This window comes from Cloacibacterium normanense, assembly GCF_003860565.1.
Classification (GTDB): Bacteria; Bacteroidota; Bacteroidia; order Flavobacteriales; family Weeksellaceae; genus Cloacibacterium; species Cloacibacterium normanense.
Genome location: NZ_CP034157.1, coordinates 2594469 through 2652139 on the forward strand (window position 1 = coordinate 2594469; position 57671 = coordinate 2652139).

A 57671-nucleotide genomic window follows, 5' to 3' on the forward strand; every position below is an offset into this window, starting at 1 on the left:
CAATAGGAATAATACTCCGAAGAAACCAATTGTTCCTAAATAAACTCCTACGTCTATAATCGTTGGCTTAAACATCGTCCAAGAACCTGGTAAGTAGTCTCTAGAAAGGTTGATAACAATGATGTCAAATCTTTCAAACCACATACCGATGTTGATGATTAATGCTACGAAGAAAGTCCAAATAATATTTGTTCTTAATTTTTTGAACCAGAAAGAAGCAGGAACAACTAAGTTACAGATAATTAGCGCCCAGAATGCCCACCAGTAAGGACCAGTAGCAGCACCTGGAGATAAATATGTAAAGTCTTCATATCTACTTCCTGAGTACCAACCGATGAAGTATTCTACAGCATAAGCTACTGTTACCATACCACCTGTTACGATGATTACGATATTCATAATTTCGATATGATACATGGTAATATAATCTTCTAAGTGTGCTACTTTTCTAGCAACTAATAGAAGGGTTTGTACCATTGCAAATCCTGAGAAAATCGCACCTGCTACGAAGTAAGGAGGGTAGATGGTAGAGTGCCATCCTTTGATTACTGAAGTTGCGAAGTCAAATGATACAGTAGTGTGTACTGAGAATACAAGTGGTGTTGCTAAACCAGCTAATACAAGAGATAACTCTTCGAATCTTTGCCAGTGTTTTGCTTTACCACCCCAACCGAAGGCTAGGAATGTATAAATCTTTTTAGTCCAAGGAGTTTTTGCTCTATCTCTAATCATCGCAAAGTCTGGGATAAGTCCCATGAACCAGAATACGGTAGATACAGAGAAGTAAGTAGAGATTGCAAATACGTCCCAAAGTAGTGGAGAGTTAAAGTTAGTCCAAAGAGAACCAAATTGGTTTGGTAAAGGGAATACCCAATATCCTACCCAAACTCTACCCATGTGAATTACTGGGAAGATAGCCGCCTGTACAACTGCAAAAATCGTCATCGCTTCTGCAGAACGGTTTACAGACATTCTCCATCTTTGTCTAAATAATAACAATACTGCAGAGATTAAGGTTCCTGCGTGACCAATACCTACCCACCAAACGAAGTTAGTAATATCCCAACCCCAGTTAATGGTTTTGTTTAGTCCCCAAGCTCCGATACCGGTACCAATGGTGTAAGCAATACATCCAAAACCGTATACAAATAGAACTAGAGCTGCCCAAAAAGAAATCCACCAGAGTTTTCCGGCTCTTTCTTCGATAGGTCTTGCAATATCTTCGGTGATATCGTGATAAGTCTTGTGACCAATAATTAGCGGTTCCCTAATAGGGGCTTCGTAATGTCCTGACATTTTTTACCTATTTATATTATTTAAACGTTGTTTTCTTTTCTGTTTCTCACTTTTGTATGGTAGAATACGTTTGGTTTAGTACCCACTTCTTCTAGCAATACATATTTTCTCTTGTCATTGAATAATGCTCTTACTTCTGATGATTTGTCATTCATATCACCGAATTTAAGTGCTCCTGTAGAACAAGCCTGCGAACAAGCTGTTTTAAGTTCTCCATCTTCAATTCTTCTGCCTTCTTTTTTAGCTTCTAGAATTGTAGCTTGAGTCATTTGGATACACATAGAGCATTTTTCCATTACCCCTCTAGTTCTTACTACAACATCTGGATTTAGAACCATTCTTCCTAAATCGTTGTTCATGTTGAAGTCAAACTTATCATTCAAGTTATAAGTAAACCAATTGAATCTTCTTACTTTGTAAGGACAGTTATTTGCACAATATCTTGTACCGATACATCTGTTGTAAGCCATTTGGTTTTGACCTTGCTTACCGTGAGAAGTTGCAGCAACAGGACATACTGTTTCACATGGTGCGTGATTACAGTGCTGACACATTACTGGTTGGAAAATCACATCAGGACTTTCGTTTGGTTCAATTAATATATCATAAAGGTTAGGAACATTTAATCCCTTATCAATCCCTTCTTTTACTTCTATTTTTTCTTTAGCAGAGTAATATCTATCGATTCTTAGCCAAGCCATATCTCTAGACATTCTTACCTCTTCTTTACCTACTACAGGTACGTTGTTTTCTGCTTGACAAGCAATGATACAAGCTCCACAACCGATACATGAGTTAAGGTCTACAGAAAGGTTAAAGTGAGGACCATCAGTATCATCGAAAGCATCCCAAAGATCTACTTTACCCATAGGTAATGTTCCTTGTAATGTTTCCATTGTTAATGGCTTATTCCACTTGTTTACATCTTCGTTTAAGTAAGTATCTAATGTTACTTCTTTAGCGATTTCGTAACGACCCATTAATGTATTTTGAAGCTGTACACCTGCAAATTCGTGATCATCTGCTCCTGATTTTTCAATAGAAACGTTAGATACTACAGTGTTGTAACCATCAAATAAAGGATAAGCGTTTACACCTGTTTCAGCTACTTTACCTGAGTCTTTTTTACCATAACCTAAAGCAAGACCTAATGAACCTTCTGCTTGACCTGGCTGAATGAAAACTGGAACGTTTTCTAATTTCACACCATTTACAGTAAGATTTACCACAGTACCATCTAACTGCATTCTAGCATTTAATTCATTCTCGATACCAAATTCTTTAGCGTCTGCTGGAGAAATAGTAAGGTAGTTATCCCAAGCCATTCTCGTAATTGGATCTGGTAACTCTTGTAACCAAGGATTATTGGCTTGAGTACCGTCTCCCATTGCAGTAGTGGTATATAGTACAAGTTCTAATTTAGAAGCTTTGAATCCTTGTAATTCTGAAACCGCTTTTGCAGCATCTCCACCTGTGTAAGATAGAGTTCCTGTAATGTTTCCTGCATTAAAACCATTATAAAGTGCTTGGTTAAATGAAGTTCCATTAAGAATTGTTGCAGCATTAGCTTTTAAATATTCATAATAGTTAGGAGTAAATCCTTTTCCATTCATCCAAACAAGAAGTGATTCTTCAATTTGTCTAGACTTGAATATTTTTTGGATCGTAGGTTGCATTAATGAATAAGCACCAGTTTGAGGAGCGATATCACCCCAAGATTCTAACCAGTGTGCTGCTGGAATGACTACTTTTGCTGCTTGAGCAATTTCGTTTTTCTTATCAGCTACAGCAACTACAGTTCCTACTTTGCTTAATGATTTTTTGAATTCTGCACCTTTTGCGTGAGAATAGATTGGGTTTACGTTGTTAGCAACTAAAACACCAACTTGACCAGCATTTACCCAAGTTAAAAACTCGTTAAATCTAGCGTTGTCATATTCTTTTAATAGGTTAGCTTTTCCAGTGAAAGCTACAGAACCTAATTTTTGATTGATTAAGTGTGCCAGAACATAAGAAGCTTTAGAACCGTCAGCAAAAACTACCGCTTTGTTTCCTTTAGCTTGTAATTCTTTAGCAATTTCAGAAGCTACTTTATCAGAAGTGCCACCTCCTACGATTGCGTTATAAACTTCTACTAAAGTTTTATTTACAGCAGAAGGTTTTTGCTTAATTCTAGTATCAGCGTTAGCACCAGTAAGAGACATGTTAGATTCTACTTGAATATGTCTAAGCATGTTAGCTCCTGGTTTTCTAGCAGCTGCGTATGATGTTTCTAAGCTATTTGCGTTATAATCTCCTAAGAAATCTGCTTGGAAAGAAACCACTAATTCAGTAGCTGATAAGTCGTAAACTGGTAATGCTCTATTACCGAAAACTTCTTGAGCAGCGTCTAATGCAGCAGCATACGTATAAGCATCGTAAGTTACTAATTCTGCATTAGGATATTTAGCTTTAAACTCTCCGAATAATTTCTTGAATGTAGGAGAAGGATATGAATGAGAAAGAACTACAATTTTCTTGTTTTCAGCTTGAGCCTTAGTTAATGCTTCTAGAACTACAGAATCTACTTTGTCGAAAGTTTCGTCTTTACCGTCTAGTTTTGGTTGTTTAATTTTATCATTATCATATAATGACAATACACTTGCTTGAGCTCTAGCATTTGTTTTACCTAGATCATTTGCAGTTTTATTCGGTTCAATTTTAATTGGTCTACCTTCTCTAGTTTTTACTAAAACACTAGCAAAGTCGAACCCGTCAAAATAGGTAGATGCATAATAATTAGGAATTCCTGGGATAATACTGTGTGGTTTTACCACGTAAGGAATTGTTTTGATTACTGGAGCTTCACAAGCTGCAAGCGTAACCGCCGCAGTAGAGAAGCCTAATAATTTTAAGAAATCCCTTCTAGAAGTCCCAGAATTGTTCATTTTTTCTGCATCACCCAAGAACTCATCTACAGGAATTTCGTTTTGAAATTCTTTTTGAGCCAATTTCGCGTTAAGCGATTGGTCTTTAAGTTCGTGAATACTTCTGAATTGTATTTTATTTGAAGCCATTTATACTTCTAATTTTCTGTTATTAATAATGACATTTACCACACTCTAAACCACCAATAGCGTCTACGGTCATTTTAGTTTCTCCACCGTATTGTTTTTTCAACTTGTCGTGAAGTTTTTGGTAGTATTCTTTGTTATAACCGTTTGTCATGTCTACTTCTGTAGTTCTGTGACAATCAATACACCATCCCATTGTAAAGTTATTTGCCATTTGTACTTTGTCCATTTCTTGAACTTGACCGTGACAAGCTTTACATACTACGTCTACTTTTTTAGCTTTAATGATGGTTTGTTCACCAGCTACCACGTGTTGTGCGTGATTGAAGTATACGAAATCTGGCATATTGTGAATTCTCACCCACTCGATTGGTTTAGTTTTTCCAGTGTAAGACTGTGAACCTTCATCCCAACCAGCAGCTTCGTAGATTTTCTTAATCTCTGCAGTATAGAATTCTCTAGATTTTCCTTCTTCTATGTATTTTCCTTTGTATTCTGAAATACCTTTGTGGCAATTCATACAAACGTTTACAGAAGGAATCTCTGATACTTTACCATACTTAGCACTTGAGTGACATAATTGACAATCGATTTTATTCTCACCAGCGTGAATTTTGTGAGAGAAGTAAATAGGTTGCTCTGGTTGATAACCTTTGTATACACCTACCCACATTAACCAATTCCAAATTCCGTAAAGTGCAAATAGGGCTAATAATCCCATTAATGCTTTACCTAGCGTATTGTACTTCTCGTAGAATTCGCCAATTGAGTTGATTCTTGTAGCGTCTAGAGCAGAAATTTCTCCAGATTTTCTGTGTAAATTTACGAGTTGGGTTAATCTGAAAAGTAACCAAAGAAGTAATCCTCCAACTGCGGCTAAAGAAATTAATAGAGCAGATGAATTATTTTTTTCATCTTGAGCAGCTTTGATGGCTTCTGGTGAATTCACATCAGTTTCTGCTGCAGCAGGCTCTGCTTTTGGCGGATTAGTGGTGTATTCTAGAAGGTCTGCAATATCCTGATCTGTAAGATTTGGAAACGCAGTCATCTCTACTTTGTTGAATTTTTCGAAGACTTCATTCGCATACTTATCGCCAGAAGCTCTAAGTGCTTTGTTATCTCTAATCCATTTTTGGAACCAATCTACACCTAAATTTTGTTCCGTTTTTAATCTGTCTACTACGCCTCCTAAAGCTGGGCCTACCATTTGTTTATCTAGCGCGTGACACGCAGAACAATTGGTCTTAAAAAGGGTTTCTCCTTTCTTAGCGTCACCTTTAAGATCTTGAGCGTAAATAGAAGCACTGGTTGTTAAGAGCAAACTACATGCTAACAACACTCTCTTGTAATGCTTTCTCCAACTAATCATTTAAATAATCTTGGGTTAATACTATTGAGTTTACATTCAATTCCGCAAAAATAATACTTTAACACAATATTAACAGAAGGTTTGCATGTATTTTATCAAATTTTTTTAATTTATAATTGTTCTAAATAAGAAAGATTGGTATAATTTTTATTTGTATTAACTTTGTCAAAAATAATTTTAATGAAAAACGTAATAAAAATACTATCATTATTAGCTTTTTTAAGTTTTAATATCTCTAATGCTCAGGTAGTTGAGAAAAAAGAAACACATAATGGAACAGAGTTGAAAGTTTCTATGGATAGCAGAGTAAATGAACTTTTAACGGATTTAGAAGGGAAATGTGATAAGATTAAAGAGGAAGAAGCGAACAAAAATGAAGCTCCGAAAGTAGAAATTTCGACGAAACCTAAAACAAATGCTGAAATCTGTAGAGATAATCCTAGAATTTTAGGTTACAAAATTCAGGTGGCGGTTGTAAAAAGTAATGAAGAAGCCAACAAAGTGAAATCTTATTTCCGTACGAAATTCCCTAATATGAAAGCAGAAACTGATGCTTCATTAAGACCAAATTATAAGGTTTTGGTGGGGAGCTATTTCAGTAAGCAATCTGCTAGTGGAGATTTAGCTAGAATTAGAAGTTATTTCCCTGCTGCAATTGCGGTACAATACAGAGTTTTTTGTGTAGAAGCGAAATAATTTTCACACATTAGCATAACAAAAAATCCACCAAATTTTGGTGGATTTTTTTATTTAATTTTTCACTAAAAGTCTGAAACCTTCTCCGTGCACGTTGATGATTTCTAATCCTTCATCATCTTTTAGGAGTTTTCTGAGTTTAGCAATGTACACGTCCATACTTCTTGCCGTGAAATAATTTTCTTTTTTCCAGATTTTTCTTAATGCTAAATCTCTTGGCATAAAATCATTTCTGTGTAGGCAAAGAAGTTTTAGTAATTCGTTTTCTTTTGGCGAAAGTTTATATTCATTATCGCCTACTCGTAATTGTCTTAAAACTGAATCGAAAAACATGTTAGAAATTTTAAATTGCTCTTGCTCTTCGTCTTCTACTACTGCACTTCTTTGTAAAATAGCTTTGATTTTGTATAAAAGTAATTCGGTGTCAAATGGTTTTGTGATGTAATCATCTGCACCAATTTGATAGCCTTTTAACACGTCTTCACGCTGGTTTCTTGCCGTTAAAAATATAATGGGAGTATTCTTGTCTATTTTTCTCACGTCTTCAGCTAGTGAAAAGCCGTCTTTTTTGGGCATCATGACATCGAAAATACAAATGTCAAATTCCTTTTCTGTAAATTCTTTTAGCCCTAATTCGCCATCAATAGCAAGGGTTACATCAAAGTTGTTAATGCTTAAATAATCTTTAAGTACCGCTCCGAAACTTTGGTCGTCTTCTACTAATAAGATTCTGTTACTCATAATATTTGGTGTTTTTTATTTGTTGTTATTTCATCGGCAGTTTGATGGTGAATGTGCTGCCTTTATCTTTTTCTGATTCTACAATCACTTGGCCGTTATGCAGTTCTACGATTTTCTTCACATAAGACAATCCTAAACCTTGTCCTTTTACATTGTGAATATTCCCGGTTTCTTCTCTGAAGAATTTTTCGAAAATTTTGGTTCTGTTATGTTGTTCCATTCCCATTCCTTTATCAGAAATCGCAATGACGTAAAATCCAGGTTCATTTCTAGTAGTAATTCTAATTTCTGGGGTTTCTGGAGAATATTTATTGGCGTTGTCCAGTAAATTAACCAGTGCGTTAGAAAGGTGGAATTCATCTACTTTTACATGATAGTGTTCCGCTTTGAATTCTTCGGTTAATGTTCCGCCTCTTTCTTCTACAATAAGTCTAAATGATTGAGAAATTTGCTTAATGAGTTCTCTTACATTGGTCTCTTTTAAGAAGAGTTTTACTTCATTTCGCTCTAATTTAGACATGTTGAGAACGTTTTCTACCTGTTTTTTCATTCTCAAGTTTTCTTGTTTGATGAGTTGAGAATAATATTTTACCTTTTCTGGATTGGTAGAAATTTTATCATTAGCCAAAGCATCTGTTGCTACGGAAATGGTAGCTAATGGTGTTTTGAATTCATGAGACATGTTATTGATGAAATCAGTTTTTACTTCTGATATTTTTTTCTGTTTCATCATGTAATTAATCGAGATGATGTAGATTCCCAAAATGGTTAATAAGGACATGAAAGTTCCTAATAACATAGGCAAATTGTTCATTGCCAAAGACGCATCTTTTCTTGGGAAAACTAGTGAAAGCGTAAAAAGCGTTCGGTCTTTATCGTCTGTAAAAAGTGGAAAATTATAATTGGTTTTGTCTCGTTGATCTAAATAAGTATTGTTGGAAATTTGAGTCAATTTATTGTTTTTATCTAAAATTCCATAACCAAATTTAGAGTTTATTCCATTGTTTTTCAGCTCTTTAGCGAGAACGGAATCCAGCATTTTTGGATTAACTCTTTGGTTGATAGGTAAGTTAGAAGCGTTAAATTTCGCAAACTCTGTCAAAGTAAATTGTCCGCTACTGATGTCTTGACTCTGAACCGAAGAAATAATCTGAGGAGTGCTTTCGTTTTTTTTAATGCTGTATAAACCTTCGTCTTTGTAAAGTTTTATTTTGGTAATGCTGTCTCCTTTTTTAGAAATAGGAATATTTTGTTTTTCAATAATGGTTTTATTGAAAGTAAGCGTGGTTTTGTTTGCAGAATCCTGCGTTTGCTGGATTTGAAAAAGAGTAGGGCTTTTAGCGTTATTGGCTAAAGTTTTGTCGAAATTTTTAAATTTTTCGTTGTATTTCTGAATTTCTAATTCTTCAATTTTCTTACTTGAATTTTCTAGCGCAGTATATACTTTATTAGAAAAATCTTGCTCTAGTGCGGTGTAATATTCTTTAAGCCAATAAAATTGCAATGACACGAAAACAACAAGTGAAATCGTCATGAATACGGAGATTATTGGGATAAATTTATTATTCATTTTCGCCTAAAAATTTTGTTAAAATTAGAAATTTAACACAAATTAAACAAAAAAATCACAGTATTTTTATATGATTTTTCTTAAAAACGAGAATTTTAACAAATTATTGTGAATTAATTTCCCTTTTGTAGAAATTTTTTAAGAAACTTCTAACAAGTCTTCGTCTATAAAATATTGAATAATGGCTTTTTTCATGAGCAGTTGTTGCTCATTCGGTTTAAGTTCTGGGAGTTCTTCTAATTGCTTGTACATTGGCCAACCGTCATCATCATAATCTTCAAATTCATAAAATCCGAAAGGTTCTAGCAATCTGCAAACCGCAATGTGAATAAGATTCACCTTGTCATCTTTAGAATATTTTTGTTTCCCACTGCCTAATTCTTGGATTCCTATCAAAAACAAAAGCGTTTCAATAGGCGGATTTTTCTCCGTTTGAAAATTCTCAACGAAAAATTTTTCTACATCTTTCCAAACTTCTATTTCGTTAATTTCTTCCATTGTTTTCTAGTTTTAATAAAAATGCATATTCCAGAGCGTCTTCCTTCAAGCTTTCAAATCTTCCAGAAGCGCCACCATGACCAGATTTCATATCGGTCTTGAAGATGAGAATATTATTATCTGTTTTTAAATCACGCAACTTTGCAACCCATTTTGCGGGTTCCCAATATTGCACTTGGCTGTCATGAAAGCCAGTGGTGATTAATGTATTTGGGTAATTTTTTGCTTCTATATTATCATAAGGAGAATAAGAAAGCATGTAATCGTAATATTTTTTCTTTTTCGGATTGCCCCATTCATCAAATTCTCCAGTTGTGAGAGGAATTGTTTCGTCTAACATGGTAGTGACCACATCTACAAAAGGAACTTGTGCCACAATTCCGTTGAAAATTTCAGGTTCATAATTCATAACCGCTCCCATTAATAGTCCACCAGCTGAACCGCCCATCGCATATAGATGTTTCGGAGAAGTGTAATTTTCAGAAATGAGGAATTTTGCTGCGTCAATAAAATCGAAGAACGTGTTTTTCTTTTTCAGCATTTTACCATTATCATACCATTCTCTTCCTAAATATTCGCCACCACGAACGTGCGCTATCGCATAAATGAAGCCTCGGTCTAAAATTGATAATCTTACATTAGAAAAACTGGCGTCAATCGTGTGTCCGTAACTTCCGTAACCGTATAATAAAAGAGGGGTTTCGGCAGATTTTGGAGTGTCTTTATGATAGACTAAAGAAATTGGGATTTTCACTTTTCCGTCTCTGGAATTTGCCCAAATTCTCTCCGAAATATAATTTTTAGCATCAAAAGTTCCGCCCAAAACTTCCTGTTGTTTCAAAAGTTTGGTTTCGCCCGTTTTCATATTATATTCGTAGGTAGAACTTGGCGTGGTAAGCGAAGTGTAACCATAACGCAAAACTTCTGTATCAAAATCTAAATTCAGACCTACATAAGCGGTGTAAGTTGGCTCATCAAAAGGCAAATAATGAGATTTCCCTGTAGAATTGTCTATAATTTTCAGTTGAAGTAAACCTTCAGTTCTTTCTTCAATCACGAAATAATCTTTGAAAATTTCAAAACCTTCCAGTAAAGTTTCTTTTTTATGCGGAATTACCTCTTTCCAATGTTCTTTAGAAGGTTGATCTACCGAAGTTTTCATGATTTTGAAATTGGTAGCATCGCCTTCATTGGTGATGATGTAAAAATCATTTTGATAATGTTCTACTGCATATTCTAAATCGTCTTCACGTTTTTGGATGACTTGCCATTCTGCAAAAACATTATTTGACGGAATAAACCAATGTTCATCTGAAATGGTAGAAGAACTTGCAATGAAAATATATTCCAAAGACTTTGATTTATAAACGCTTACGTCAAAAGTTTCATCTTCTTCGTGGAAAACGAGAACGTCTTCTTCCTGAGAAGTACCAATTTTATGTCTGTAAATCTGGAAAGCTCGCAAAGTTTCATCTTTTCTGATGTAGAAGAAATGTTCATTATCTGCTGCCCAAACTGTTTTACCAGTGGTGTTTTCAATTTTATCGGTAAGAAATTCTCCCGTTTCTAGATTTTTGAGCAAAATGGTATAGATTCTTCTTCCTATAATGTCTTCTGAAAATGCAGCCAACTGATTATTCACCGAAACAGAGAAACTTCCTACATCGTAAAAATCTTTACCAGCAGCCATTTCGTTTACATCTAGCATGAGTTCTGCTTCGTTTTCCAAGCTTTTAAAATGTCTATAGAACAGTGGATACTCTTTTCCTTTCTGAAATTTTACCACATACCAATATTCATTGAAAAAATAAGGTAAACTCTCGTCATCTTCTTTGTAACGAGCTTTCATTTCTTGGAAAAGCTGTTCTTGCAATTCTTCGGTGTCTTTCATCACGAAGTCGCAATAAGCGTTTTCTTCTTCTAAATACTGTAAAACTTCGGGATTTTCTCTTTCATTGAGCCAGAAAAACGGGTCGTTTCTTTGGTGACCGTGAATTTCTAGTGATTTATCTATTTTTTTTGCTTTGGGAGCGTTCATCGTTAAGTTCAATTTGAGTGGAGCAATAAGTAATTTTATTTCTCTAAATTTTAAATTTTTGCAAATATAGGTTTTCTAAAAAAGAAAAAAATCACCAAAAATATTTTGATGATTTTGATAATATCTATAATGTAGAATTTTATTTGTTATTGGCTCTGATGTATTTTTCTATAGCCATCGTCATAGAAGGGGTTTCTTTAGTAGGAGCCATAACATCTATTTTTAAACCAGCTTCTTCTGCTGCGTTTTGTGTAGTGCTCCCGAAAACTGCAATTTTTCTATCTCCTTGTTCAAAATTTGGGAAATTATGGAAAAGAGATTTGATTCCTTGGTGTGAGAAAAACACAAGCATGTCATATTCTTCAATTTTCACATCAGATAAATCACTTGCTACAGTTCTGTACATCACTGCTTTTGTCCAGTCAATTCCTGATTGGTCTAAGATTTTAGTTGTTTCTTCTGTCACTACATCAGAACATGGAAGAAGGTATTTCTCGTCATGGTGTTTTTTGAAAAGTGGCAATAAATCTGCCATAGATTTTTCACCAAAAGAAATTTTTCTTTTTCTGTAAATAATGTGTTTCTGAAGATAATTCGCAATAGCTTCTGATTGGCAAATGTATCTCATATTATCAGGAACAGAGAAGCGCATTTCTTCTGCTAATCTGAAATAGTGATCTATTGCATTTTTACTAGTAAAAATAACACCTGTATAGTGAGAAAGATCAATTTTTTGAGTTCTTAATTCCTTAGCATCTACACCTTCAACATGGATGAAAGGTCTGAAATCAATTTTAATTTTTTCACTTTTAGCCATCTCTAAATATGGTGAAGAATCACCTTGTGGAGCAGGCTGAGAAACCAAAATAGATTTTATTTTCATTCTTTAACTTAATAAAACGATTTATAAAAACCAAAATTTCCAAAGGACCAATATTGGTAGAATTTGGAGAGTGCAAATATACAAAAATTTATAATACCATTGTCTAGGCAAAATTTGCTGAGGATGAAACAGATAGATTAATATTTTGATGGTAAATGCTATGAAAATCAAGCTACTGTAGTAAACAAAGGCATTAGGAGTTTTGAAATGTAGGTAATAATGGAGGAAACTTATGACCAAAATCACCAAAGAATACACCATAAAATATTTCTGCGCTACAAAAGAATATCTGCCGAATCGTTCTAATTGATTAATGCTTCCGTAGAATAAATAGACGAAAATATTTTTAATAAGGTGAAACAGAAGCATTGAAACGAGAACAAAACCAAATTTGTTAAAAGTAATGCCTGCTACAACTAAATTTTGGGTAATAAATTTTGGAACAATCGGAATGAATTGCGAAAATAACACCGAAAAACTTACCGAAAAAAGAATAGTAGTGAAAACCCAACTTAAAGTGTTATTGTTTGATTCTTCATAAGGTTGTAAAATAAATTCTATCAAGGTTACATCTCTGTGCAGGGTTTTAAATATGATAATATAAGACAGAATAATGCCTATAATACAGTAAATAACCCAGTCATGATGTTCTACAACTCTTATCAATTTATTAGATTTTTTGCAAAAGTAAGAATTTTAAAGAATACATTTTGATATAAGGCTATATTAAATAATTATTTAAAACCTTAAAAACATTATCTTTGCATTTTCTTATCTCTATGAAAAAATTAGTCATTATCCCAACCTACAACGAAAAAGAAAATATAGAAAACATTATTAAAGCGGTTTTTGCTTTAGAACAAGATTTTCATGTTTTGATTGTAGATGATTCATCACCAGATGGAACCGCAGAAATCGTAAAAAAAATGCAGCATGAATTTCCGCATTTGCTACATCTTACCATAAGAAAAGTAAAAGACGGATTAGGCAAAGCTTATATTCATGGTTTTAAATGGGCACTAGAAAAAGGTTATGACTACATCTTCGAGATGGATGCAGATTTTTCGCACAATCCTAATGATTTGCCAAAATTATTTGATGCCGCACAAAAAGGCGATATGAGCATCGGTTCTAGATATTGCAAAGGCGTAAACGTGGTAAACTGGCCTATGTCTAGAGTTTTACTATCTTATTTCGCTTCTAAATATGTGAGATTCGTTTTAGGAATTCCTATTTTTGATACCACTGCTGGTTTTGTATGTTTTTCAAGAAAAGTTTTAGAAAATATCGGTCTAGACCAAGTGAAAATGACAGGGTATGGTTTCCAAGTAGAGATGAAATACAGAGCCTACAGAAAAGGTTTTAAAATAAACGAAGTTCCTATTATTTTCACAGATAGAACAGAAGGAGAAAGTAAAATGAGTGGCGGAATTATAAAAGAAGCCATTTTTGGAGTAATTAATTTGAAATTAAAATCTATCTTCGGTAAAATATGAGAAGACTCCTCGTTTTTTTTATACTATTTTCACTTTTTTCCTGCGAAAAAATTGTTGATAAGCCCAAAAATCTTATCGAAAAACATGAAATGGCAGAAATAATAGCAGATTTTGCTATTTATGACCAAACGTATACGGTAAAACCAGATGCTAATATGGAATTGGTAAGCAGATTTGTTTTGAAAAAACATAAAATAGATGCTAAAACTTACCGAGATAGCTATAAATATTATATTTCTAATCCAGAAGAAATGGATGACATCTTTGCCGAAGCGAAAGAAATTATCTTAGACAAAGACCCAAAATTAGAAGATTACATAGAAAAAAAGAGAAAGGAGAATCCTAATCTCCCAGAATTTTTAAGATAAAGTACCAAACTTACTTTTATACAATAATGCAGAAATTTTTTGAAGTTGAAAAAAACACTTCCGGTAAAGCAAGAGCCGGAAAAATAACTACAGACCACGGCGAAATTCTTACTCCTATTTTTATGCCAGTAGGAACCGTAGCTTCTGTAAAAACAGTTCATCAGCATGAACTAAGAGAAGACATAAAAGCACAAATTATACTTGGGAATACCTATCATTTATATTTAAGACCAGGCATGGAAATCATGCAAGAAGCAGGTGGTTTGCATCAATTCATGAATTGGGAAAAACCCATTCTTACAGATTCTGGTGGTTATCAGGTTTTTTCACTTTCTTCGAGCAGAAAAATGACAGAGGAAGGCGTGAAATTCAAGTCGCACATTGATGGAAGTTATCATTTCATCTCTCCAGAAAAATCTATGGAAATTCAGCGTCAAATTGGAGCAGATATTTTCATGGCTTTTGATGAATGTACGCCTTATCCTTGCGAACACAATCAAGCAAAACTTTCAATGGAACTTACGCATCGTTGGTTAAAAAGATGTATTGATTGGACCAATGAAAATCAAGAAATTTACGGTCATAAACAGCACCTTTTCCCAATTGTTCAAGGTTCTACGTATTCTGATTTGAGAAAAATTTCAGCAGAAGTAATTTCTGAAGCTGGAGCAGACGGTAATGCGATTGGTGGACTTTCGGTTGGTGAACCAGAAGAGGAAATGTACAGAATTACAGATGAAGTAACCGATATTTTGCCAAAAGATAAGCCAAGATATTTAATGGGAGTAGGTACACCTTGGAACATCATCGAAAGCATTGGTCTGGGAATTGATATGATGGATTGTGTAATGCCTACTAGAAATGCCAGAAACGCAATGCTTTTCACTTGGCAAGGCGTAATGAACATGAAAAATAAAAAATGGGAAAAAGATTTTTCTCCATTAGATGAATTTGGGACGAGTTATGTAGATAGAGATTACAGCAAAGCTTATGTTCGTCACTTATTTGTAGCCAAAGAATATCTAGCCAAACAAATTGCTTCTATTCATAATCTAGCATTTTATTTAGATTTGGTAAAAGTTGCTAGAGAACACATCATTGCAGGAGATTTCTACGAGTGGAAAGAACAAATTATTCCACAGTTGAAGCAAAGACTATAAAATATAATTAACTTTCAAGTGTTTTTAAAAACGATTTAGCATTTTTGCAAATCATCGATTTTACAGATTAATGAAAATTTTAGATAGATATATCCTTAAAAAATACTTAGGAACTCTTGCTTTCATGCTGGTGTTGCTTTCCGTGATCATTGTGGTGATAGATGTACAAGCAAAATCTCCCAGAATTGAAAGTAATGGTTTTACAGTAGGCTATTTTTTGATAAATTTCTACCCATTTTTGATGGTGTATTATCTGATTACATTCTTTTCTATTTTGGTTTTCATTTCGGTAATTTATTTTACTTCTAGAATTGCAAATAATACAGAAATTGTAGCCTACATCAGTAGTGGAGCGAGTTTTCATCGTTTTGCGAAACCATATCTTATTGCTGCGCTTATTATTGCCACGGCAATTCTTGCAGTGAACCATTTTATTTTGCCTTGGTCTAATATCAAGAAAAATAAATTAGAAATCTACACCATGAACACCACAAACCGTGAAAAATTTACGGCAAATGCACAGATTTCTACTCAATTAAATCCTCAGGAATATATTTTTATCAATAGTTATAACCGCCAAATGAACAGAGGTTCAGGTTACCTGTATCAGAAATTTGATAAAAACAAAAAACTGCTTTATCAAATCAATGCTATGGAAATTTATTGGGACGAGAAAAAGAAAAATTTCGTTATCAGTAATTATTTAGAAAAAAGAATTGATAAAAATGACCACGAAATCTTGACAAATGGTGATACTAAAACGCAAGATTTCAAGCATTCACCAGAAGAATTGTTCCCAAATGAATTATTGGGTCAAAATAAAACCACTCCAGATTTAATTAATTTCATCGAAAGAGAGAAGGAAAAAGGAAATAGTAATATCAATGCTTATCTCAATGAACTACATCAGCGAACTGCGATGCCAGTTTCTATCATTATTCTTACCTTTTTAGCGCTTTCCCTTTCATCACAGAAAAAAAGAGGAGGTTTGGGAATGAATTTAGCCATCGGAATTTCATTGGCATTCGTTTTTGTATTCTCATTTGAAGTGCTCAAAATTGTAGCATCTGGTAATAATTCTATTCCGCCACTTTTGGCGATGTGGTTGCCGAATATTGTTTTCGGAGCATTGGCATTTTACCTCTACATGAAGAGAGCGAATCAATAGAGCAATTCTATTTCTTTGTGGAAGAATTTTTGTAAACCTTCATTTTCTAGGTCAATCCAAATATAACCATTTTCGTCTACGTTTTGAATTATGCCATTTTGTCGTATCTCGTTTTTTTCAAAAACAGAAACTTCATTTTTGCGATAAAGATGCAGATGATAAAGTTCTAAAACATCATTGGGAATTTCTTTTTGAACTAAATATTCAAATAAATATTGATGAAGGCTTTCTGCAAAGGCTTTCAGCTCAAAAGACAGTCCGGTTTGGCTTAGAACAGAACCTGCTTTTGGCAGATTTTTAAAATTTTCTTGAAGAATATTAATGCCAATTCCTACCACGAAATAATTTTTATTCTTCTCGAAAAGCATTCCGCAGATTTTTTTGTTTTTGAGAATCAAATCATTAGGCCATTTGATTTTCACCTCGGTTTTTGTCAAATTGGCAATAAAATCTCTCACCAGAATTGCGGTATAGAAATTGAAGCAAGTATCAGAAATATTTATGTTTTTGGTTTTTAGAGCAAATGAATAGGCGAGGTTTTCTTCGGGTAAGTTTTCCCAAGAATTTCCGTACTGTCCTCTTCCTTTGGTTTGATTAAAGGTATAAACCGCTAAAAAATCTTCAGAAAGATAATGCTGATTGAGAAAATCTATAAGCTCATCTTGCGTAGAAGCACAATTATTGAAGTAAATTAGACTGTTCATTTAACAAAACTTTAAGTAACCTTAATCACCAAAAACTGAATAAAAAACAATAAATTTGCAATTAAACATATATTTTTGAATGAGTAAAAATACAGAAAAAGAAGCATTAATCGCTAAAATTGTTGATGCAATACAAGACACAAAAGGTGAAGACATTAAAATACTAGACCTTACTAAAATAGAAAATTCTGTGGCAGATTATTTCGTGATTTGTAGTGGTAATTCTAATACGCAAGTATCTTCTATCGCAGGAAATGTAGAAAAAAAAGTACGTAACGAGCTCCAAGACAGACCTTGGCATGTAGAAGGAAGCGAAAACGCAATGTGGGTTTTAGTTGATTATATTTCAGTTGTCGTTCACGTTTTCCAAAAACATATCAGAGAATATTACGATATAGAAGAACTTTGGGGAGATGCCAAAGTAATCACCGTAGAAAATTAATATTAACCTAAAAATAATATCCTGATGAAGTTCTTTGAATTTCTATCAGGATTTTAATGATTATAAGATGAAAGAAAAAAGTAGTTTCAACTGGTTTTATCTGGTGGTTTTCGCAGTATTAGCCATCACCATTTATCCGTTGCTCAATCTTGATCCGCCTCAGTCTATCAATGAGAACGGGTTTTTCGCTTTGTTGAAAGAAAACAAAGTAGAAAAAGTAGTGGTATATACAGATACACCAAGAGCAGATGTGTTTCTTACCAAGGAAGCAAGAGCTGCAATGGTGAAAAATGCTAAAAAAGACACTCAGAATCTTTTGCCAGCAATGCAAGAGCAAAAGCCAGATTTTGATTTCAATTACGGAAATTTACAATACTTCCAAGAAAAATTTGACAATTTGAAAAAAGAAAATCCTCAAGTTAAAACGCAATATGATTTTAAAACTGCAGGTTCTCCTTTTCAAGATATTTTAATCCAAGCTTTAATTTGGTTTGGAATTATGGCCGTTATTTATTACTTCCTTTTCAGAAAAATGGGAAGTGGAGGCGGACCTGGTGGACAAATTTTCAGCATTGGTAAATCGAGAGCTAAACTTTTTGACGAAAATGAAAAAGTTCAAGTTACGTTTAAAGATGTGGCAGGTCTAGAAGGTGCCAAAGAAGAAGTACAAGAAGTAGTAGATTTCTTGAAAAATTCAGAAAAATACACAAAATTAGGAGGTAAAATCCCGAAAGGTGTTCTTTTGGTTGGTCCTCCAGGAACAGGTAAAACTTTATTGGCAAAAGCTGTAGCTGGTGAAGCAAAAGTTCCTTTCTTCTCGCTTTCTGGTTCAGATTTCGTAGAAATGTTTGTAGGAGTTGGTGCTTCTAGAGTAAGAGATTTGTTTGCTCAAGCTAAAGCAAAATCTCCAGCCATTATTTTCATTGACGAGATTGATGCGATTGGTAGAGCTAGAGGAAGAGGCGGATTACAAGGTGGAAACGACGAGAGAGAAAACACGCTAAACCAATTGCTTACAGAAATGGACGGTTTCGGAACAGATACCAACGTTATTGTAATGGCGGCAACCAACAGAGCTGATATTCTAGATAAAGCATTGATGAGAGCAGGACGTTTCGACCGTTCTATCTATGTAGATTTACCAGAAATGCACGAAAGAAGAGAGATTTTTGATGTGCATTTGGCTAAAATTAAATTAGCTCCAGATATTGATAGAGATTTCTTGGCAAAACAAACTCCAGGATTTTCGGGTGCAGATATTGCGAATGTTTGTAACGAAGCAGCGCTTATTGCCGCAAGAAACAATCATGAATTTGTTACAAAGCAAGATTTCTTAGATGCTGTAGACAGAATTATCGGTGGTTTAGAAAAGAAAAATAAAGCGATTAAGCCTTCAGAAAAGAAAAGAGTGGCTTTCCACGAAGCAGGACACGCTACAATTTCTTGGTTGGTAGAACATGCAGCGCCTTTATTAAAAGTAACAATAGTTCCAAGAGGAAGAAGTTTAGGTGCGGCTTGGTATTTACCAGAAGAACGTTCATTAACTACTACAGAACAAATGCTAGACGAAATGTGTGCTACTTTAGGTGGTAGAGCAGCAGAACAAGTAGCTTTTGGAAATATTTCTACAGGTGCGCTTTCGGATTTAGAAAGAGTAACGAAACAGGCTCAAGCAATGGTAACAATTTATGGTTTGAGCGAAAACATCGGTAATATTTCTTACTATGACAGTTCTGGTCAATCAGAATACAGTTTTGGCAAGCCTTATTCAGAAGAAACGGCTAAGAAAATAGATGTGGAGATTAAAGATATCATCGAAAATCAGTACAAGAGAGCGGTAACTATTCTTCATGAGAATAGAGATAAGTTAGATGCTCTTGCTCAAAAGCTTTTAGAAAAAGAAGTCATCTTCAGAGAAGACTTAGAAGAGATTTTTGGTAAAAGAGCTTGGGATCCTGAATTAACAGAGCGTCCAGTTACTGAAGCGGTAGTAGAAAATACTCAAGAAAACACTTCTAGTGAAGAGCCGCAAGAGTCTCAAAATTAAGAATTTAAATTCATTAATATAGAAGTTCCTAATATTTTCATTAGGAACTTTTTTATTTATACCTTTGATATATAGCTAGTTTCTAAATTATTTTATATTTTTGTTGTTGGCTAAGTTTAAAATCCGAAGAAAATTGAGTTTATTTAAGAAAATTGTAAGTAAAATTCTTAATCAAGACGAGCAGCAAGATGATCCCAATGTTACAAAATTGGCAGATCAACTAAGAAATGCTGATCTTGATTATAAATTTGCGCAATTATTTACGGCTTCAGGTGGTTTTTTTAACTATTGTGGAGACGAAGCAGAAGCATTACAAGTTCTTAATCAGATTGTTAAAATTGAGGGAATTAAGAATGTTTTTTGTTGTGATGATGACTTGCAGAACTTTTTAAACGTTACCAAAACTAGTTTCACCAAAAATCTAGATATTAATAATGATGCCGCTTTTATTACCTGCGAATTTTTAATCGCTTATGACGGAAGAGTTATGCTTTCTTACAATAATATTTTGCATTATCATTCTTCTAGATTGCCTGGTAAAATCATCATTATGGCAACCGTTTCACAAATTGTAAGAGACTTAAATGAAGCCATGATGAAAATTAAGAGAAGAGGGAATGTAAGAAATCTTACTTCCATCAGTGGAAGCCAATCTAAGTTAGATGCTCCTACTCAAGACCAAACTAAACTTTTCTTAATTCTACTCGAAGACTAATTCTTTCTATTTTTAAATTTCACAAATTGGATAAAAATCTCATTCAGCGAGTTGGCTCTGGTCTCATCTACGGATTACTTACTTTTCTGTGCACTACAGAATACGGAGCAATACTCATCAATAAAATTTCGCCAGATTTAGTAAAACCTCATCAGCTTTTTTATGGATTAATCACATTTTTCTTAGTTGTAGGAGCTTATGAAGGCGTGAGAATTATGAAATTCCAAGGAAACTTATATCAATGGTTGGTTTTGCCTTTAGTTGCATTGGTTTATTATAAATTTACAACTAGATTTTTTGGTTTTGGATTTTATTACACCTTTGATTTATCCGAAATTTTAGCGCTTTCATTAATCCTAATTGCTGCAATTACCTTATTTAAATTTCCTCAAGAATTATATCAAGACGAAGGAAAGCTCATTTTCATCGTTATTTATACGGTTTTACCATTTGGTTTTGCGTTAGGTTTGCCAAAATATTTCTTAAATGATAATGCTTTCACTTGGGAAGTTTTTCTTCTTTTTGTTTTGATATGGAGCAGTGATTCATTTGCTTATTTTACCGGAAGAATGTTCGGTAAACATAAAATGGCACCGAAAATTTCACCCAAAAAAACTTGGGAAGGCTTTGCAGGAGGCGTTTTCTTTACCCTAATTTTAGGATATTTCATCGAGCAAAAATTCCCAGATTTACGTGGAAATTGGATTGTAGTAGGATTATTGGTCTCTATTTTTGCTCCACTTGGTGATTTGGTAGAAAGCCAACTGAAAAGAACATTTGGCGTAAAAGACAGCGGAAACATCATTCCAGGACATGGTGGCGTGCTTGATAGATTAGACAGTTTTATAATCGCAGCGCCTGTTGTATATTTGTACTTTATTCTAGAAAACATATTCTAAAAACATAACTTATTAACTCATAAAAATGAAACTACATAAAGAAAGTAAAGGAACCATTTTAGTTGCTACCATTGCAGTAGCTGTATTAGGTTTTTTAGCAGTATATTTTCTAGAAATTTGGTCATTAATTATCATTATCCCGTTATTAATTTTATATGGATTGGTTTTTTGGTTCTTCAGAGTTCCCAATAGAGATATTGTAGACCATAAAGAAAACGTAATTGCACCAGTAGACGGAAAAGTGGTGATGATAAAAGAAGTTTTCGAAGATGAGTTTTTAAAGGAAAAAGCCATTCAGGTTTCTATTTTTATGTCTCCGCTGAATGTTCATATTTGTAGATATCCAGTTTCTGGGAAAGTAATTTATAAAAAATATCACCCAGGAAAATATCTAGTAGCTTGGCACGAAAAATCTTCTACCGAAAATGAGAGAACTACTGTTGCCGTAGAAAGTTTAACCAATCATAAAGTTGTTTTTCGTCAGATTGCTGGTTATGTAGCACGTAGAATTGTTTTCTATTGCAATGAAGGTGATACTTCTAAGGCTGGTCACGAATTTGGATTCATTAAATTCGGTTCTAGAATGGATGTTTTCTTACCGTTAGACACAGAAATTACTTGTAAAATTGGTGATAAAACCAAAGGCGGAATAGATGTGATTGCGAAGATGAAAGAGTAAATTTCACACAAAAAGCACCAAGTTTTGAAACGCAAAGCATGCCAATATTTATTAAAATAAAAAAGGTAAAGATTCTAAAATCTTTACCTTTTTTCATATTGAATATCAGAATTTTTTAAAAAAAAACTTTGCGCTCTTTGCGAAATTCTTTGCGCCTTTGCGTGGCAAAAATCCTACCCAAAATTCTGTAATTCTACTAACTTTTTATAAACGTTATTATTGGTAATCAATTCGTCATGAGTGCCTTGTTCTACGATGTTTCCGCGTTCCATTACTACGATGTGATCTGCTTTTTGAATCGTCGAGAGTCTATGTGCAATCACTATAGAAGTTCGGTTTTCCATCATGTGATCTAGCGCGTCTTGAACCAAACGTTCAGATTCTGTATCGAGTGCAGAAGTAGCCTCATCTAGAATCATAATTGGCGGATTTTTAAGCACCGCTCTTGCAATAGAAATCCTTTGTTTTTGTCCACCAGAAAGCTTGTTCCCGTCATCGCCAATATTGGTTTGGTATTTTTCTGGTAAGTTTTCTATGAATTGATGAGCATTGGCAATTTTTGCAGCTTGAATCACTTCTTCTTCCGATGCTTCAGTTTTTCCCATCCAAATGTTGTTGTAAACACTGTCATTAAACAATACCGATTCCTGAGTAACCATTCCCAGAAGTTTACGGTATTCGGTTAAATTTAAGTCCTTAATATTGATGCCGTCAATTAAAATTTCACCATCTGTTACATCATAAAATCTAGCTAAAAGATTCGCAATCGTGGTTTTTCCGCTTCCTGATTGTCCTACCAAAGCCACTGTTTTTCCTCTCGGAATAGTCAAATTGAAATTTTTAAGAATTTGATTGTCTTTGTCGTAATAGAAAGAAATATTTTTGAATTCAATTTGATGATTGAGGTTTTTGATAGAAATAGGATGGGTAATTTCTTCTACCTTTAAGTCGTAATCTAAAACTTCCAGAACTCTTTGCACTGCAGGAATTCCACCTTGCATATTAGAAATAGCAGCAGATAATCTTTTGGCAGGTTCTAGAATTTGAAAAAAGATAGCGATGAATCCTATGAAAGTTACCGCATCCATGGTTTGTTTTTCTAAAATTTGGATTCCTGCAAACCAAGTGATTAACAAAATGGTTACCGAACCTAGAAATTCTGAACTTGGAGACGCCAATTCTCTTCTTCGGCTCATGGCAATCGCATGATTTTTCCAGTTTTGTGTGGTTTTTTCAAAACGAGCGTTTAGAATGATATCAGCGTTGAAAATTTTAATGATTTTTGATGATTTCAAGGTTTCATCTACGATAGAAAAAAGATTTCCGAGTTCTTCTTGTGCTTTTTTAGACTTTCTTTTCAGGCTTTTTCCTACCCAAGAAATGATTCCGCCCATTACTGGGAAAACCAATAGAGAGAACAAGGTTAGGCTTGGCGAAAGCGCAAATAGCGTGATAAGTGAAGCTGTAATCATAAAAGGCGCATTGATTACGTCTACCAAACTTCCCATAATAGAATTTTCTATACTCCCGATGTCGTTTGAAATTCTACTCATCATGTCACCTTTTCTCTGTTCTGTGAAGAAAGAAACCGGTAATTTTAGAAATTTTTGATAGACTTTGCTTCTTAAATCTTTGGTAATGCCTACTCTGTAGTTCACCAGCATGAATGAACCAAAATATCTAGAAATATTTCTAAACAAGAATGAAGTTGCGGTGATAATACATAGCGCTGCCAAAACTTTTATGGCGCCATATTCTGTGATGCTTTCTTGGATGTTGTAAAAAGCAGAAGTTTTGATGTAAGAAAAATATTCTGAAAACTTTCCGCTGTAAACAGGCTTGGTGATTTTTTCTTGGTCTACATTGAAAATCATTTGTAGCACAGGAAGCATGACCAAAACGGAAAAAATCTGAAAAACGGAATATAAAAGATTGAAAAATATACTTAGATAAAGATATTTCTGATGAGGTTTTGCAAAAGCAAGTATTCTTTTTAGTGGACTCATTTATATTTAAAATAAAGTGCAAAATTACACTTTTTTAATTTGAAAATTTGAAAATGAAAGAATTTGAGGTCTGAAATAAAAAAACAGCTTCGTTTCCGAAACTGTTTTCACTCAAAATAAATCGTTGGTAAGATTTATCGAATTCTGTCTACAGATTTTACGAGTTTCTCATCTTTCTTGATATTGATGTTTGCCATAAACAAACCAAACAAAGAAATCAGAGGGAATGCTAACTCAATACCTTTCTCAGGAAAATCTATTCCTCCAGATAAATTTAGTAGCCAATATATCAATAAACCAGTCAACAAAGCGTTTATGAAAATGTTGATATTATTCAACAGAATCTGTCTCATTCTCTTTTTGTAACTGAAAATAGATAGTAAAGCCAATAAAAATGATACTAAACTTAGGGTAGCAATAACATAAACACTGCCAAAAAGCGCTACATCTAACCCTGTAAAATGCAGTGCAACTTGCGCCAATACTACAATTAGTAAAAATATAGTTTGAATTCTCTGTATCATTTCAGTGCAAAAATAATTTATTTTTTTGTATTTGTCAAAAAAAGTGTAGATTTGCAAGTAACAAGTTCAGCAAAAAAGAAGAATCGCCTGATTCAACTTTCTTACTTACAATTACTTATATTATTACAACTTTTTCACATATTTTATGTTTAACATTGAAACGTTAAGGTCTAAGTCCTTATCGGAACTGACCAAAATCTCAAAAGATTTAGGCGTTAAAATTCCTAGAAATAGTACTGAAGAAACCATCGTCTTTGCTATTTTAGATTTCCAGGCTTCTAATCCGAAAGTAACAAAGGAATATTTTAACGCTACCGAAAATACTATGGAAGAAAAACAAGAATCTCCAAAACCTAAAGCGAAAGCTCCTGCAAAAAAGAAAGTAGCGACTAAACCCGTAGAAAAACCTGCAGAACTCTTCGAAGAAACTACTCCTGAAGCGAAACCTGAAGAAGTAACAGAACCGAAAGTAGAAGCAGCAGAAAAACCTGCGGAAGCAAATACTTCTTCTAAAAAGCAAAGAAAAAGAATTGCTCCTAAAACAGAAGAAAAAGCTACAGAGCCAGAAGTTGCTGCAGAAACTACAGAAACTGCAGTAGTCGCAAAAACCGAAGATACGGAGCCAGAAATTCCACAGGCTGCTTCTCATCAAAATCAGCAGAAGCAACAGAATCAGCAAAAGCAAAAACAGCACCAACAGAATCAGCAAAATCAACAAAAAAATAAAAACCGTAATCAAAACGGCAATGGTGCTCAAAATAACCAAAATCAAAATCAATCTCACGGAAACCAAGAAAACACCGAAGAAAATCCACCTAAAAAAGATTTTAACTTTGACAATATCGTTACAGTAGAAGGTGTTTTAGAAATTTTACCAGACAACTACGGTTTCCTTCGTTCAGCAGATTTTTCTTACATTTCTTCACCAGATGATGTATTTGTTTCTACTCAACAAATCAGAAATTACGGACTAAAAACGGGTGATTCAGTAAAAGGAATTGTAAGATTGCCTAAAGAAGGCGAAAAATATTTTTCTCTACAGAGAGCTTTAGAAGTAAATGGTAGAGATTTAGACTTTATAAAAGACAGAGTAGCGTTTGAATATTTAACGCCGCTTTTCCCGCAAGAAAAATTTAATTTAGCGGGTAAAAATGCTACGATTTCTACTAGAATTGTAGACCTTTTTGCTCCGATTGGTAAAGGACAACGTGCCATGATTGTTGCCCAACCAAAAACGGGTAAAACCATGCTATTGAAAGAAATTGCGAATTCTATTTCGGCGAACCATCCAGAAGCGTACATGATGATTCTTTTGATTGACGAAAGGCCAGAAGAAGTTACAGATATGGAGCGCAGTGTAAATGCAGAAGTAATAGCTTCTACATTTGATGAATCTGCAGAAAAACACGTGAAAGTAGCGAATTTGGTTTTGGCAAAAGCCCAAAGAATGGTAGAATGTGGTCATGATGTAGTGATTTTATTAGATTCTATCACCAGATTGGCAAGAGCTTACAACACCGTAACACCAGCTTCAGGGAAAGTGCTTTCTGGTGGTGTAGATGCGAATGCTATGCACAAACCAAAGAGATTTTTCGGGGCTGCTAGAAAAATTGAAAACGGTGGTTCATTAACCATTATTGCGACTGCACTTATTGATACAGGTTCTAAAATGGACGAAGTAATTTTCGAAGAATTTAAAGGAACGGGGAACATGGAGCTTCAGTTGGATAGAAAAATTTCTAACAAGCGTATTTTCCCAGCAGTAGATTTAGTGGCTTCTTCTACCAGAAGAGACGACTTGTTGCATGATGATGTTACGCAACAAAGAATGTGGATTCTTAGAAAATATTTAGCAGATATGAATCCTCTAGAAGCAATGGAATTTGTACAAAAACAAATGCAAACCACTAAAAATAATGAAGAGTTCTTAATGTCCATGAATAGATAAAAGACTTTCAATATAAAATTTAGATAAAAAGTAAGAACACGCAAAATGCGTGTTCTTTTTTTGTGAGAAAGGTAATATTTGGTTTCATCTATATTAAGTATAAAATTTTTAAAAAAAAATATAAATGAAAGTATGATGAGAATTTTTATCTTTGAACAAATTTAAAAACATAAACATTATGTCATTCGAATTACCAAAATTAAATTACGCTTATGATGCTCTTGAACCAGTAATTGATGCAAGAACTATGGAAATTCACCATACAAAACATCATCAAGCTTATGTAGATAACCTAAACAATGCTATAAAAGGTACAGAGCACGAAGGAAAAACAATAGAAGAAATTTGTAAAACAGCTTCTGATGTTCCTGCTATTAGAAATAATGGTGGTGGTCATTTTAATCACACGCTTTTCTGGGAAATTCTTACACCAGGAGGAAGCAAAGAGCCTGTAGGAAATGTAAAAGCTGCAATTGAAGCTTACGGTGGTTTTGAAAAATTCAAAGAAGATTTTTCTACGGCTGCTAAAACGAGATTCGGTTCTGGTTGGGCTTGGTTATGTAAAAAAGAAGATGGTAGCTTAGAAGTTTGTTCTTCGGCTAATCAAGATAATACTTTAATGCCAGGAGTGGGTTGCGGAAATCCTGCAATTCTAGGTTTAGACGTTTGGGAACATGCTTATTACTTGCATTACCAAAACAGAAGACCAGATTATGTTTCAGCATTTTTTGAAGTAATCAATTGGGATAAAGTAGAAGAAAATTATAATAAATTATAATCACTTTTAATTTCAATAAAAAAGGTTCAGAGTAATTCTGAACCTTTTTTTGTTTTCTACATTTTAGAAATTATCTTACTTCTGTCATGCTTAAACCTTGTAGTTTTAAACCGTATTTCCATTGTACATAAGCGAAAACCTGATACAGTTTATACTCGAATTTTAAGCCGTATTTTTCATTTGGGTCATAGTCAATAGAAGATTCTATGATGTTTCTGTATCTTCCAGAGTAGTAATAACTGTTCCATTCGTTTACGAGAAAAGTATTTCTAGATTTCAAATATTCTTCGGAATAAAAGCTCATTGGTTTTGCAATGGCGTTCAAGAAATAATCATATTGAGTATCGATTACGTCTAAATCCCATTCTCCATCATCATTTTTCTCTGGCTTCATTGAGGTTTGATTATTGGCGTCTTTTGCAATATTTTGTGGGCTACTACAACTGATAATTAAAAATATTGTAGCAATAATTAGCAATAATTTTTTCATGATGAGGTGGTTTTATTTTAAAGTAAAGTTAATCATAAAAAACAAAAACCGCTCCAAAAGAATTGAAGCGGTCTAATTTTTATTTATTTACAACTTATTGAGCTGGTGTAAATTCTTTTTGTAAAACTACTAAAGAAGGGAAGTGGTCACTGTAACCTCCTGTAAAAGTATCTCCAGCCCAAGAACGGAAAGGATAACCTTTGTATTGTCCATTTGGTGTGATGAGGTAAGAAGGAGCGAATACTTCAGCTTTGTAAACGCTGTAATTTTTTTGAAGTGTATCAGATAAAGCGTTTTTAGATACGATAATTTGGTCAAATAAGTTCGGAGCGTCTCTGTAACCTAATGATGCTACACCGCTTTTGAACATTTTATACATTAAATTATAGTAAGGTCTTTCTTCTGATAATTCTTTTTTATCACCTACAGCTCCTAAATGTTTTGTTAAACTTACATTTACCGGGTCGTCATTAAAGTCGCCCATTGCAAAAAGAAGTCTATCTGGTTCTTCGGCTCTAATTTTATCCATTTCTGCTTTTAAAACTGCGGCAGCAGCATTTCTTCTTGGTGCAGATGCAGCTTCGCCACCACTTCTACTTGGCCAGTGGTTCATGAAAACCGCTATTTTCTCTCCGTCTAATAAACCTTTTACTACCAGAACATCTCTGGTGTAACTTCTTCTGCCTTCGTCATTATAATTTACCACTTCTTTTTTGTAAGAATCTGTTACAGTAAATCTTTTCTTTTGGTAAATTACAGCTACATCTATTCCTCTTGCGTCATAAGAATTGTAATGTACAATTCCCCATTCTACTTTATTAAGCGCAGGTTGTTTAATTAAGTCCTGAACAACTTGTCTGTTTTCTACTTCTATTAAACCTACAATTGCGGGTAAAGTTTTGGTGTATTGATATCCTAGCTCAGATATTACTTTTGCTTCGTTGGTAAGTTTAGTTTGGTAAACTTTAGAATTATAGTTTTTAGCACTTTTTGGAGTAAAATCATCTGCTAAGTTTTGGTATCTGATTACTTTTTTTCCAATAAGTAATTCGTCGCTCCATTGACCTTTATATTCTTCTGTTACAGGTAAAAATTTAAGAGAATCAATAGGTACGCTTCTATGGAAATTTGGGTGATTGATAGGTAAGGTTCCATCAATGTAATCAGCAGATGGGATGGTATCCCAAAGGTTTTCTACATTTAGGAAAGCAATAGTAGCTCTTTTAACCTGAACTTGTGGTTTTTGAGCAAATCCTATAAAGAAAATCGCTATTGCAATAAGGCTAAAATATTTTCTCATTTTATAAAATTAAAAAGTGGGTTACAAATTTAAATCATTTAGTTCGAATAACGCATATAATTATTTGCAAATATATATCCAAAAAAATGCCAGATTAGCATGATATTAAACATTATTAAAAAAAATATGACAATTATTAGGTTTAATTTTTGTGAAAAAAAGATTAAAAAAAGTTAAAGTAAAGGAAATTTCACATAAATTTGTAGGTTCAATAGTTCACTATTGTAAAGAAGGAAAAAAATAAAATAAGTTATGATTAAGAAATTATCAATTATCTCAATATTTGGGATACTTTCTTTCTCAGCACTACAAGCGCAAACTACAGTTTATGCCTATCTAAAAGATGCACAAGGCAAACCAGTAGAAAATGCTGAAGTTGATTTGAGAGATTCAGACAATGATGTTACGGCTGATAAAATTGGCTATTTCCAATTTGTGGATATGAAACCGGGACATTATTCCATTACAATTTCGAAGCCTGGCTTTGAACACAAAATTATTGAATTTGATGTTAATGCAAATGAGAAGAAAAAAGATTTAGGTTCTATTTCTCTTGCTCCTTCGCTTGATATGGCAGATTTAGGAGTTATCACGATTGATGATTCTGACACTCAAGATTCAGACAATGGCAGTACTCAACCTACAGTAGGTTTATTAAGCTCTGGTAGAGATGCTTTTGCTAATGTAGCGGCATTTGAACTAGGAGCATATTGGTTTAGACCAAGAGGTGTAGATAATCGTTTTGAAGATATTTTATTCAACGGTGTTTCTATGTCTAAAAATGATGACGGTAGAGTAGATTTCAGTAACTGGGGAGGTCTTAATGACGTAACCAGATATCCATTAGAAAATGTAGAAAATCTTACTCCTTCAGAATTCACTTTTGGTAACTTAGGTGGTGTAACATATTACAATACTAGAGCTTCTTCTTATAGAAAAGGAACTTCTTTAGCTTATTCATTAACTAACAGAAGCTATTTCCACAGAGCAATGGCTACTTATAACAGTGGACTTAACAAAAAAGGATGGGCTTACTCTATTTCTGCAAGTAGAAGATGGGCAGAAGAAGGGGTGATAGAAGGTACTTATCAAGATGCTTATGCATATTTCTTATCTGTAGAAAAAAGATTAGGAGAAAGACATGCTCTTAACTTTACAGCATTTGGTTCACCAACTTACAGAGGTTCAAACAGTCCAAATACACAAGAAGTATATGATTTAGCGGGTAAAAACTACAACTCTTATTGGGGATGGCAAGATGGTGAGAAAAGAAATTCTAGAATTAGAAAAGTTTTCGAACCAGTATTTCAAATGGCTCATTATTGGAAAATAGGTAAATCATCTAATTTAAATTCTACTTTCTCTTACCAACAAGGTGAAGATGCTAGAAGTAGATTAGACTGGTTCCATGGAGCAGATCCTAACCCAACTTATTATAGAAAATTACCAAGCTACATTTTCGCACCAACTACTTATGATGATAGTGACGGTGGCTATAATATTACTGCTGCAGAATTTAATGCTTATTTACCACTTTACGCTAGAGGAATCTACGATTGGAGACAAAATAAAGCTGGTCAACAAATCGATTGGGCTTCTCTTTACAATGCTAACTTAAACAATCTTGAAAAAGGAGCTGTTTATACAATGGTAGAAGATGTAAATAGAGATAAAACCATCAACTTTGTTTCTCACTTTGATACCAGATTAAAAGACAACTGGAAATTAAATGTAAACTTTAACTATCAAAATCTAAAATCTGATAACTTTAGAAGAATTAAAGATTTATTAGGTGCTGCTTATGCAAATAATTTAGATGCGTTCGGTGGCGATAAACCATTTAACGTAGACGGAATGAGCACTAGAGTTTACAAAGGTGATAGAACACAATATTCTTATATCCTAAATAGAGATGCAGCTGCATTAAATATTTCTACTGAGTTAGATTTAAAAAGATGGAACTTCGTATTATCTGGTTTCTCTTCTTATTCAGAATCATTCAGAGATGGTCATTACAGAAACCACTTCTATTTAAATAATTCTAAAGGGAAAAGTGATGTATACAATTCTCTAGACTATGGTGCAAAAGGTAAACTTACTTATAAGATTAATGGTAGAAATTTCTTAGTGGCAAACGGAGCTTATTTTACATTAGCACCAACATTGAACGAGATTTTCATTAATCCAAGAGTAAATGATTTTGTAACTCCAAACTTGCAAAACCAAGAAATTGCTTCTTCTGATTTCAGTTATATTACAAGAGGTCAAGTTCTTAAATTAAGATTAACTGGTTACTATACCTCAATCAAAAACTCTACAGAAATTTCTAGATATTTTGCAGAAGGTATTCAGTTAGGTACAGATGCAACTGCACAAGATGCTTTCGTGGCAGAAATTTTATCAGGAATTGATAAAAAATACATGGGAGCAGAATTTGCTGCTGATGTAAAAATTACCCCTACTTTAACTTCAGTTTTAGTAGTAAGCTATGGTGATTATACTATTAGCAATAATCCTACAGCTTATGTTTCTATTGATTCAGATTTATATCCTAATGGTTATGACGAAATCGGAACTGCAAAACTTAAAGGTTATAAAGTTGCAGGAACTCCACAAAAAGCAGCTTCATTAAGCTTCAGATATAACTCAACTAAATATTGGTGGTTTGGTATGTCTGCAAACTATTTAATGGATCAATATTTAGATTTCTCTGCATTAAATAGAACTCCAAACTTCTACACAGATCCAACTACTGGTGATAATTATATTCACCCAGTTACAGGACAAGTAGTAACTCAGAGTGATGTAGATGCATTAAACAAACAAAAGAAATTTGATGACCAATTCATGCTTAATGCAAATATTGGTAAGTCATTCTTATTTGGTAAATATAGAGTAGGAGCTAGTTTAAGCGTAAACAATATCCTAAATAATAGAGATTATGTAACAGGTGGTTTTGAACAAGGTAGAAAATCTAACTTCACAGAATCATATGTAGATAATGTAATTTCGCCAGTTTCATTATTTGGTCCGAAATTATGGTATGACAGAGGAACTACTTTCTTTGCTAATGTTTATTTAAGATTTTAATTTTATTAATATTAAAACATGAAAAAATATTTTTCAATTATAAGAATTTTCATTTTGTCACTTACGGTTTTTTTAACTAGTTGTGTACAAGATGATGTTTATTCGACACCAGATTTACAAGGAAAGTGTCAAGATTTAACGCCTACTAAAACGATTGCTGAGGTAAAAGCAGCTTTTGCTTTAGCATCAACAAATAATGTTACCATTACAGAAGATATCATTATAGAAGGATATGTTTCTTCTTCTGATGAATCTGGAAACGTTTATAAAACGATTTATTTACAAGATGCTCCAGAAAATCCTACTCAAGGTTTAGTAGTAAGTGTAGATGCTGTAAGTACTTATACTTCTTACCCACAAGGTTCCAAAGTATACATCAAACTAAAAGGTTTAGCTTTTGGTAAATATGGTAATGTTTTACAAGTGGGTTATATGAATGTGGACCCAGTAACCAATAAGGGTACTTTTGGTAGAATTCCAGAAAAATTAGTAGGGAATCACTTAGTGAGATCTTGCGCTCCAAAAGTGAAAATAGTACCTAAAGTAATAACTTTAGCAAGTTTAACGAATGCTTCTACTGTTGATCCTCTAATTGGTGCTTTAGTACAAATAAATAATGCAGAATTTCCAATCAATTTACTTTGTAACATTTATGCGCCAAATGGAACTACCGTAAATAGACAAATTGTAGACCCGACAATGACTACTCCAATAAATTCTAGAGTAGTAAGAAACAGTGGTTATGCATCTTTTGCGGCAGATCAATTGCCTTCAGGAAACGGTACTTTTATTGGTATTTTAAGTAAATTTAATTCTGATTATCAATTTTTTATTAATAGAGTTTCAGATCTTAACATGAAAGGGGCAAGATTAGATGGCTCTACACCTTCTTGTTCTTATAATACTGAAGGAAAAAAATTAATTTCTGTTTCAGAGTTAAAATTATTATATACTTCTGGTAATTATACTCAAGTTACCGATAATGTATACCTAAAAGCCCAAGTAACTGCAAATGATAAAACTGGTAACTTATTTAAATACATTTATGTAGAAGACAAGACAGGTGGTATTAGAGTAAACATAGATATGACTTCTCTTTATGCTGACCCTAGATTTTTTGTAGGTAAACATTTATTAATAAACCTTAAGAATCTTTATGTAGGACCAGTTAATGGCGAAGTACAATTAGGGGAGTTATTTACAAATTCTAGTAATCAGACTTTAGTTGGTAGGGTTGCGCCTAGTAATGTATATAAATATTTCTTCCCAACTACAGACTTCACAGAAGTGGTAGCGACAGAAAAAACCATTACAAATCTTACTGATGGTGACGTAGGAAGATGGATTAAAATTAAAGACCTTCAATTCATTAATGATGATTTAGGAGAATCTTATGCTGGTGCTTCTAATACTTCTAGAACTTTAGAAGATTGTTCAGGAGCTAAAATTTCTCTTACAACAAGTAGCTTTGCAAATTTTGCAAGCAGACAAATTGATAGCGGAAAAGGAGACCTTTATGGTGTATTAACCAAATATAATGGCAAGTACGAAGTTTGGATTACCAATCCACTTGGAGCAGACTTTGATGGAAATAGATGTGATGGCTCTCCAGCACCAGTATTTGAAAGCATTTTTAATGAAGATTTCTCTGGAGCATTAACCAATAACTGGACGGCTGTAAGCGTTCTTGGAACTGCTGTTTGGAATATCCAACAGTTTGGTAATCCAAAACCATGTGTTGTAATGAGCGGAAACGGTAATGAAGACTGGTTGATTTCTAAACCTATTACACTTGCAGGATATAAAAATTACTACTTAAGTTTTGAAACTGATGGTAGAGCAAGCGTTCCTTCAAATCCGTTAGAAGTTTATGTAACAGATAACTATACAGGAAACTATGCTACTACGACTTGGACTAAACTTAACCCAATTTTAGACTCAGATTTAAGTAAGTTTGCACCATTTGTAAGTTCAGGTAAATTAGATATTTCTAATTTTGCAGGTAAAAATGTGGTAGTTGCATTTAAATATACTTCTACGGCTACAGCTTCTGCAACTTGGGAGCTTGATAATGTAAAAGTAAGAGGTAGAAAATAAATCTAACTTCGCATATATATTCATAAAACAGCTTCAGAAATGAAGCTGTTTTTTTGGTAAATATTGATGATGAAATCTCAAATAATTTGTTCTATTCTGTGAAAAAGAAAGGTGTTTTTAGCCTAAAGATTTTGCTCCAAAAGCACAATAACTACATAAAGAATATATCGTACAATTATAGTCGTAAAAAAAGCCTTACAAAATCTGTAAGGCTTACTCTTATCTTTAAAAATTGTTGTTAGAAAGAAACTTCGTTTACTTCTTTACCTCGCATAAAGGTCATGTTTTTTTGTGAACCTTTATAAGCAATATTTACCAAGTTGAGTTGTTTAGGATAAGCTTCTAATAAAAGATTATTTTTAATTTTTAAGCTAGAAATATCAGAAACGCCATTCGCTTCGAAATATACCCAAACACTTTCTCCATTTACTTGACTTCCTGTAAACGTAAGCGCTTTGTTTTGACCGTTTACATACACATCAAAATGGTCATTTACATATCTTTTCACTTCCGCTTCAAAAGCAGTAGTATTAGGATTAATTTTTAAAACTTCTGCAATGTGTCCAGAGTTTAATTTTGTAGTGAATTTTAGCGTTTTACTGCCTTCTACATAATCTACCTTGGTCATAGAAGAATAAAAATCTGAGAGTGTAAAACTCATCAGCATTGTGATTAAACCTATTGCAATTATTCCTATAAATTTTTTCATTTTTTTCTTATTTAATACTTTTTTCAAAGTTTGTATATTTTTCAAATGTATATAAAAAATGTCAAATCTTATGCCAAATTCTAGAAATTTACACTTACAGAGTATTTATCGTAGAAAGCTTTAATGTGAGCCACGGCTTCATCTGCTGTATCTACCACTCGGAAAAGACTTAAATCTTCTTCTTTAATCAAATGATTTTTCAGCAAAGTTCCGGTAAACCAATCCAGAAGTCCGCTCCAAAATTCTGTTCCCACCAAAACAATTGGGAATCTACCGATTTTATGCGTCTGAATTAATGTTAATGCTTCCGAAAGTTCATCCAGTGTTCCGAAACCTCCAGGTAAAACGATGAAGCCTTGAGAATACTTCACAAACATCACTTTTCTTACGAAAAAGTAATCAAAATTAATCGAGTAAGGTTTATCTATAAAAGGATTAAAATTTTGTTCAAATGGTAATTCTATGTTTAATCCAATGGATTTTCCGTTGCCTTCTCTCGCTCCTTTGTTCCCTGCTTCCATAATTCCAGGACCACCTCCAGTAATGACTCCGAAGCCAATTTCTGTAATTTTTCTGGCAATGTCTACCGCCATTTGATAATAAGGGTCTTCTGGTTTTAGCCTTGCAGAACCGAAAATAGAAACACAAGGTCCTATTTTGGCTAATTTTTCGTAGCCATCTACAAATTCAGACATCACTTTGAAAACCATCCAAGAATCTTTGGTTACGGTTTCGTCCCAAGTTTTTTGTCTTAAACTTTCTTGTAATCTTTTATCTTCTGATGCGTTATCGTCTAGCATTTTTTTAAAAATTTAGTTTTATTTTACCATTAAGTTCTTATTAAGGAATTAAGAAAATTAAGTTGAGAGAGAAAATCCCCTTAATGCACTTATTTCTTAATGATTTTCAAAAATTTTGAAAACTTAATGGTTCATTTATTTAAAGTATTTTTCCGCTTCTATCACAGATTCTGGTCTTCCTACATCTATTAATTTGGCTTCGTGCTGAAATCCTAAGATGTTATTTTCAAACATTAAATCCAAATATTCTTCCATGATAGAAAATTTTCCTCTTCTTTTTATTTTGTCAAAGATAGAAGAATTAATACAATGTATTCCACTGAAAGCCAATTCTTTAAAAGCATTATTCGATTCTGCCATTTTGGTTTCCCCAGAATTTTTGTTCATCCAACCTTTTAAAACCATTTCCGAGTTAAAGAAAAGTTTTCGGGAAGAATTTCTGTCCGAAACTGCCAAAGTAGCTAATGGAAGATGTGTTTCATGAAATTTTACCAATTCATGAATGTTCAAATTGGTAAGAATATCAGCATTCATGATGAGAAAGTTCTCTTCGTTTTCCAGATATTTTTGAGCAAAAAGCAAGCCACCTCCAGTTTCTAGAAGTTCATGTTTTTCATCAGAAATATCAATTTTAGCTCCAAAATGATTCTTTTTCTCTAAAAATTCTACAATTTGTTCCCCGAAATGATGCACATTAATCACAAACTCTGTAACTCCAAAACTTTGCAGATATTTTATATTTCTTTCCAGCAACGGAACATCATTTACCAAAGCCAAAGCTTTAGGATGGCTATCTGTAAAAGGTTTTAACCGAGTTCCTTTTCCTGCTGCGAAAATGAGCGCTTTCTTAATCATATAGAATGAAAATTGCAGATTTTACAATTGTTAATTAAGTTGAGGTTGTTCGTTATGCGTTACCGAAACATTTACCAATTCTGGATATTTTTCCTGCAAAAATTCTCCGAGTTTTATGGCGCAATACACACTTCTGTGTTGACCACCAGTACAACCAAAAGCTATTTGCAAATGGTCAAAACCACGAGCGATATAATCATTGATGGTAATGCTTACTAAGTTTTTGATGAGGTCTATAAATTGAGGCATTTCAGTTTTGGTTTCTAGAAATTCTTGAACGCCTTTATCGTTACCAGTTTGAGGTTTGTATTCTTCTATTCTTCCCGGATTGAGAATTCCTCTGCAATCGAATACAAAACCGCCGCCATTTCCGCTGTTGTCTACTGGTATTCCACCTTTTTTATAAGAAAAACTGTAAATGTCTATGTTTAGTTTATTCATTTTTTTAAAATTAAGATTTTTATTTTTTACCATTAAGTATTTATTAAGGTATTAAGAAAATTAAGTTTTTTTGATAAATCAAAAAATATTTTTAAGTAATTGCAACTCCATTATTTTCACTTAATGTTCTTAATTTCTTAATTAATTTTGAAATTTCAAAATCTTAATGGTTAATTCGTTTAGTTTCTATTTTAAGCTTATGCATTTTTAAAAAATAAGATTTTATTTTTAACCATTAAGTATTTATTAAGGTTTTAAGAAAATTAAGTTTTTTTGATAAATCAAAAAATATTTTTAAGTAATTGCAACTCCATTATTTTCACTTAATGTTCTTAATTTCTTAATTAATTTTGAAATTTCAAAATCTTAATGGTTAATTCGTTTAGTTTCTATTTTAAGCTTATGCATTTTTAAAAAATAAGATTTTATTTTTAACCATTAAGGTATTAAGATAATTAAGTTTTTTTGATAAATCAAAAATCAATCAGGAAGCATGTTAAAATATTCATTAACAAAAGGCTTCATGGATTTTGTGATGTTTTTGGAGAAAAAATTTATTAATAATCCTTGTGGTTTTTTTAGAACTTTCATGTATGTTAGGAGTTGAGCTTCATGAATTGGTAATATTTCTTCAATTGCTTTTAATTCAACAACAATGGTGTCATTTACCAACAAATCAACAACTAATTTAGTTTCCATAATTTTATTATCATAAATAATAGGAACAGTTAACTGTTGTTTCACGTCATAGCCATTTTTTTCTAACTCATATTTTAAACAATCCTCATATATACTTTCTAATAAACCAGCGCCAAGTTCTTTATGAACTTTTATGGCAAGTCCTATTATTTCATATGATAATTGAGTTACTTTCTTTTTTGTCATTTTTAAAAACTTTAGTTTTTAAACTTAATATTCTTAATCTCTTAATTAATTTTGAAATTTCAAAATCTTAACGGTTTAGATCAATTAATTTTTGAATTTTATTTTTAGTTTCTGTTGTGTTCAATTGTAGAATTAAGTTTTTTAGCTCTGGATATTCATTCATTTCGAGTTCCGTTTTGGTAAATTCTACTAAATTCTGAATTCCCTGTTCTAAACTTGTGATAAAATGCGGTTTTCTCTGAATAATTCCTCTAAAACCATACGCTCCTAAAACCTGAATGAAACGAATCATTTTACAATATTTCAAAGATTTTTCTAATTCATTTCTTTGTTCTAAAGGATGAGAAGAGAAGTAATATTCCAGCATTTCATTTTTGAAATTTTCAGAAAAATTGGCTTTAGCTTGGAAGAGAAAAGAAACCACATCATAAAGAGCAGGTCCTTCCATTGCCGCTTGATAATCGATGAAAAAAACTTCATCTTGATCATTTACCAAAATATTTCTTGCCTGAAAATCTCTTATCATCAAGGATTTTGGAGCTAGATTTTCTATTTTTTGTACAATTTTTTTGAACTCTTTCAGTAAAGTAGATTTATGATAAGGCAACTCTAAAATGTCTATCAAATAATTTTTGAAGTAGTATAAATCATGTGTAATTGGCAGTTCGTCATACTTTTCGTACTCGAAAGTTTTAGAAAAATCTATTTTGTTTTGGGTCTTTTCTTGAAGTTCAAATAAATGTTTTAATGTTTGTTTGACCAAAGATTTTACTCTTTCAGATTCACCTTCTAGAGCGATGATTTCAGAAAGTGTTTTTTCACCCAAAAATTCCTGAATATAAAGTTTTCTTTCTTCGTTGATTTTAAAAATCTGAGGCGTGTTCAACTTTAAATCTGAAAAAACCTGTGTGAAATAGAAAAACGCTTCGTTTTCTAGAAGATTTTCGTTGTAAGTAATCACGTAAGTTTCATTCGAGGATTTTCCAATGAAATTCATTCGCGCAGAACCACTTTGAGGCAATGCCAAAAATTCGGTTGCCTTTTCGCCTAAAAACTCTTCGAAAAAAAGTTGAGCTATTTCTTGATTTTTCATTACCAAGCAAATATAATAATTTGAAAAGGGATTTTTTGTGTATTTTTGTTATAATATGAAAGATTTCAAAGAAATATTGTGGGTTTTGCTTAGATTTTTGGGGATTTGGCTATTGCTATTTCTTTTGTATCAATGGTATTTGAACCAATTTTCTGGAAATATTGATGGCTTTACCAAAATTATTTCTGACCAAAGTGCCTTCTTGCTCAATTTTACAGGTTATGAAACCGTTACTAAAGATTTTCCAAGTCATGAAACTGTTCAGTTTTATATCAATGGAAAAGTGGCGACCAGAATGGTAGAAGGTTGTAATGCGGTTTCGGTGATGATCATGTTCTTGGCGTTTGTTTTTGCTTTTTATAAAGGCGCAAAAACGTTTTATTTCGCTTTTGCAGGAATTGTTTTGCTCTATATTTTAAATCTGTTTAGAATTTATGTACTGAATATGATTGTGGTAGATTTTCCTGCTTTAACTAAACCTGCGCACGATTATTTTTTTCCTGCAATTATTTATGGTGGAGTAGTGGTTCTGTGGTTAATTTGGATTAATAAATTTGTCATTACCCATGAGAAAAATTCTTAATTGGCTGTTTGTATTCGTAGGGATTTTAGGATTAATTTCTGTGCGTTTTGTAGAAGATAAAATTTTCTACGACCCATTTTTAGCTTTTTTCAAAGGAGATTATAAAGTAGCAACAATTCCAGATTTTGATTCGGTGAAATTAATTATAAGTCATTTGTTAAGATTTTTGTTGAATTTATTTTTCTCGGCAGTTGTAGTTCATTTTATGTTTTTAAATAAAAAATGGACTTTGCAAGCTGTTGCTTTAATTACGATAGCGTTTTTATTTTTCTTCCCGATTTATCTTTGGTGCCTTTATTCAAAAATGGAAGTAGGTTATCTTTTTACCTTTTCAGTGAGGAGATTCGTTATTCAGCCGATTATTTTACTGTTGATTATTCCTATTTTTTATTACAGAAAAAAACTTGAAAAAAATTAAGGATTGTTTTCTAGACAATGTTTCGAAACTTGAGAAACACTTTCTGGAGTCCATTCTATTTTCTTTTTAAAAGCATGAATTCTGTGCGCGCATTCTAGTTGACAAATTTCGCAAGAATGCGGTTTGCAATCATCCATGTGAAAGTTAAACTCTACGTGTCTTTCGGTTTCTGATGCTAAAGTTTTGATGATGTTTTCCATTTCTTGGTGAGATTCTCTAAGTGTATCATACCATGGTAGCGTAATGTGAGCGTCGATATGTAAACCACTTCCGTATTGTTGGATTTTCATGTTATGAATGTCAATCCATTCTTTTTTTCGGTTTTTGGCGAGAACTTCTACTACAGCTTTCAATAAATCTGGGTCAGCTTCGTCCATAATTCCACTGAGTGATTTTCTTACAATTTTGTAACCTACAATGATGATGTAAGAACCGAAAACCAAAGCTACGGCTGCATCTATCCAATAAATTTTAGTAAAATACACTAGAACTAAACTGATGACTACGCCCAAAGTTGTCCAAGTGTCTGATTGAAGATGTTTTCCTGAAGAAATAAGAACCACAGAATTTTCTCTTTCTCCTTTTTTGATAGAAAAATATCCCATCAAATAATTGATAATGGCAGTTGCTAAAACAATAAGAATTCCATAATCTAATTTTTTCAAAGTATTGCCGTGAAGCAAACTGTCTACCGCTTCTACAATAATCATAATCCCTGCAAAAATAATCAGCGAACCTTCTACTCCAGAAGTTACAAACTCTACTTTTCCGTGACCATAAGGATGGTTTTCGTCTTTAGGTTGAGCCGCCAAATACAAGGAATATAATCCCATGAAAGCCGAAATAATATTCACAATACTTTCCATAGCATCTGAAAAAACAGCATCAGAATTGGTGAGATGCCATGCAATCAGTTTTCCGATGAATAAAATGACACCTACTATGGCTACATTTCTCTGGAAAGTAAATTTTTGTTTGTTTTTATTGATGGTAGCGACTTCCATGTATTTAATTTTAAAAGTTTGAAGGTTCTAACAAAAAATCCCGCTTTTTGCGGGATGTTTTTATACTAATTGTTTTGCAATGAGATATTCTGCGATTTGTACCGCGTTCGTTGCGGCGCCTTTTCTCAGATTGTCTGCTACAATCCAGCAGTTCAATGTATTGGGTTGAGAAAGGTCTCTTCTGATTCTTCCTACGAAAACTTCGTCTTTTCCTTCAGAGTAGAAGCACATAGGATAAACTTTATTTTCTACATCATCCTGAAGAACAATTCCTGGAGTATTGGCTAGAATATTTTTAACTTCTTCTAAGTCAAAATCGTTTTCGAATTCTATATTTACGCTTTCTGAGTGACCACCTTGTACAGGAATTCTCACCGCAGTTGCTGTAATTTTAATAGAATCATCTCCCATGATTTTTTTAGGTTCTTTGATGAGTTTAAGCTCTTCTTTAGTGTAATCATCTGCATCAAAAACGTCACACTGTGGTAAAGCATTTTTGAAAATTTGGTAAGGATAAACAGCGTTTACTTCTACTGAACCAGGATTTACAGCATTTGCAATTTCTGCATTCAATTGGTCTACAGCAGCTTTTCCTGTTCCTGAAACTGATTGGTAAGTAGAAACAATTACTCTTTTTACTTTGTATTTTAAATGAAGAGGATTAAGAACCATCACCATTTGAATGGTAGAGCAATTAGGGTTTGCGATGATTTTATCTTCTTTGGTTAAAACGTGAGCGTTAATTTCTGGAACCACTAATTTTTTGGTAGGGTCCATTCTCCAAGCCGAAGAGTTGTCTATCACAGTGCAACCTACTTCTGCAAATTTAGGAGCGTATTCTAGTGAAGTAGAACCTCCTGCGGAGAAAATAGCAATTTCAGGTTTCATAGAAATCGCAGTTTGCATAGAAACGATGTCATACTGTTTACTCTTGAAAGTGATTTTCTTTCCTACAGATTTTTCTGATGCTACAGGAATTAATTCTGTAATAGGAAGATTTCTTTCTTCCAAAACTTTCAACATAACTTGGCCTACCATTCCGGTTGCGCCTACTACTGCGATTTTCATAATTGAAATTGTTTTAAATTTTTTAAAAAGTTAAAGGTGTAAAATATTGCTTAAATCTAATATTTAATAAAATTCGTTATAAATAATCCTTTTGAAAATTGTTTAATGGAAAATTTATCTAAATTTTTTACAAAGATAGTAAAAATTATCTTTTGCGATAAAATGATTTAAATCAATTTTACACCTTTCCTTTTTTATACTCCGAAAACTTTAGCCCAAGGGAAAGCGTAGCCAAATAATAGCAATGCCAGAACTCCCATGAAAACTACTTTTAGTGCTAAGGTTTCGTTCTTTTTTAAATATTTGTTGATAATGGTCAATAAAATAGCTGCCACGAGCATAGAAAAAGGATGCTCTACGAAAGTTACTCTATTGTACGAATTGCTCATTAATGTTCCTTTTTCTAATGCTGCTTTTAGTCCTGGAGAAAAAACAAGCATTGCAATCCCGATTAAAAATTGTAGGTGAAACAAAATCATGGTAAAAAGGGTAGATTTTTTTAATAGCTTGCTGATTTTACCAGAATAACCAAACATAGCCAACAATAATGCTACGATGAAAACTAATGCTGCTACTAAAATTAAATAACCGAAACCTTTGTGAGCTTCTCTAATAATGTTAAATGTATCCATATTTTTTATTTGTTACAAATATAAAAAATCCCGGCAAATATAGCCGGGATTCGTGATTTATAAAATCTAAAATTGTTTTTAGAAGTTGAATGAGAATGTTGCAGCCCAAGTTCTACCAAATCCAAAGAAAACTTGGTTTTGTTGAGAAACACCGTTCCATTCTCCTGCTTGTACATAGCTTGTGTAAGAAGGAGCAGAAGAACCATAAGCTGCGTAATCAGCTGCAGAAAGGTTGCTCTGGTAGTTAGTGTTAGATTCTGCAATGTAAACTTTATCAAAAACGTTATAAACGTTTGCTCTTAGAGTAAAGTATTGCTTAGCATTAAGGTTTACCTTGTAAGATGCACCTAAATCAAAAAGTCCAAAACTAGGAAGTTTAAGAGCACCTAAGTTTCCAGCAGCTTGACTTTGGAAGTTGATAGGGTTTACGTTAGCGTATAGATTGTTAACATATCTGTATGTTCCATCTAATTTGAAGTTTTTAGCTGGTTCAAGAACGAAACCTGCAGCATAAGTATTCTGAGCAGATCCTCCTACTTTTACTTTGTCTAAGTAAAGTGTGGTTCCAGCAAAGCTAGTTCCAGCGATTTCTTCGTTTGTTTCAGTGAAGTAAGTACCAGTTGCATTTCCTTCATAATACCAATCTCCTACAGAAACCATACCTGTGAAAGATAAATATTGGTTTACTTTTACGCTACCATCTACTTCTACACCTCTGTGAATTTCAGTAATTCCAGCAATGTTAGCATATGCGTTAGTAAATGTTACTCCTGGGTTGTTTGGATCTGGAATATTTAAATTACCTCTTCTTAAGAATCTATCTTTCCAAGAAGTTCTATAAACGTTCACGTTAAGGTTTACAGCAGATGAACGGAAACCGTATCCTAATTCAGCACCAAAAATCTTTTCATTGGTAAGATTTGGGTTTAAGAAGTTTTTATTGTTAGGATAAACAGCGTTTAAGAAAGGTTGCTTAGAATAGTAACCGATGTTTCCAAAAACGTTATGGTGATCATTAATATTATAGTTGATTCCCCCTTTAATATTGTAACCAACTAAATTTTTGAAACCAGTTTTAGTATTAAGTGCTGGGTTTTTAGAAGTAGGTTGGTTAGTTGGAGATGCTAATGTTCCGTTTAATAAAGAAACACCATCTACGATAAAGTGGTCAATTCTTTGGAAACCTTGGTTAGAAACTGCACCTTGTACAAATGCTGATAAATTATCATTAGAATATTCTAACTGACCGAAACCACCATACCAAAGTACTTCTCCATCATTCCAGTAAGAAATCATATCTGCTTCTGGATCAATTTTTCCTCCAAAAGGATTCCAAGTAGGAGTAGCATCATGAGAATTTACGATAATTCTTTGACCAGTTGGGTTACTTGTAGAAATAGCATTTTTGTTAGTAGTATCTCTGAAGCCAGTAGCTCCTAAGAAATCACTTACTACTTGGTAGTGGTAACCATAGTAATATCTACCATCAATACCTGCGGTAAGTTTTAAGTTGTCATTAATTTTTTGGTTAAAACTAGAAATGATACCAAACCAGTTGTGAGAGTTGATAGAAGCTCTTCTTACTAACACACCAGCTGTAGGTGTAGAAGCTGCATTTGCTGCATAAATTGCGTCAAAGTTAGCCGTTCCATCAGGAAGTCTCCAAGCTGCGTTTGAGAAGTTTTTACCTCCCACTGAACCAGTGTCTCCAGTACCACCACCTCTACCAAAAGAAGCGTATACTACTGTATTAAGTTTAGAAGCAGAAGAAATGTTCCAGTCCCAGTTTAAAGACATTACTGGTTTGTGGTAGTAGTTTCTTCTCATAGAGTATTCCTCTCCATTTAGAAGTCCCCAATCTGCGTTATATTTTCTGTTTGGATCACCACCATTTACACCACCATATTTAATATAGTTAGCGATAGTAATGAAAGATGATCTTTGGTTGTGCCATTGTGGAGCACCAGTAATGGTAAATTGGAAATCATGTTTACCGTTTTGGTAACCTAATGCCCAATAATAATTATATCCTTCGAATTCTGTACCATTAGCATACATGTTACCAGCAGTTCTACTTAAAAGGAAAGAAGTAGACCATCCTGTAGACATTTTACCGCTATTGTAAGCAAATAGAGTTTTTAAGTAATCGTCATTAGCAACACCTATAGAAACAATTCCTCCTTGTTTTTTGTCAGCAGCTCTAGTTACTACGTTAATAGTACCACCTACAGAAGCAATAGCTAATTTAGATGAACCTAGACCTCTCTGTACTTGCATAGCAGAAGTTACATCTGATAGACCAGCCCAGTTTGACCAATATACAGCTCCGTTTTCCATATCGTTTACAGGAACCCCATTGATCATTACCGCTACGTTTTCTTGAGCAAAACCTCTAATGTTAATTTTAGAGTCTCCAAAACCTCCACCAGATTTAGTTGCATACACAGAAGGAGTAGTGTTTAGGACTTCTGGGAATTCTTGGTTACCCAATTTTTCTACAATTTGTGCTTCTTTAATAGTAGAAACAGCAACTGGAGTTTTTCTGTCCTTAGCGATATCTGCCACCCCAGTAAGAACTACTTGTTCTATGTCTTTTGAGTTGATAGAATCTTTAGTTTTTTGCGCAAATGCTACACTAGCAGCACTTAATACAATAACCACAGAAAGTCTTGACTTTCCTAAATAGTTGATTTTCATAAAGTTATATTATTTCAAACATTGTTTTATCGCTATGCAAAATACATTTTTTTTTTTTAACTAAAATTAACATAGTGTTAAAATTTTATGAAATCCATAATTTTTTATCCACAATGAAACTTTTGATTTTCAATTTGATACAAAAAAACACGCTATTAGCGTATTTTTATTATTTTTAATTTTTTATGGCTTTTAAACTTAAATCTATATTTTCTGCGGAATGGGTAAGTGCTCCTGCAGAAATATAAGTGACACCTGTTCTTGCGATTTCGTTTAGTTGGTCTCTTGAAATTCCTCCTGAAGCTTCGGTCTCACACTTTCCTGCAATTATTTTTACCGCTTCTGTCATGGTTTTTACATCCATATTATCTAGCATAATTCTATCAATTCCTTTTCCTGCAAGTTTTGCAGCTTCTTCTACTTCGGCTAGATTTCTGGTTTCTACTTCTACCTTTAGTTTTAATTTATTTTTTTTGAGGTAGTCTTGCGTCATTTTCACTGCATTGGTAATGCTTCCGTTGTAATCTATGTGATTGTCTTTTAGCATAATCATATCATACAATCCGTATCTGTGATTGGTTCCGCCGCCAATTGCTACCGCCCATTTTTCACAAATTCTGAAATTTGGAGTAGTTTTTCTCGTGTCAAGCAATTTGGTTTTGGTTCCTAAAAGTCTAGAGTCCCATTCATGAGTTAAAGTAGCAATTCCGCTCATTCTTTGCATGCAATTTAGCACTAATCTTTCTGTAGAAAGGATAGAACGCGCACTTCCTGTAACGATGAAAGCAATGTCGCCAACTTTTGCGTTTTCTCCATCTTTAATAAAAACCTCTACTTTTAAATCTTTGTCAAAAGTTTTAAAAATAATTTCTGCTAATTCTACACCAGCCAAAATACAGTCTTCTTTTACCAAAAGTTTAGCACTTTGTACCAATTCTTTAGGAATGGTAGAAAGGGTAGAGTGGTCACCGCTTTGAATATCTTCTTCTAAAGCAGATTTTATAAATTGTTTTAAGGCTTTATCGGTTACGTAATGTGGACGTTTCATAGATGTAAATTTCAAGTTTTTATCTGTGATGAATCATTAAGCAAAATCTTTATTGTAAAAAGCACCTTTGTTTTCTTTCATCGCCAAAGAATGCTTAATAATAAGGTAAGAAACATTCACCAGATTTCTTAATTCTGATAATTCTGGCGAAATTACTGAATAATTATACAATTCTGTAACCGCTTCGTAGATTTCTCTTTGTTTTTTTTGAGCAAGTTGCAATCTCTCGTTGCTTCTTACGATACTTACCAAATCGCTCATCATTTCTTGAAGTTGTTTTCTAAGATAAGTGATGAGTACTTTTTCTTCCATTACTTTCATGCCTTCTTCATTCCATTCTGGTACATTTTCTAGGTCGAAGTAATTAAATTCATCTTTGTGAAGCAATTCTATAGATTTCATCGCAGCATTATGACCATAAACCAAACCTTCCAAAAGTGAATTAGAAGCGAGACGATTTGCGCCGTGCAATCCAGAATTGGTGCATTCTCCCACTGCAAATAGATTTTTGATAGAAGATTGTCCGTCTTTATCTACCACGATTCCGCCCATTAAATAATGACTAGCGGGAACCACAGGAATCAGTTGTTTAAATGGATCAATTCCTTCATCCATGCATTTTTGATAAATATTAGGAAAATGTTCTATAAATTTTTCTTTATCCATTTCTCTACAATCAAGGCCTACATATTCATCACCAGAAATTTTCATTTCGTTGTCAATGGCTCTTGCGACAATATCTCGCGAAGCTAATTCTTCTCGCTCATCATATTTATGCATGAATTTTTCACCATTTTTGGTTCTGAGTTTTGCGCCGTCACCGCGTACTGCTTCCGAAATTAGGAAGAGCATTCCGTCTCGTTTAGAATACATTGCAGTAGGATGAAACTGAATGTATTGCATGTTAGAAACTTTGCCGCGAGCTCTGTGTACAAAAGCAATTCCGTCTCCTGTGGCAATTTTTGGATTTGTGGTGTTTTTATAAACGTGACCAGCTCCTCCAGTTGCTACCATGGTTACTTTTGCGGTAATTTTTTTTATTTTTTTATTTTTTTGGTCTAGAACATAAGCTCCATAACAAGAAATATTTTCTAAATCAAAGTTTTTATTGGGAATGTGGTGTTGAGTGATTAAATCAATAACGTAATGATAATCAAGAATTTCTATATTCGGAGATTTGTTGCAATATTCTAAAAGTGCCCGTTCTATTTCGGCACCTGTAATATCTTTATGGTGAACAATTCTAAATTCGGTGTGACCACCTTCTCTTCCGAGTTTAAACTCGCCATCTTCTTTTTTGTCAAAATTTACGCCCCATTCTACAATCTCACGGAAACGGTCTGGTCCTTCTTTGATAACCATTTCTACCACTTCTCTATTGTTTTCGTAATCTCCAGCACGCATGGTATCGTCTATATGTTTCTGGAAATTATCTGTGTCTAAATCCATCACCACAGCCAATCCACCTTGTGCATATTTGGTGTTGGTTTCGTCTTCTTCCGCTTTGGTGACGATGGTGATTTTAGCATCTGGTAATTTTTCAGAAATTTTAATGGCGTAAGAAAGTCCCGAAATTCCTGAGCCGATTACCAATACATCTGTTTTTATCATTTTAAAAATTGAGATTTGAAATTAGAAAGTCTGTAAAACTATATTTCAAATGTAAGGATTTTGAAAAGAATAGGCGGAGTTCTGCTAAAGAAATTGACTATAATCTTTATTCAGATTTAGAACAATCCGCCCTCTTTTTGATTTTCAAAAAAAGCATCTATTTTTAAATTCGATGATTGAGAAGCTTTTACAGCGAGTTGGTCGCAGATTTCATTTTCAGGATGACCAGCATGACCTTTTATCCAATGAAATTCTATTGTATGTTTTCTGAAAAGTGGAACAAATCTTTGCCACAAATCTGGGTTTTTCACATTTTTAAACCCTTTTTTTATCCATCCGAAAATCCAATTTTGGTTGATGGCATCAGCTACATATTTAGAATCGGTGAAAACATGAACGTTTTCCTCGGGATTTTTTAACTTTTCAAGTGCTTCAATCACCGCGAGAAGTTCCATTCTATTATTGGTGGTCAAACGGAAACCTTCGGAAAAAGTTTTTTGATATTTTTTTTCAGGAACACGCATGAGAATTCCATAGCCACCCTTTCCAGGATTGCCACTACAAGCGCCGTCTGTGTAAATTTCGATTTTCATGTAAGTAAATTCGTGAAACGGAAAATTCGTAAAATCGTGAGCAAAAATATACTTTTACAATTTTACGAATCTTCGATTTTACATTTTTTAGAACGGCATTTCAGCATCATCGTCGTCATAATTCATGGCAGAACCAGAAATATTTCCGTTATCTGGTAAGCCAAATGCTGCACCTGGATCTATGGAAACTCGCAATTTATCAAAACCATTTGGTTCATCTTGTTGCGCAAAACCAGAAGAATGATAGCTTCCGAAAACGTCTAAATCTGAGAATTTGGCTAAACTTCCGTGGAAACTTAATCTTACATCTGCAATAGAACCGTTTCTGTGCTTAGCAATGATAAGTTCTGCTTGGTTTGCAGAAGGTGTTTCGTCTTCCCAAGTGTCAATTTTATAATATTCTGGTCTGTAGATGAAAGAAACGATATCTGCATCTTGCTCAATTGCTCCAGATTCTCTCAAATCCGAAAGTTGAGGTCTCTTATTTGGACGGGTTTCTACGGTTCTGGATAACTGAGAAAGTGCAATAACAGGAACGTTTAATTCTTTTGCAATCGCCTTTAATGAACGAGAAATGGTTGCAATTTCTTGCTCTCTGTTTCCGCCGCCTTTTCCTCCAGAATTTGCGGTCATCAACTGTAAATAATCCACCATGATGATTCTTACGCCATGTTGCATTACCAATCTTCTGCATTTTGCACGGAAATCAAATACTGAAAGTGCAGGTGTTTCGTCTATATAAAGCGGTGCGTTTTCAAGAGCGGCAACGTTTGAGAATAGTCTTTGCCATTCTTCTTCAGACATTTGTCCTTTTCTCAATTTTTCAGAAGAAATTCCTGTTTCTGAGGCAATCATCCTTGTGATAAGCTGTACAGATGCCATCTCCAGAGAGAATAGCGCCATCGGAATATTGTGTTCTACCGTGATGTTTCTCGCCATAGAAAGTAGAAATGCGGTTTTTCCCATTGCAGGACGTGCCGCGATGATGATTAAGTCAGAACTTTGCCATCCTCCTGTTTCTTTGTCTACATCTCTAAATCCTGATGGAATACCAGACAGTCCTTCTTTGTCTTTTAAAGACTTAATTTTATCAATCGCTTCTTTTACCAAAGAATTTGCGGTGTCAAAACCTTTTTTGATGGTTCCATTGGTAATTTCGAAAAAAGATTGTTCGGCTTTATCTAGCAATTCAAAAACGTCTGTAGATTCTTTGTAAGAACTGTCAATTACATTCGCAGAAACATTAATCAAACTTCTGAGAATGAATTTTTCTAGAATTACACGAACGTGATATTCTATGTGAGCGCTCGAAGAAACGCCCATGGTAAGGTCAATAATGTAATGGTCACCTCCAGCAAAACCTAGTTTTTCTTCTTTTTTGAGCTCTTGGATTACGGTCATTAAGTCTACAGGCTCGTTTTTTTCGTACAATTTTAAGATTGCAGAAAAAATAACTTGATGTCTCGGGTCGTAAAAAACCTCGGGAGTTAATAAATCTATAGAATAATCTAATCCTTTTTTGTCAATCAAAAAAGTTCCAATAACCAATTTCTCGAATTCAACTGCATTAGGCGGCATTTTGCCTGCTGAAATAGAAAGTTCCTTCGCGAAATTACCATGTGTTAAACTTGATAATGTTTCCTTCTGTGCCATTGCACAAAGATAGAATTTTTAAAATTTTTTTGAGGTTAAATCTGCTTTTTGCGGATAATAATCTGCAAATGCTTTGTTAATGGAAGATGAGACGAAATTCCGAATGTTGATAAGTTTTTGACTTATTGATATTTAAACTTTTTTGAAAATAATGCTAGGCTTTTTTAATATTCCATTTTTCTCAATTTTGGAACGAATTTCCCTACAAAAAGTGCAATAAGAACGGTCATGGTTCCTCCAAAAACGACTGACCTTACCACACCTAAAAGTTTCGCAGCAACACCGCTTTCAAATTGTCCCATTTCATTGCTCGACATAATGAAGATAGAATTTGCACTCATCACCCTTCCTCGGATATGATCTGGAGTTTTCAACTGTACGATGGTTCCTCTAATCACGACTGAAATTCCGTCAAAAATTCCGCTCAACATAAGGAATAAGAAAGACAACCAGTAGAGTTTTGACAAGCCGAAACCAATGATGCATAAACCAAATCCAGCTACTACACCGATTAAAATTTTGCCCTGATTTTTTCTTAATGGAATGAAAGAAAGCGTTACAATAATCATCATCGAGCCAATATCTGATGCAGCGTTGAGAAGTCCGAAACCATCAGCTCCTACTTTTAAAATATCACTTGCGAAAACAGGAATCATGGCAACTGCACCGCCAAAAAGTACGGCAAACATATCTAAACACAATGCTCCTAGAATTTCTTTCGTTCTATAAATGTAAGTGATTCCTTCTTTCATAGAAGCCCAAACTTGCAACTCATTTTTATGATATTCTGACTGTTGTTTTTTGATTTGAAAGAAAAATAAGGATGCCAATAAAATTAAAAATAAAATAACGACAAGAGTCCATTTTATAGTAATTAAAGCGATAAGAAATCCTCCAATTGCGTGTCCTGAAACAGATGCAGTAAGAAATGTAGCTTGGTTTAACGTAATAGCGTTAGCTAATTTTTCTTGTCCCACAATTTTGGGAATCATTACTGGAACAATCGGGCCGATGAAAGCTCTACAAATTCCTGTAAGAAATATAATTCCGTAGATGTAATAAGTGATTTCGTGACCTGTAAAATGAAGATTAGATGAGTAAAATGCAGGAATTAATAACAACGCAATCAGCACAAAATATCCCGAAGTGCACAAGAGAAGCATTCTTTTTTTCTCGTTCATGTCGATAACATGACCAGCGTACAAAGCTGTAGAAACCGCAGGAATAACTTCCGAAAGCCCTATCAAACCTATAGAAAATGGATCTTTGGTGAGCTGATAAACCCACCATCCTAATAACGTGGCGAGCATTCTAAACGCTAGAATTAGAAAAAATCTTCCAGTAAGTAAGTTTCGGAACTCTTTATTTTTTAGAGTTTTAATGGGCTCAAGAGAAATCATTGAGCAAATATAAAAGAAATAGAAATATTTTTTTAATAGTTAAAGTCTATATTTGTGCTATGAATTGGTTAATACTCATCATCGCAGGATTATTCGAAACGGCATTTGCGTTTTGTTTAGGAAAAGCACAAGAAACTACAGGTAAAGAAAACCTTTATTGGTGGTCTGGTTTTGCAGTTTGCCTTTTTTTTTCTATGTTTCTCATGTACAAAGCTATTGCTGGCGAAAACGGTTTGCCAATTGGTACAGCTTATGCAGTTTGGACAGGAATTGGAGCGGTAGGAAGCGTTTTGATGGGAATCTTTTTCTTTAACGAGCCAGCCACTTTTTGGCGCATCTTTTTCGTGTCAACTTTAATTATTTCAATTGTAGGACTGAAGTTTGTAAGTGAGTAATTAGATTTTTCTTTTCTTAGGATTTTGTCTATTAGAAAAGAAAGATAAAATTTCTACAGTATTGTTTATTTCTCGGTAATAGATTGAATTGTATTTAAGCAAGATTGCTTTTTGAATTCCTTTTTTGTCAGAAATGGGAAATATTTTAGGATTGACAGAAATTAGCTCTAAAGTTTCTTCTAATTTTATTAAAAGTTTTGAAATTTCTTTATCAGAAAATTCTGTTTGTAAATATTGAATGGTTTTTTCTAATTCAGAGGCTGCATGTTCTGTCCAAAAAATTTTATAACCACTTTTCATATTTTTTTCTTATTTCAGAATGTGGTTTTAGCTTTCCAGAATTGGCATCTTCTAATCCTTTTTCAATAGATTCTTTTTCTTCATCAGAAGTTTCGTCCCACCAATCTTTACTTTCTTTATTTTTGAGTTCTAGAATTTTATCAATCATAGAAACATCGTTCAATGAAGTTAACCATTGAATAAGTGCCAATTTTTTGCTTTCTATGTTAAAATCTAAATTCATTTCCACAAAATATTAATCAAAGATAAAAAATTATTTCATCAAAAATCTAGATTTTAAAAATCTTTAAAAAATCGCCAATTTTTCTATCATTTGCCAAACGTGGAATTTTGTTTTGTCCGCCCAGTTTTCCTTCAGATTTTGCGTATTCTTGGAAAGCGTTTTTCTGCAATTTGGTGATTTTTAAAACTTGCAAAATATTTCCAGAAATCAAATCATCATAATACGTGTTTCTTTTGCGCATTTCTGCATCAAGGTTTTGACGGAAATCTTCTAAATTTTCTGGCTCTTTTTCAAATTCTATAAACCATTCGTGATAAGGTAATTCTCCATTTTCGGGATTTACCTGTGGCGCTAGATGAAACTCCGTAATTTGTGCTGGGAATTTCTCCACTGTTGCTTTCATTGCTTCTTCCACTTCAAAAGCAATCACGTGTTCACCAAAAGCTGAGGTGAAATGTTTGGTTCTTCCAGAAACTAAAATTCTGTGCGGATTTTTTGAGATAAATCTTACTACATCACCAATAGAATAAGCCCAAAGTCCAGAATTTGTTGTCAAAATCAACGCATAATCTTTATTGAGTTCCACATCTTTCAAAGTCAATCTTGGAGCGTCTGGTTTACCATACAACTCTAGCGGAATAAATTCATAGAAAATTCCGTGATTCGATTGTAGTAAAAGTCCTTCTTTTTCATAATCATCTTGAAAAGCAAAAAAGCCTTCACTTGCAGGAAACGTTTGAATAATATCTACTTTTCCTCCCAATAATTCTTCCATTTTTTCACGGTAAGGTTCGTAGTTTACACCGCCTGTTACAATGAGTTGAAGATTCGGAAAAAGTTGTTTTATTTTCTTGCCATTTCTTTCGATGAGCTTTTCAAAATACATAATTAACCAAGGCGGAATTCCCGAAATCAGCGTCATGTTCTCCTTTTCGGTTTCTTCTACAATTTTATCTACTTTGGTTTCCCAATCTTCTATGCAATTGGTTTCGTAGCTCGGCAATCTGTTTTTTTGCAAATATTTTGGGATATGATGCGCTACAATTCCTGAAAGTCTGCCTGTTTTTATATCGTTAATATCTTCCAATTCTGGTGAACCTTGCAAGAAAATCATTTTTCCGTTTACAAAATCAGCATTATTTTTTTGCGCAATATAATGGAAAAGTGCAGATTGTGCTGCTTTTACCTGATAGTCCATTCCTTCTTTGGTCAAAGGAATATATTTCGTTCCAGAAGTGGTTCCAGAAGTTTTTGCGAAATATTCTGGTTTTTCTGGCCAAAGAATATTTTTGTCGCCATGTTTTACTTTTTCTACAAAAGGTTTTAGGTCTTCGTAGTCAGAGATTTTCACATTTTTTTGAAAATCTTCTACCGATTTAATTTTCGAAAAGTTATGCTGAAGTCCAAAAAGTGTTTTTTCGGATTTTTTGACCAAATCTATTAACAATTTTTCCTGAAGAACTTCGGCGTTATTTTTGAAGTCTTCTGTTTTAGCAACATGGTTTTTCGCCCAAATTTTGGCGATGCTTTTCTTTAAGAAATTTATCATTTGCCAAAGTTAAAAATAAGTTTTGAAAAAACTATCTTTGCACCGTCAAACGATTTCGGAGCAACCCGAAATCGCTTTTGTCGTTTTATCAATTTTTGAAAAACGATGAAAAAAATTACAATTTTACGATATTACAATGCTAAAAAATATTAGTCAAACGCTTATTCCTGAGTTTTTAAGAAAGAATTTTGGAAAAGAAATTTTTGAAAATTTAGACCAAAACCAACATATTTCTGTGAAAGGTTTTGCAGGTTCTGTTCCGTCTATTTTGGTGGCAGAATTATTTCTTACACAGAAGAAAGATGTTCTTTTTATCATTGACGATAAAGAATCTTCTAATTATATCACTTCGGAATTAGAGGAAATGATAGGCGAAGAAAACGTTTTGTATTTTCCTGAAACGCATTTAGAACCTTATCAAGTTGAGAAAACTCAAAATGCAAACATCGTTTTACGAACCGAAGTTCTCAATCGTTTGAATTTTGATAAAAAGAAAAAAATTATCGTTGCCACCGCTTCTTCGCTTTCAGAAAAAGTGTTGAAAAAGGAAGATTTCAAAGCGATTTCTCACACGATAAAAGTTGGCGACCAACTGGATTTTGATTTTACTGAAGAATTATTGAATCAGTTCAATTTTAATTATACCGATTTCGTTTCTGAACCTGGAGAATTTTCTGTGAGAGGCGGAATTGTTGACGTTTTTTCTTTCGCTTACGAAAAACCTTTCAGAATTACTTTTTTCGGAAATGAAGTAGAAAGTATTAAGGAATTTGACATCGAAACTCAACTTTCCACAGGAAAAGTCAATGACTTTGAATTGGTTTCTAATATGAATTTTGCGGTTTCAGGAAGCAAGGTTTCTCTATTGGATTTATTGCCAAAAGATAGTTTCATTGTGACTAAAAATGCTTATCTCACCGTAAAAAAACTCAAAGATTTCTACGAAAAAGCAGAACAAAAATTTGAAACGTTAAGCAAAGAAATCAAGCATCAAAAACCAGAAATTCTTTTCGTTTCTGATGAAGTTTTCCTGCAAAATTTAGAAAAATTCAAAAGTATAGATTTTTCATCTGTCATTCTGAATGAAGCAAAGCGAAATGAAGAACCTCTTAAAAATAAAATAGATTCTTCGGCTTCACTTCGTTCCGCTCAGAATGACAAAATTAAAACGATAAATCTCAATCAAACCGCACAACCAACCTTCCACAAAAACTTTGAGCTTCTCGCCGAAGATTTAAAAGAAAAAAAAGAAGAAGGTTATGAAACTTGGATTTCTTTTTCGGGAGAAAAACAAAAGGAAAGATTAGAGAGTATTTTTGAGGAGCTGAATCACGATTTACCGTTTAAATCTTTCAAATCTGAGCTTCATGAAGGCTTTGTAGATTACGAACTAAAAGTTTCGGTATATACAGATCATCAGATTTTTGATCGTTACCAAAGATATAAAGCCAAAAATTCTTTTGCCAAATCTGAGCAATTAACGCTAAAAGATTTAATGTCTCTAAAAGTGGGCGATTACATTACGCATATTGACCACGGAATTGGAAAATTCATGGGATTGGTGAAAGTTACCAATGATGGAAAAACACAAGAATGTTTCAAATTGACGTATAAAAACAACGATTTACTCTACGTTTCTATTCATTCGCTTCATAAAATTTCAAAATATAACGGTCCAGATGGAAGAGAAATTGTTCTGAATAAATTGGGTTCTCCAACTTGGAAAACTTTAAAGCAAAAAACCAAAGCAAAAGTTAAACAAATTGCATTTGACCTCATCAAATTATATGCTCAGAGAAAAACGGCAAAAGGTTTTTCGTTTTCGCCGGATTCTTATTTGCAGAATGAATTAGAGGCGAGTTTCATTTACGAAGATACTCCAGATCAGGAAAAAGCAACGCAAGATGTGAAAAATGATATGGAAAATGATGGTGTAATGGACCGCTTAATCTGTGGAGATGTAGGTTTCGGAAAAACAGAAGTGGCAATTCGTGCGGCTTTCAAAGCGGCAACCGATGGAAAACAAGTCGCGGTTTTAGTTCCTACCACGATTTTGGCATTTCAACATTACCGAAGTTTCAAAGAAAGATTGAAAGATTTTCCTGTCAGTATTTCCTATTTGAACCGTTTCCGTTCTGCTAAACAAAAAAATGAAACCAAAGAAGGACTCAAAAATGGTAAAATTGATATTGTTATCGGAACGCATCAATTGGTAGGAAAAGATATAGAATTCAAAGATTTAGGTCTTTTAATTATTGACGAAGAACATAAATTCGGCGTAAATGTAAAAGATAAACTCAAAACGTTAAAAGCAAATATTGACACTTTGACTTTAACCGCAACGCCAATTCCGAGAACGCTTCAGTTTTCTTTGATGGCAGCAAGAGATTTATCGGTCATTAAAACGCCACCGCCAAATCGTCAACCAGTTGATACACAAATTATTGGATTTAATGAAGAAATTCTTAGAGATGCGATTTCTTACGAAATTCAAAGAGACGGACAGGTTTATTTCATTAATAATAGAATTGAAAATCTGAAAGATATTGCAGGATTAATTCAGCGTTTGGTTCCAGATGCGAGAGTCATTACAGGTCACGGACAAATGGACGGAAAAGAATTGGAGGCCAGAATTCTGGATTTTATGGAAGGGAAATATGATGTTTTGGTTTCCACCACGATTGTAGAATCTGGAGTAGACGTTCCGAATGCGAACACGATTTTCATTAATGATGCGCAGAAATTCGGGATGGCAGATTTGCACCAAATGCGAGGTAGAGTTGGGCGAAGCAACCGAAAAGCGTTTTGTTATCTGATTACGCCACCGTTTGATATGATGACTTCGGATGCCAGAAAACGTTTGGAAGCGATAGAGCAGTTTTCGGATTTGGGAAGCGGTTTCCAGATTGCGATGAAAGATTTAGAAATCAGAGGAGCTGGAGATTTACTGGGAGCAGAACAGAGTGGTTTTATCAATGAAATGGGCTTTGAAACCTATCAAAAATTGATGCAAGAAGCTTTGGAAGAATTACAAAATGAAGACGATTTCCAAGATTTATTTGAGAATGAAGAAGACCGCAAAAAATTATTCAAATCTCAGAAAGAAGTCAACATTGATACAGATTTTGAGTTGATGTTGCCAGATTCTTACGTGAATTCTACGGAAGAAAGACTGTCTTTATATCAAAAATTGGCAGAAATCCTTACTAAAGAAGAATTGCAAAAATTTGAAAATGAATTGGTTGATAGATTCGGGAATTTACCGAAAGAAGCCATCAATTTACTGAAATCTGTAGAACTGAAATGGCTCGCAGCGGAAATAGGTTTTGATAAAATCGTGATGAAAAACGGAATCTTTCTAGGCTATTTCCCAGATAATCCTCAAGATAAATTTTACCAAAGCGAAAAATTCAGAAATATTATCGCTTATCTTTCTCAAAATCCACAAGAAGCTCAACTTAAGGAAAAATCTGGCAAAGAAGGCAATCAACTCATGATGAGAAAAGATGGTGTGAAAAATGTAGATGAGGTAAATGTTCTATTGACCAAAATTTTAAGTTAGAAAATTGTACTTTTGTAAAAAATAAAAATCATGAAAATCAAACATTTTTGGCTGGCCTTAGTTTCTTTATTTATTATTTCTTGTGCGCCAGAAACAT

At 33.6% G+C, this 57671-nt stretch carries 51 protein-coding genes (2 of these 51 cut by a window edge); 19 read left to right on the forward strand and 32 right to left on the reverse strand.

Annotation, left to right across the window (positions count from 1 at the left end):
- The 3 genes in view from nrfD to EB819_RS11925 are tightly spaced (at most 22 nt apart) and all read right to left on the reverse strand, a layout consistent with a single transcriptional unit that may run on beyond the window.
- A protein-coding gene (gene nrfD / locus EB819_RS11915; protein WP_069800010.1) for an NrfD/PsrC family molybdoenzyme membrane anchor subunit crosses the window boundary here: on the reverse strand, window positions 1-1296 show its 5' portion. Its footprint begins 102 nt before the window's first position; the window shows 1296 of its 1398 coding nt (coding positions 1-1296); its start codon is at window positions 1294-1296; the stop codon falls past the left edge of the window.
- A gap of 20 nt (window positions 1297-1316) precedes the next feature.
- Window positions 1317-4352: a TAT-variant-translocated molybdopterin oxidoreductase gene (locus EB819_RS11920; RefSeq protein ID WP_069800012.1), complete on the reverse strand. Its 3036-nt coding sequence runs from the start codon at window positions 4350-4352 to the stop codon at window positions 1317-1319.
- 22 nt (window positions 4353-4374) lie between these two features.
- Window positions 4375-5718: a c-type cytochrome gene (locus tag EB819_RS11925; RefSeq protein ID WP_069800014.1), complete on the reverse strand. Its 1344-nt coding sequence runs from the start codon at window positions 5716-5718 to the stop codon at window positions 4375-4377.
- Window positions 5719-5898: 180 nt separating this feature from the next.
- Here EB819_RS11925 and EB819_RS11930 point away from each other — a divergent pair, with 180 nt between their 5' ends.
- Window positions 5899-6414 carry an SPOR domain-containing protein gene (locus EB819_RS11930; RefSeq protein WP_069800016.1) on the forward strand — a complete coding sequence of 172 codons (516 nt, stop codon included), beginning with the start codon at window positions 5899-5901 and terminating at the stop codon, window positions 6412-6414.
- Between the two features lie 54 nt (window positions 6415-6468).
- Here EB819_RS11930 and EB819_RS11935 read toward each other — a convergent pair whose 3' ends face one another.
- The 6 genes from EB819_RS11935 to EB819_RS11960 form a co-directional block, all read right to left on the reverse strand.
- Window positions 6469-7155 carry a response regulator transcription factor gene (locus tag EB819_RS11935; protein ID WP_069800018.1) on the reverse strand — a complete coding sequence of 229 codons (687 nt, stop codon included), beginning with the start codon at window positions 7153-7155 and terminating at the stop codon, window positions 6469-6471.
- Window positions 7156-7180: 25 nt separating this feature from the next.
- Window positions 7181-8725: a sensor histidine kinase gene (locus tag EB819_RS11940; protein WP_069800020.1), complete on the reverse strand. Its 1545-nt coding sequence runs from the start codon at window positions 8723-8725 to the stop codon at window positions 7181-7183.
- Between the two features lie 138 nt (window positions 8726-8863).
- Entirely contained in the window at window positions 8864-9223 is a 360-nt protein-coding gene (locus EB819_RS11945) for a hypothetical protein (protein WP_069800021.1), read from the reverse strand.
- Window positions 9210-11261, reverse strand: coding sequence for a S9 family peptidase (locus EB819_RS11950; RefSeq protein ID WP_069800022.1), 2052 nt, complete (start codon window positions 11259-11261; stop codon window positions 9210-9212). Before EB819_RS11950 ends, EB819_RS11945 begins: the two co-directional genes overlap by 14 nt.
- Before the next feature lie 139 nt (window positions 11262-11400).
- Window positions 11401-12144, reverse strand: coding sequence for a uroporphyrinogen-III synthase (locus EB819_RS11955; protein WP_069800025.1), 744 nt, complete (start codon window positions 12142-12144; stop codon window positions 11401-11403).
- A 21-nt stretch (window positions 12145-12165) separates the two neighbouring features.
- Window positions 12166-12810 carry a DUF4271 domain-containing protein gene (locus EB819_RS11960; RefSeq protein WP_124878768.1) on the reverse strand — a complete coding sequence of 215 codons (645 nt, stop codon included), beginning with the start codon at window positions 12808-12810 and terminating at the stop codon, window positions 12166-12168.
- 113 nt (window positions 12811-12923) lie between these two features.
- On the opposite strand from EB819_RS11960, the gene EB819_RS11965 reads away from it, so the two are divergent.
- From EB819_RS11965 to EB819_RS11980, 4 genes are all read left to right on the forward strand, one after another.
- Complete coding sequence (locus EB819_RS11965; protein ID WP_069800029.1) at window positions 12924-13640, forward strand: polyprenol monophosphomannose synthase; 717 nt, start codon at window positions 12924-12926, stop codon at window positions 13638-13640.
- 89 nt (window positions 13641-13729) lie between these two features.
- The gene (locus EB819_RS11970) at window positions 13730-14008 is read left to right on the forward strand and encodes a DUF4296 domain-containing protein (protein ID WP_245993161.1); all 279 of its coding nucleotides are present in this window, start codon (window positions 13730-13732) and stop codon (window positions 14006-14008) included.
- A 26-nt stretch (window positions 14009-14034) separates the two neighbouring features.
- Window positions 14035-15168, forward strand: coding sequence for a tRNA guanosine(34) transglycosylase Tgt (gene tgt / locus EB819_RS11975; protein WP_069800033.1), 1134 nt, complete (start codon window positions 14035-14037; stop codon window positions 15166-15168).
- A gap of 70 nt (window positions 15169-15238) precedes the next feature.
- A complete protein-coding gene (locus EB819_RS11980) occupies window positions 15239-16336 on the forward strand; it encodes an LptF/LptG family permease (protein ID WP_069800036.1) in 1098 nt (365 codons plus the stop codon).
- Here EB819_RS11980 and EB819_RS11985 read toward each other — a convergent pair.
- A complete protein-coding gene (locus EB819_RS11985; protein WP_069800038.1) occupies window positions 16330-17040 on the reverse strand; it encodes a biotin--[acetyl-CoA-carboxylase] ligase in 711 nt (236 codons plus the stop codon). The genes EB819_RS11980 and EB819_RS11985 overlap by 7 nt on opposite strands.
- A 79-nt stretch (window positions 17041-17119) precedes the next feature.
- Here EB819_RS11985 and rsfS point away from each other — a divergent pair, with 79 nt between their 5' ends.
- The 5 genes from rsfS (at window position 17120) to EB819_RS12010 (ending at window position 21822) form a co-directional block, all read left to right on the forward strand.
- Window positions 17120-17482, forward strand: coding sequence for a ribosome silencing factor (gene rsfS, locus EB819_RS11990; RefSeq protein WP_069800040.1), 363 nt, complete (start codon window positions 17120-17122; stop codon window positions 17480-17482).
- A 67-nt stretch (window positions 17483-17549) separates the two neighbouring features.
- The gene (gene ftsH, locus EB819_RS11995; RefSeq protein ID WP_069800042.1) at window positions 17550-19529 is read left to right on the forward strand and encodes an ATP-dependent zinc metalloprotease FtsH; all 1980 of its coding nucleotides are present in this window, start codon (window positions 17550-17552) and stop codon (window positions 19527-19529) included.
- A 133-nt stretch (window positions 19530-19662) separates the two neighbouring features.
- Window positions 19663-20244 (forward strand): LUD domain-containing protein, encoded by a 582-nt coding sequence (locus tag EB819_RS12000; RefSeq protein ID WP_069800187.1) that lies wholly within the window; start codon window positions 19663-19665, stop codon window positions 20242-20244.
- A 26-nt stretch (window positions 20245-20270) separates the two neighbouring features.
- On the forward strand, window positions 20271-21143 hold the full coding sequence (locus tag EB819_RS12005) for a phosphatidate cytidylyltransferase (protein WP_069800044.1): 873 nt from the start codon (window positions 20271-20273) through the stop codon (window positions 21141-21143).
- A gap of 25 nt (window positions 21144-21168) precedes the next feature.
- On the forward strand, window positions 21169-21822 hold the full coding sequence (locus tag EB819_RS12010) for a phosphatidylserine decarboxylase family protein (protein WP_069800046.1): 654 nt from the start codon (window positions 21169-21171) through the stop codon (window positions 21820-21822).
- A 173-nt stretch (window positions 21823-21995) separates the two neighbouring features.
- Here EB819_RS12010 and EB819_RS12015 read toward each other — a convergent pair whose 3' ends face one another.
- Together EB819_RS12015 and EB819_RS12020 are read right to left on the reverse strand one after the other, a co-directional pair.
- On the reverse strand, window positions 21996-23828 hold the full coding sequence (locus EB819_RS12015) for an ABC transporter ATP-binding protein (RefSeq protein WP_069800048.1): 1833 nt from the start codon (window positions 23826-23828) through the stop codon (window positions 21996-21998).
- A 134-nt stretch (window positions 23829-23962) separates the two neighbouring features.
- The gene (locus EB819_RS12020) at window positions 23963-24352 is read right to left on the reverse strand and encodes a DUF4293 domain-containing protein (RefSeq protein ID WP_069800051.1); all 390 of its coding nucleotides are present in this window, start codon (window positions 24350-24352) and stop codon (window positions 23963-23965) included.
- A 145-nt stretch (window positions 24353-24497) separates the two neighbouring features.
- On the opposite strand from EB819_RS12020, the gene rho reads away from it, so the two are divergent.
- Together rho and EB819_RS12030 are read left to right on the forward strand one after the other, a co-directional pair.
- Complete coding sequence (rho, locus tag EB819_RS12025; protein ID WP_069800053.1) at window positions 24498-26300, forward strand: transcription termination factor Rho; 1803 nt, start codon at window positions 24498-24500, stop codon at window positions 26298-26300.
- 178 nt (window positions 26301-26478) lie between these two features.
- Window positions 26479-27078, forward strand: a complete 600-nt coding sequence (locus EB819_RS12030; RefSeq protein WP_069800055.1) for a superoxide dismutase — start codon at window positions 26479-26481, stop codon at window positions 27076-27078.
- Between the two features lie 70 nt (window positions 27079-27148).
- Here the strand turns inward: EB819_RS12030 and EB819_RS12035 are convergent, their stop codons facing one another.
- Window positions 27149-27568 (reverse strand): DUF6146 family protein, encoded by a 420-nt coding sequence (locus tag EB819_RS12035; protein WP_069800057.1) that lies wholly within the window; start codon window positions 27566-27568, stop codon window positions 27149-27151.
- Window positions 27569-27662: 94 nt separating this feature from the next.
- Complete coding sequence (locus EB819_RS12040; protein WP_069800059.1) at window positions 27663-28868, reverse strand: endonuclease/exonuclease/phosphatase family protein; 1206 nt, start codon at window positions 28866-28868, stop codon at window positions 27663-27665.
- 252 nt (window positions 28869-29120) lie between these two features.
- Between EB819_RS12040 and EB819_RS12045 the strand changes: the two genes are divergently transcribed.
- Entirely contained in the window at window positions 29121-31958 is a 2838-nt protein-coding gene (locus EB819_RS12045) for a carboxypeptidase-like regulatory domain-containing protein (protein WP_069800061.1), read from the forward strand.
- Window positions 31959-31976: 18 nt separating this feature from the next.
- Window positions 31977-34055 carry a DUF5689 domain-containing protein gene (locus EB819_RS12050; protein WP_069800063.1) on the forward strand — a complete coding sequence of 693 codons (2079 nt, stop codon included), beginning with the start codon at window positions 31977-31979 and terminating at the stop codon, window positions 34053-34055.
- 238 nt (window positions 34056-34293) lie between these two features.
- Here the strand turns inward: EB819_RS12050 and EB819_RS12055 are convergent, their stop codons facing one another.
- The 6 genes from EB819_RS12055 to EB819_RS12080 all read right to left on the reverse strand — a co-directional run bounded on the left by EB819_RS12055 (window position 34294) and on the right by EB819_RS12080 (window position 38838).
- A complete protein-coding gene (locus tag EB819_RS12055) occupies window positions 34294-34764 on the reverse strand; it encodes a DUF6702 family protein (RefSeq protein ID WP_069800189.1) in 471 nt (156 codons plus the stop codon).
- An 80-nt stretch (window positions 34765-34844) separates the two neighbouring features.
- Entirely contained in the window at window positions 34845-35564 is a 720-nt protein-coding gene (locus tag EB819_RS12060; protein WP_069800065.1) for an LOG family protein, read from the reverse strand.
- A gap of 135 nt (window positions 35565-35699) precedes the next feature.
- On the reverse strand, window positions 35700-36419 hold the full coding sequence (locus EB819_RS12065) for a nucleotidyltransferase family protein (protein WP_069800067.1): 720 nt from the start codon (window positions 36417-36419) through the stop codon (window positions 35700-35702).
- Between the two features lie 30 nt (window positions 36420-36449).
- Window positions 36450-36860: a RapZ C-terminal domain-containing protein gene (locus EB819_RS12070; protein WP_245993164.1), complete on the reverse strand. Its 411-nt coding sequence runs from the start codon at window positions 36858-36860 to the stop codon at window positions 36450-36452.
- 480 nt (window positions 36861-37340) lie between these two features.
- Window positions 37341-37745 (reverse strand): GxxExxY protein, encoded by a 405-nt coding sequence (locus EB819_RS12075; protein WP_069800071.1) that lies wholly within the window; start codon window positions 37743-37745, stop codon window positions 37341-37343.
- A 67-nt stretch (window positions 37746-37812) separates the two neighbouring features.
- Window positions 37813-38838, reverse strand: a complete 1026-nt coding sequence (locus EB819_RS12080; RefSeq protein WP_069800073.1) for an aminoglycoside phosphotransferase family protein — start codon at window positions 38836-38838, stop codon at window positions 37813-37815.
- A gap of 55 nt (window positions 38839-38893) precedes the next feature.
- On the opposite strand from EB819_RS12080, the gene xrtF reads away from it, so the two are divergent.
- A complete protein-coding gene (gene xrtF, locus EB819_RS12085; protein WP_069800075.1) occupies window positions 38894-39421 on the forward strand; it encodes an exosortase family protein XrtF in 528 nt (175 codons plus the stop codon).
- Complete coding sequence (locus EB819_RS12090; RefSeq protein ID WP_069800077.1) at window positions 39405-39839, forward strand: exosortase F system-associated membrane protein; 435 nt, start codon at window positions 39405-39407, stop codon at window positions 39837-39839. The genes xrtF and EB819_RS12090 overlap by 17 nt, the downstream gene beginning before the upstream one ends.
- Here EB819_RS12090 and EB819_RS12095 read toward each other — a convergent pair.
- The 9 genes from EB819_RS12095 to EB819_RS12135 all read right to left on the reverse strand — a co-directional run bounded on the left by EB819_RS12095 (window position 39836) and on the right by EB819_RS12135 (window position 51545).
- Window positions 39836-40843: a cation diffusion facilitator family transporter gene (locus EB819_RS12095; RefSeq protein WP_069800079.1), complete on the reverse strand. Its 1008-nt coding sequence runs from the start codon at window positions 40841-40843 to the stop codon at window positions 39836-39838. The genes EB819_RS12090 and EB819_RS12095 overlap by 4 nt on opposite strands.
- A gap of 60 nt (window positions 40844-40903) precedes the next feature.
- Window positions 40904-41911: an aspartate-semialdehyde dehydrogenase gene (locus EB819_RS12100; RefSeq protein ID WP_069800081.1), complete on the reverse strand. Its 1008-nt coding sequence runs from the start codon at window positions 41909-41911 to the stop codon at window positions 40904-40906.
- A gap of 194 nt (window positions 41912-42105) precedes the next feature.
- A complete protein-coding gene (locus EB819_RS12105; RefSeq protein ID WP_069800083.1) occupies window positions 42106-42543 on the reverse strand; it encodes a hypothetical protein in 438 nt (145 codons plus the stop codon).
- 78 nt (window positions 42544-42621) lie between these two features.
- Complete coding sequence (locus EB819_RS12110; protein WP_069800085.1) at window positions 42622-45240, reverse strand: TonB-dependent receptor; 2619 nt, start codon at window positions 45238-45240, stop codon at window positions 42622-42624.
- Window positions 45241-45415: 175 nt separating this feature from the next.
- Window positions 45416-46288 carry a carboxylating nicotinate-nucleotide diphosphorylase gene (gene nadC, locus EB819_RS12115; protein WP_069800087.1) on the reverse strand — a complete coding sequence of 291 codons (873 nt, stop codon included), beginning with the start codon at window positions 46286-46288 and terminating at the stop codon, window positions 45416-45418.
- Window positions 46289-46324: 36 nt separating this feature from the next.
- Window positions 46325-47899 carry an L-aspartate oxidase gene (gene nadB / locus EB819_RS12120; RefSeq protein ID WP_069800089.1) on the reverse strand — a complete coding sequence of 525 codons (1575 nt, stop codon included), beginning with the start codon at window positions 47897-47899 and terminating at the stop codon, window positions 46325-46327.
- Between the two features lie 116 nt (window positions 47900-48015).
- On the reverse strand, window positions 48016-48492 hold the full coding sequence (gene rnhA, locus EB819_RS12125; RefSeq protein WP_069800091.1) for a ribonuclease HI: 477 nt from the start codon (window positions 48490-48492) through the stop codon (window positions 48016-48018).
- Window positions 48493-48579: 87 nt separating this feature from the next.
- Window positions 48580-50145, reverse strand: coding sequence for a replicative DNA helicase (gene dnaB, locus EB819_RS12130; RefSeq protein WP_069800093.1), 1566 nt, complete (start codon window positions 50143-50145; stop codon window positions 48580-48582).
- 164 nt (window positions 50146-50309) lie between these two features.
- Window positions 50310-51545 carry an MFS transporter gene (locus EB819_RS12135; RefSeq protein WP_069800095.1) on the reverse strand — a complete coding sequence of 412 codons (1236 nt, stop codon included), beginning with the start codon at window positions 51543-51545 and terminating at the stop codon, window positions 50310-50312.
- 59 nt (window positions 51546-51604) lie between these two features.
- Here EB819_RS12135 and EB819_RS12140 point away from each other — a divergent pair, with 59 nt between their 5' ends.
- Window positions 51605-51940 (forward strand): DMT family transporter, encoded by a 336-nt coding sequence (locus EB819_RS12140; protein ID WP_069800097.1) that lies wholly within the window; start codon window positions 51605-51607, stop codon window positions 51938-51940.
- Here EB819_RS12140 and EB819_RS12145 read toward each other — a convergent pair whose 3' ends face one another.
- Genes EB819_RS12145 through EB819_RS12155 form a run of 3 tightly spaced genes read right to left on the reverse strand, consistent with a single transcriptional unit; the run spans window position 51941 to window position 54012 of the window.
- A complete protein-coding gene (locus tag EB819_RS12145) occupies window positions 51941-52240 on the reverse strand; it encodes a type II toxin-antitoxin system RelE/ParE family toxin (RefSeq protein WP_069800099.1) in 300 nt (99 codons plus the stop codon).
- Window positions 52224-52463, reverse strand: coding sequence for a hypothetical protein (locus EB819_RS12150; protein WP_069800101.1), 240 nt, complete (start codon window positions 52461-52463; stop codon window positions 52224-52226). The genes EB819_RS12145 and EB819_RS12150 overlap by 17 nt, the downstream gene beginning before the upstream one ends.
- Window positions 52464-52509: 46 nt before the next feature.
- Window positions 52510-54012 (reverse strand): GH3 auxin-responsive promoter family protein, encoded by a 1503-nt coding sequence (locus EB819_RS12155; protein WP_069800104.1) that lies wholly within the window; start codon window positions 54010-54012, stop codon window positions 52510-52512.
- 136 nt (window positions 54013-54148) lie between these two features.
- On the opposite strand from EB819_RS12155, the gene mfd reads away from it, so the two are divergent.
- On the forward strand, window positions 54149-57574 hold the full coding sequence (mfd, locus tag EB819_RS12160; RefSeq protein ID WP_069800106.1) for a transcription-repair coupling factor: 3426 nt from the start codon (window positions 54149-54151) through the stop codon (window positions 57572-57574).
- 30 nt (window positions 57575-57604) lie between these two features.
- On the forward strand, window positions 57605-57671 hold the start of the coding sequence (locus EB819_RS12165; RefSeq protein ID WP_069800109.1) for a hypothetical protein. Its footprint extends 821 nt past the window's final position; the window shows 67 of its 888 coding nt (coding positions 1-67); its start codon is at window positions 57605-57607; the stop codon falls past the right edge of the window.

Coding starts and splice junctions, on each gene's coding strand:
- EB819_RS12105 (WP_069800083.1), bottom strand. CDS start 42,543: ATGGATACATTTAACATTATTAGAGAAGCTCACAAAGGTTTCGGTTAT.
- EB819_RS12090 (WP_069800077.1), top strand. CDS start 39,405: ATGAGAAAAATTCTTAATTGGCTGTTTGTATTCGTAGGGATTTTAGGA.
- EB819_RS11980 (WP_069800036.1), top strand. CDS start 15,239: ATGAAAATTTTAGATAGATATATCCTTAAAAAATACTTAGGAACTCTT.
- EB819_RS12045 (WP_069800061.1), top strand. CDS start 29,121: ATGATTAAGAAATTATCAATTATCTCAATATTTGGGATACTTTCTTTC.
- EB819_RS11940 (WP_069800020.1), bottom strand. CDS start 8,725: ATGAATAATAAATTTATCCCAATAATCTCCGTATTCATGACGATTTCA.
- EB819_RS11920 (WP_069800012.1), bottom strand. CDS start 4,352: ATGGCTTCAAATAAAATACAATTCAGAAGTATTCACGAACTTAAAGAC.
- EB819_RS12155 (WP_069800104.1), bottom strand. CDS start 54,012: ATGATAAATTTCTTAAAGAAAAGCATCGCCAAAATTTGGGCGAAAAAC.
- rho (WP_069800053.1), top strand. CDS start 24,498: ATGTTTAACATTGAAACGTTAAGGTCTAAGTCCTTATCGGAACTGACC.
- EB819_RS11935 (WP_069800018.1), bottom strand. CDS start 7,155: ATGAGTAACAGAATCTTATTAGTAGAAGACGACCAAAGTTTCGGAGCG.
- nadB (WP_069800089.1), bottom strand. CDS start 47,899: ATGATAAAAACAGATGTATTGGTAATCGGCTCAGGAATTTCGGGACTT.
- nadC (WP_069800087.1), bottom strand. CDS start 46,288: ATGAAACGTCCACATTACGTAACCGATAAAGCCTTAAAACAATTTATA.
- EB819_RS12030 (WP_069800055.1), top strand. CDS start 26,479: ATGTCATTCGAATTACCAAAATTAAATTACGCTTATGATGCTCTTGAA.
- EB819_RS12070 (WP_245993164.1), bottom strand. CDS start 36,860: ATGAATAAACTAAACATAGACATTTACAGTTTTTCTTATAAAAAAGGT.
- xrtF (WP_069800075.1), top strand. CDS start 38,894: ATGAAAGATTTCAAAGAAATATTGTGGGTTTTGCTTAGATTTTTGGGG.
- EB819_RS11945 (WP_069800021.1), bottom strand. CDS start 9,223: ATGGAAGAAATTAACGAAATAGAAGTTTGGAAAGATGTAGAAAAATTT.
- EB819_RS12020 (WP_069800051.1), bottom strand. CDS start 24,352: ATGATACAGAGAATTCAAACTATATTTTTACTAATTGTAGTATTGGCG.
- EB819_RS12055 (WP_069800189.1), bottom strand. CDS start 34,764: ATGAAAAAATTTATAGGAATAATTGCAATAGGTTTAATCACAATGCTG.
- tgt (WP_069800033.1), top strand. CDS start 14,035: ATGCAGAAATTTTTTGAAGTTGAAAAAAACACTTCCGGTAAAGCAAGA.
- EB819_RS11950 (WP_069800022.1), bottom strand. CDS start 11,261: ATGAACGCTCCCAAAGCAAAAAAAATAGATAAATCACTAGAAATTCAC.
- EB819_RS12110 (WP_069800085.1), bottom strand. CDS start 45,240: ATGAAAATCAACTATTTAGGAAAGTCAAGACTTTCTGTGGTTATTGTA.
- EB819_RS12040 (WP_069800059.1), bottom strand. CDS start 28,868: ATGAGAAAATATTTTAGCCTTATTGCAATAGCGATTTTCTTTATAGGA.
- rnhA (WP_069800091.1), bottom strand. CDS start 48,492: ATGAAAATCGAAATTTACACAGACGGCGCTTGTAGTGGCAATCCTGGA.
- EB819_RS12100 (WP_069800081.1), bottom strand. CDS start 41,911: ATGAAAATCGCAGTAGTAGGCGCAACCGGAATGGTAGGCCAAGTTATG.
- EB819_RS12015 (WP_069800048.1), bottom strand. CDS start 23,828: ATGAGTCCACTAAAAAGAATACTTGCTTTTGCAAAACCTCATCAGAAA.
- EB819_RS12060 (WP_069800065.1), bottom strand. CDS start 35,564: ATGCTAGACGATAACGCATCAGAAGATAAAAGATTACAAGAAAGTTTA.
- EB819_RS12095 (WP_069800079.1), bottom strand. CDS start 40,843: ATGGAAGTCGCTACCATCAATAAAAACAAACAAAAATTTACTTTCCAG.
- EB819_RS12140 (WP_069800097.1), top strand. CDS start 51,605: ATGAATTGGTTAATACTCATCATCGCAGGATTATTCGAAACGGCATTT.
- EB819_RS11930 (WP_069800016.1), top strand. CDS start 5,899: ATGAAAAACGTAATAAAAATACTATCATTATTAGCTTTTTTAAGTTTT.
- EB819_RS11955 (WP_069800025.1), bottom strand. CDS start 12,144: ATGAAAATAAAATCTATTTTGGTTTCTCAGCCTGCTCCACAAGGTGAT.
- EB819_RS11970 (WP_245993161.1), top strand. CDS start 13,730: ATGGCAGAAATAATAGCAGATTTTGCTATTTATGACCAAACGTATACG.
- EB819_RS12050 (WP_069800063.1), top strand. CDS start 31,977: ATGAAAAAATATTTTTCAATTATAAGAATTTTCATTTTGTCACTTACG.
- rsfS (WP_069800040.1), top strand. CDS start 17,120: ATGAGTAAAAATACAGAAAAAGAAGCATTAATCGCTAAAATTGTTGAT.
- EB819_RS11965 (WP_069800029.1), top strand. CDS start 12,924: ATGAAAAAATTAGTCATTATCCCAACCTACAACGAAAAAGAAAATATA.
- EB819_RS12080 (WP_069800073.1), bottom strand. CDS start 38,838: ATGAAAAATCAAGAAATAGCTCAACTTTTTTTCGAAGAGTTTTTAGGC.
- EB819_RS12075 (WP_069800071.1), bottom strand. CDS start 37,745: ATGACAAAAAAGAAAGTAACTCAATTATCATATGAAATAATAGGACTT.
- EB819_RS12145 (WP_069800099.1), bottom strand. CDS start 52,240: ATGAAAAGTGGTTATAAAATTTTTTGGACAGAACATGCAGCCTCTGAA.
- EB819_RS12065 (WP_069800067.1), bottom strand. CDS start 36,419: ATGATTAAGAAAGCGCTCATTTTCGCAGCAGGAAAAGGAACTCGGTTA.
- EB819_RS11925 (WP_069800014.1), bottom strand. CDS start 5,718: ATGATTAGTTGGAGAAAGCATTACAAGAGAGTGTTGTTAGCATGTAGT.
- EB819_RS12135 (WP_069800095.1), bottom strand. CDS start 51,545: ATGATTTCTCTTGAGCCCATTAAAACTCTAAAAAATAAAGAGTTCCGA.
- EB819_RS12035 (WP_069800057.1), bottom strand. CDS start 27,568: ATGAAAAAATTATTGCTAATTATTGCTACAATATTTTTAATTATCAGT.
- dnaB (WP_069800093.1), bottom strand. CDS start 50,145: ATGGCACAGAAGGAAACATTATCAAGTTTAACACATGGTAATTTCGCG.
- EB819_RS11985 (WP_069800038.1), bottom strand. CDS start 17,040: ATGAACAGTCTAATTTACTTCAATAATTGTGCTTCTACGCAAGATGAG.
- ftsH (WP_069800042.1), top strand. CDS start 17,550: ATGAAAGAAAAAAGTAGTTTCAACTGGTTTTATCTGGTGGTTTTCGCA.
- EB819_RS12010 (WP_069800046.1), top strand. CDS start 21,169: ATGAAACTACATAAAGAAAGTAAAGGAACCATTTTAGTTGCTACCATT.
- mfd (WP_069800106.1), top strand. CDS start 54,149: ATGCTAAAAAATATTAGTCAAACGCTTATTCCTGAGTTTTTAAGAAAG.
- EB819_RS12150 (WP_069800101.1), bottom strand. CDS start 52,463: ATGAATTTAGATTTTAACATAGAAAGCAAAAAATTGGCACTTATTCAA.